Here is a 57,671-nt window from a genome sequence, read left to right as displayed (position 1 = left end):
TCACCTCCGCGACCAGCCATGTCGCGTTGCAGTACGACACGGCCGCCCGCAAGAACTACGCGGCGGTGCTGCTCGGCCCCGAGGACTGAGGGCCACAGGACGGGGAGGGGGTGTCCGGGACAGCGTGGTCCCGGACGCCCCCTCCCCGCGTCTGCGTCCGCACCCGCCGGCGCGCCGGGGGGCTCGGGGGCTCCAGGAAGGAGCGACTTGGCCTCCATCGGAGGTTCCTAGGGTGCTGCGTGACTGTAGCGGCCCAAGCGGAGGTGTCATCCATGACTGCCCCTCAGGAGACGGACGTCTTCCCCCTCACCGGTTCGACCTATCGTGGCCCCGCCCCGCGGTACGCCACACTGCGGGCCGAGCAGCCCGTGGTGAAGGTGCCGACGGCGGGCGGTGTGGACGCCTGGCTGGTCACGCGGTACGAGGACGTGCGCCGCCTGTCCGCCGACCCGCGGCTCAGCCGGGCCCTGGCCTGTGGGCCCGGCGCGCCGAGGATCGGCGGGACGATGCACACCACGCCGGAAATGATCATTTCGCTGGACTCGCCCGAGCACTCCCGGCTGCGCAAACTCGTCGCCGGGGCGTTCACCCTGCGCCGTGTCGAACGGATGCGGGCCAACGTGCAGAAGGTCACCGACGAGCTGCTCGACGACATGCAGGCCAAGGGCGGCACGGTCGACCTGGTGCAGCAGCTCGCGCTGCCCCTGCCGCTGACCGTCATCGGTGAACTGCTCGGGGTGCCCTCGGAGGACCTGCGCAAGTTCGAGAAGTGGGCGCGCGCCTTCGCCACGGTGGACGACCGGGCGGGCGGTGAGGAGTCCCTCAACGGCCTGGCGAAGCTCAGCGAGTACATCGTCGGGCTCATCGCCGACAAGCGGGCCGCGCCGGCCGACGACATGCTGTCCGAGCTGATCGCTGCCCGCGACAACGACGACCGGCTCAGTGAGCCCGAACTGGTCACGTTCGGCTTCACCCTCATCGGCGCCGGTTTCGACACCACGGCGAACCAGCTCGCCAACTCGGTGCTGGCGCTGCTGGCGGACGACCGGGACCAGTGGCGGTGGCTGGCCGAGGACCGTGGCCGCATCCCCACCGCGGTCGAGGAACTCCTGCGGCACGTCAACCTGTTCGCCACCGACACCTCCGGCTTCCCGCGGATCGCGGCGGAGGACATCGAGGTCGGCGGGGTCACCATAGAGAAGGGCGACGCCGTCCTGCTCGCCCTCGCCTCCGCCAACCGCGACGAGACCGTCTTCGCGGACCCCGACCGGCTCGACCTGTCCCGCGAAAACAACCCGCACATCTCCTTCGGCCACGGCGTGCACTACTGCCTGGGCAAACACCTGGGGCGGATGGAGATGGAGATCGCGCTCGACGGCCTGGTACGGCGCTTCCCCGACCTGCGGCTCGCGGTGCCGGAGAGCGAACTGCCCTGGCACAACGGCGAGATCAACCACACGCTCACCAGCCTGCCGGTCACCTGGGGCCCGTGACCCGTGCCGGCCGGGCACACCCGCCCGGTCACCCCCGGGGGCGCCGCGAGGACATCGCGGCGCCCCCGGGTGCCGTGGGGCCGCCCCCGGCGGCTTCCGCCCGGAACACCGTACGACGGGTCCCGCGTATGGGGACGCTCCGGCGTACGGATGGGTCCGGTGTACGGATGGGTCCGGTGTACGGATGGGCCCGGTGTACGGAAGCCCGGCCTTCGAATGGGTGCGGTGTACGGAAAAGCCGGTCCCGGCCACTCCTCGGTGGCCGGGACCGGCTCCGCTTTCCCGCCGGGCGCGGGGGTCAGCCCGCGTCCTTGACCGGGCCCATGACCGCGAAGCGGGCGCCCTGGTCGTCGCAGACCAGCGCGGAGCGCCCGAAGGGGCTGTCCGACGGCTCACGGCTCACACTGCCGCCCAGCTCGCGGACGTTGGCCACGGTGGCGTCGGTGTCCTCGACGGAGAAGTAGACGAGCGCGTGCGCCGGGACCTCCTCCGGGATGAACGCGCCCATCTGGAGGCGGCCCGCGGTCGGCGCCTGCGCCCCGGGGGCGAACCACAGCTTGAAGTCGAACTCCGTACCCTCCGAGATCTGCTGGCCGTTGAAGCCGAACACCGTCTCGTAGAAGGGGTCGACGTCGGCCTTGGCGCGGGTGTAGATCTCCGGCCAGAAGAAGGAGCCCGGGGCGCCCTGGAGCTCGAAGCCGGCGCGCGTGCCGGGCTGCCAGGCGCCGAAGGCCGTGCCGCCGGGGTCCACGGCCAGCAGCACGCTGCCCGCGTCGGCGATCGCGAACGGCCCGCCGGTGACCTTGCCGCCGGCCTCGGTGATGCGGCGGGCCAGGTCCGCCACGTCCGGAGTGGAGAAGTACAGGTTCCAGGCGGTGGGGGCGCCGCCCTGCGCGGGAGCGAGCGCCGCCACGTTCTTGCCGTCCTTCAGCGCCGGCGTGTAGTTGCCGAACTCCCGGGCACCGGCCTCGAACGTCCAGCCGAACAGCTCGCCGTAGAAGCGCTTGCCGGCCTCCAGGTCGGCCACGGTCAGGTCCACCCAGCAAGGGGTTCCAGCATCGAACGAGGTCATGTCCTGCCTCTCTCGGTCGCATACGGTGTACACGTCATCACGGTCGACTGGACGCTATCCGTGGCGTCTTGAGCCCGGCACGAGCGACGCCCGCGTCCCGCTCGTGAGGAGCGGGACGCGGGCGCTGCCGAGGGGGCACCGACCGGTCACCGGCCTTGCGGCGACGCGCCGGGCGGGCCGACCCGGGTGGCGGAGCTGCTGACCGTGACGGGGCCCAGCTGGACGCCGGTCTTCTCGTTCTTGGTGAAGGCGACGGCCGTCGTGATGAACTTGTCGCCCTTGAGGCGGCCCATGTGTACGGCGTGGACGGTGCCGGGGTAGACGCCCTCCGAGGGCTCCTCCGGACCGTCGTGGGTGATGTAGAACGAGAACGACCCGTCCGGCCCGGCGGTCCAGTAACCGCTGCCCGGGTACTCCGGATCGCCGTTCTCGCCGGGTGCGCCGTCCGTGGTCAGGGTGTGGTCGGCGGCGAACGAGAACCGCGAGACGGTTCTCGCCGCGCCCGAGCCGGTGCCTATCGTCACTTCGGTCTCCCAGGTGCCCACCAGGGTGGGCTTCCGGTGCGCGGCCTCGGTCGTGGCGGTCGCCGTGGCGGTACCCGCTCCGACCAGGGCCACGGTCATGGCGAGCCAGACACCGACCGAGCGCAGGGAGTGCCGGCCGGTACGGATGGGCGCGGCGATGGTCGTCTTACGCATGGGAGAGCCTTTCCCGAGGTGTGTGGACATGGGTCTTCAGGTCGAACCCCGGTCGCCGGACCTCGTCGGGCGCCAGGTCCGAGCCGGTGGCCAGCAGCCGCCGGGCGATACCGTGGTCGGCCGGGCGGTTCACCGACTCCACGCCGGTCAGCCGGCCCTCGCGGAAGCAGAAGACGGAGAAGCGGCCGCCGTCCGGGTCGCCCACGACCACCGTCTCGTCGTGTCCCGCGGTCAGCCCGGCGATCTGCAGCCGCAGCGCGTACTGCTCCGACCAGAACCAGGGCACGGCCGTGTACGCGACGGGCTCGCCGCAGATCGCGGCGGCCACGCACGCGGCCTGGCCGGAGGCGTTCTGCACCGACTCCAGACGCACGTGCCGGCCCGCGTGCGGACTGGGGAAGCGGGCGCAGTCGCCGAGCGCGTGGATGTCCGGGTCGTCCGTACGCAGGTGGGCGTCGACGATGACGCCGTCGCCGACCTGGAGGCCGGCGGCGGCCGCGAGTTCGGTGTTCGGCAGCACTCCGACGCCGACCACGACGAGGTCCGCGGGGACGCGCTCCCCGCCGTCGAGTTCCACGACCTCCACCCGGCCCGAGGAGTCCCCCCACAGGGCGGTCACCTCGCGGCTCAGCAGCACGCGGACCCCCGCGTCGAGGTGCTCGGCGACCAGCCGGGCCGACATCACGGGCGTGAGCGCGCGGGCCAGGGCACGTGCCTGCGCCTCCACCACCGTCACCTCGTGGCCCAGCTTCCGGGCGGTGGCGGCCAGTTCGAGCCCGATGAATCCGGCCCCGACCACCACCAGGCGGCGCGGCGGGCCGGTCAGCCGCTCCCGCAGTCGCTCGGCGTCGGCGAGGCCGCGCAGCGTCAGCACACCGGACAGCGCGGCCGCCCCGGGCACCGGCAGCGTGCGGGGCCGCGCTCCCGTGGCCAGGACGAGCCTGTCGTACGGGAGGCTCGTCCCCGACTCCAACAGGACGGTCCGGCCCTCCCGGTCGATCTTCGCGGCCCTGTTCCCCGACACCAGTTCGATGTCATGGGCGGCGAAGAAGGAGCGCGGGCGCAGCTCCAGCTCCCCGGCCGTCATGGCACCCGTCAGAAAGCCTTTGGACAAGGGCGGACGCTGGTACGGGACCACGGGCTCGTCCCCGACCAGGGTGATCCGGCCGGTGTACCCGCGGCCGCGCAGCGCGGCGGCGGTGTCGAGCCCGCCCTGGCCCGCGCCGACGACGACGACTCCTCGCGGGCCCATCAGCTCTGCGCCTCCGGCAGGTGCACGACCAGCCCGTCCAACTCGTCCGACACCGGCAGCTGGCAGCTGAGCCGGCTGCGCTCGGTGCGGTCGCAGGCCGTCCCGTACAGCACGTCGTCCTCGACCGAGTCCATGGCGGGCAGCGGCAGCTCATTGGCCTCGTCGATGTAGACGTGGCAGGTGCCGCACTGGGCGGAGCCGCCGCACTGCGCCTCGATGCCCTCGATGTTGTTGAGCTTCGCACCGCGCATGACCGTGTTCGGCGCCTCGACGTCGACGATCGTGACGGTGCCGCTCGGATGCTTGTAGGTGATCTTGGCCATGCGCTCTCCTCTGGAGTGTCGACCGGCTTGCGGAGATACGGCAGGGACTGTGGCGACCGTCCCTGGGGGCGCGGTGGAGGAGACCTGGAGACGGCGCACGGCTCGACCGGGCCGCCACCCGGCCGCCATCGGCGTTCGACCGGCCGCGCGCAGCGTTCGGCCATGACTGCTCGGACGCTGCACACCGCCGCCCCGCCCGCCACGACCGGCAACCGGCTCCGACTGGTGCTTCTCGCCTGCTGCCTGGGTCAGTTCATGAACGTCCTGGACGCCTCGGTGGTGAACGTGGCCCTGCCGGTCATCGCCGAGGAGCTGCGCTTCGACCGGCACAACCTGCAACTGGTCAACAACGCCTACACCGTGGTGGTCTGCGGGTTCCTCCTGCTCGGCGGCAGGCTCGCCGACCTGTTCGGGCAGCGCAGGATCTTCCTGTGCGGGGTCGCGCTGTTCACCTTCGCCAGCACCGTCGGCGGCATGGCCGACGACCCCGCCACCCTCGTCCTGGCCCGCGCCTTCCAGGGTCTGGGGGCCGCGGTCATGGCACCGGCCACGCTGACCGTCCTCGGGACGACGTTCACCGACCCGGCCGCGCGCGCCAAGGCGTTCGGCTGGTGGAGCGCGGTGTCGGGCGCCGCCGGCGCGATAGGCGTGCTGCTCGGCGGTGTGATCACCGAGTTCTTCTCGTGGCGGTGGATCCTGCTGATCAACCTGCCCATCGGCATCGTGCTGTTCGCCACCGTGTGCTGGGTCGTCCCCGAGTCCCCGGCACGGCAGACGCGGCGCGCGCTTGACGTCCCCGGCGCCGTCACGGTGACCCTCGGTCTGATGGCCGCCGTCCACGGCGTATCCGAGGCGCATGTGTACGGCTGGGGCTCGGTACGCGTCCTCGGGCCCCTGCTGGGCGGCGCGGCCCTGCTCGCCGCGTTCGTGCTGATCCAAGCCAGGTTCGCCCCGCACCCGCTGGTCCCGCTCGGCATCTTCCGCAACCGCTCCGTCGCGGCGGCCAACCTTGTCGCGTTCTTCGGCATCGCCGCCCTCTTCAGCACCTTCTACTTCTTCACCCTGCTGCTCCAACAGGTCCTCGGCTACAGCCCGCTGGAGACCGGCCTCGGCTATCTGCCGCTGTCGCTGGGCATCGCGCTCGGCGGATGGGGCATCTCCTCGGTGGTGCCGCGCACCGGTCCCAGGCCCGTACTGATCGGCGGGCTGGCGCTGTCCAGCGCGGGGCTGCTGTGGCTCGCCCGGACGGACCCGACCGCCACCTACACCGGCGACGTCCTCGGCCCCGTCCTGCTCCTCGGCTTCGGCATGGGCGCCGTCCTCAACGCCACGACCAACGCCGCCACCGCCGGGCTCCGCGCCCACCAGGCCGGGCTGGCGTCGGGCCTGCTCAACACCACGCGCCAGCTCGGCAGCGCCGTGGGGCTGGTGTCCCTGGCCGCCCTGTCCACCGCGCGCGTCGACGGCCGCACCGAGGGCGGCCCGGCCTCCCCCGAGGCCCTCGCCTCCGGGTACGGCCTTGCGCTGACCGGCGCCGCGCTCTTCGCCGCCGCGGGCGTACTGGCCGCGCTGGCCGTACCGGTCAGGGAGCGGTCCAGGGCAGCTCAAGGCGATACCGAGAGGCTGGCCACCTGACGAGAACGGAGGTTTGCGGTGGTGAACGAGTTCTACGCACAGCGGCCGCAGTGGTCGCCCGCGCCGCACGACGACCAGCTCGAGTACGCGACGATCGAGGTGCCCCGCGACTACACCGACCCCGGGGGAGAGTGGATCTCCCTCGCCCTCAGCCGCCGCCGGGCCACCGACCCCCAGCGGCGGCGCGGCATCCTGCTGGGGGTCAACGGAGGCCCCGGCGGTGACTGGGGCCTGGGTCGCGCGCTGCCCGACAAGTTCGCCGGCACCCCCCCGCACGAGGTGTACGACCTGATCGGCTTCGACCCGCGCGGCACGGGCGCGTCCACGCCGCTGCACGCCGAAGTGACCGTGCCGCGCGCGCCGTTCGACTCCCGCCCGCCCGACTCGGCGTTCGAGACGCTCGCCGAGGACATGCGGCTGCGCGAGGAGGCCTGCGCGCGAGCGGGCGGCGACCTGCGACCGCACATCAGCACCCGCAACACGGCCCGCGACATGGACGTCGTCCGCGCCGTCCTCGGCGAACCGAAGCTCACCTTCGTGGGGTACGCGTACGGCGCCTACGTTGGTGCCGTCTACGGCAGCATGTTCCCCGAGCACCTGGACCGCACGGTCCTCGACTCCTGCGTCAGCCCCGACTGGACCTGGCGCGAACAGTTCCTGTGGCAGGGAGACGCGGTCCAGCGCAACGTCGACCAGTGGGCGGCGTGGACGGCCGAACGCCACGGCCACTTCGGGCTCGGCACCTCCGCCGCCCAGGTGCTGGCCACCGTGGAAGAGGTCGTCACCCGGCTCGAAGGGCTGACCCACGGCGTGCAGCTGCGCACCCTGTTCGACGGCGCCGTGGGCAACCGCGCCGGCGACCGCGGCCAGTGGACGGACCTGGGCATCCTCGTCGCCCGCCTGCACGAGACGGCCGCTGCCGGCGGTGACGGGGCGGGCGACGCGTGCCGCGGGCTGCTGGCGCAGCAGGGCACCTGGCGGCCGAGCGACAGCGAGGGCGACCTGCGGTGCGGCGTACTGGAGGCGATCACCCTCGAACACGCCTGGCCCGCCGACCTGGAGGTCTACTTCCAGGACATGCGCGACTTCCGCAAGCGGTTCCCGTACGGCTACGGCGTGCTGCGCGCCCAGCCGTGGGTGGGCGCCTTCCGCACCTTCGAGGCCCCCGAGCCGCCGACGGTGCTCACCCGTGACGGCTACCCGGCCGGCCTCGTCGTCCAGGCCGACGGCGACCCGATGGACCACTACGCGGGCGGCGTGGCCATGGCGGAACGGCTCGGCCACCACCTGCTCACCGTCGAGGACTCGGGCGAGCACGAGGTGTACGTCCTCGGCGGCAACCCGCACGTCGACACCCTCGTACACCGCTACCTGGTGGACGGCGTCCTGCCGCCCTCCCGCGCCTCCTGTCCGGGCCGTACCCCGCGCCCCCACATTCCCGCCGACGCCGCCTGAGCCACCGCGGGGACACCACGAAGGCCCGGTACCGATCGGTACCGGGCCTTCGTCGCGCGCCGTTGCGTCACCACTCGACCGGCAGCTCCCACAGTCCGTAGATCACAGCGCCTTCCTTGCGCGGGATGTCCAGGAACGGCTTCGCGAGCCGCAGCGTCGGGACGCGCTGGAACAGCCGGCTCCACACGATCTCCAGCTCCAGCCGGGCCAGGTCCGCGCCGATGCAGTGGTGCACCCCGTGCCCGAACCCCAGGTGCTTGCGGCTGCCGCGGGTGATGTCCAGCTTCTCCGGCTCCGGGAAGACCTCCGGGTCGCGGTTGGCGGCCAGCCCCAGGCACAGGATGCCGTCGCCCTTGCGGATGACCTGACCGCCGATCTCGATGTCCTCCAGCGCCACGCGCGGCACCGCCGTGTCACCGATGGTGGCGAACCGCACCAGCTCCTCGACGGCCGGCCGTACCAGCGACGGGTCGTTGAGCAGCAGTTCGAGCTGGTCCGGGTTCTCCAGCAGGCAGGCGGTGCCCAGCGAGATCTGGCTGGCGGTCGTCTCGTGGCCGCCGTTCATCAGCAGCCGCACCATGTTGAACAGATCGCGGTCGGTGTACTCCTCGCCGGACGCCTCGTAGTCGGCCATGGCACGGCTGAGCAGATCCTCGCCGGGCTCGGCCTTCTTCTGCTGGATCAGCTCACTGATGTACGCGTTCACCTCCACGATCGCCGCCTGCCGCTCCTCGGTGGAGCTGTGGCCGCCGAGCAGGGCCGTACCGTGCTTGATGAAGAAGTCGTGCTGGTCCTGCGGGATGCCCAGCAGTTCACAGATCACCGTCATCGGCACGGCCAGCGAGAAGACCCGGTGGAAGTCGACCGGCGGGGCCATCGCCAGCAGCTTGTCCAGGTGGTCGTCGACGATCTCCTCGATACGCGGCCGCAGCCGCTGCACCTGGCGGTTGGTGAAGGTCAGGGCGGCCTTGCGCCGGGTGTCGCTGTGCTCCTTGCCGTCGTACCCGATGAACGACGTCTCCGTGCGGTACTCCGGCGGGGCGACGAAGTAGAACGGGAAGTTGTCGTGCTTGCGCGAGGCGCTGACCCGCGGGTCGGTCAGCAGCTCCCGTATGGTCTGGTAGCCGGTGACCGTCCAGATGCGCAGGCCGGAGCCGTCCAGGGTGACCTGCGAGACGTCCTTCTCCACCATCCCGGCGTATTCCGCCGGAGGCGTGAAGGGGCACTGCCGCCGGTAGGGGAACGTCTTGGTCTCCGCCTCCGCGAGGGCGTCCGGCTCCATGGCACTGGTTGTCACGGTGAGTCCTTTCCGTTTCGTGAGAGATGGGGCGAGCGAGAGCGCGGCCCAGGGCTGTCTTTCGGGCAGGCCCTAGCGGCCGGCGATGTCCATTCCGCCGTCGACGGTGATGATCTGGCCGGTGACCAGCGAGTCGCACGGCTCGGCGAGCCGGGTGACCCACGAGGCGATGTCCTCCGCCTCGGCGACCCGGCCGAGCGGGATGGAGGGCGTCACCCCGGCGAAGAGGCCCTCGACCTGTTCGGCGGAGAGCCCGTTGGCCGCGTACGCCTCGGTACGGACGAAGCCGGGAGCGACCGCGTTGACGCGCACGCCGCGCGGGGCGAGCTCCGCGGCCCAGCTCCGGGTGAAGCTGTGCACGGCCGCCTTGCTCGCGGAGTACAGCGAGCTTTCGGGGCCGGGGTTGTGGCCGCCCCTGCTGGAGATGAGGACGATGTGTCCGCCCGGGCTGCGCAGCATCGGCAGCAGGTGCGTGGTCAGCAGCGCCGGACCGAGCACGTTGGTCTCCAGCACCTCACGGGCCGTGCCCGCGTCGAGCGCCGCGAGCGGGGTGAAACGGAAGACACCGGCGTTGTGTACGAGGACGTCCACGGCGCCGCCGCGCTCCCGTACCGCCTCGGCGACGGCCTCGGCGCCCACCTCGGTGGTCACATCGGCGGTCACCGGGACGATCGCCGGGTGGAGTCCGGCGACCTCGGCCAGCCGCTCCTTGCGGCGGCCCGTGATGATCACCGCGGTGGCGCCCAGACCCGCGAACGCCAGCGCGGTGGCACGGCCGATGCCCGTGCCTCCCCCGGTGACGACGACGGTGTGATCGGCGAACGGCGTGTCCGACATGACGATTCCTCTCTCGGCCGGTGTGTGACGGCGGACGGATCCAGCCGCGAGCCAGTACACCGGGTCCCGCTGGGGTGCCGGTCGAGCGGACGGGGAGCGGGCCGGCCGCGGTCAGTGGACGTCGTCGAAGCGGATCTCGGGGGAGGGGCAGCCGGCCGCCGCGAACGCCAGCAGCCGCATGCCCTCCTCGACCAGCTCCGCTCGCTCGCCACGGGTCAGCGGGGCGAACGCTTCCAGCACCAGGGTCGCCGTGTCCCGCCCCCGTTCGATGCGCCACATGCCCCGTACGAAACCGTCGACCAGGAACGTGGGCCGGATCAGGCCGTTGCGGGTGAAGACCAGGCGGCGCTGCTCCTCGGTGAGGATGCGCGAACGGTCGGCGTGGGACAGCAGGATGTTGTCGAAGTCGGGCAGGTACCGCACCGGTACGGGCGTGGCCGGGTCCGGCCGGGGCGCTTCCGGCAGGTCGTACAACTCCACGCCGTTGGAGTCGCGAAAGGCGCACAGCCGCGCTCCGAGCCGTCGCACCACCGCACCGAGCCGCGTCATGCCCGACCAGACCTGCATGTCCTTGACGGACGCCGGGCCGAACGCCGCCAGATAGCGGATGACCGTCTCGTCGGGGGAGTCGTCGGTGCCGAGCGGCCGGCCCAGCCACGCCTCGGCGGTGGTGTGCACGGCCTGCCCGCTCTCGCCCCACAGGCCGCGCGGCGGGATCTGCACCAGGGGTTCGAGATTGCGCACCACGTTGGCCAGGGCGAACGGATCACGGCCGGGCACCCGCTCGGCGAGTCGCGCGCCCAGCCCGCCCAGCGTGAGCGGTTCCTTCTCGACCAGCTGGCGGCCGAGGGCGGCGACCTCGGCCAGGTCGACTCCGGCCAGCTTCCGCCCGAACGTACCCGTCAGCCGGCTCTCCAGCGACCCGCGCAGCACCGGCCGCAACCGCAGGCAGTCGCGAGCCGAGACCAGATGCAGGGTGCCGCGCATCAGGACGAGGCGTACGACGGCCCGCTCCTCGACGAGCCGTGAAAGGTCCTCGATACGGAACCCCGCCAGCCGCGTCCACAGGCCGACGTACGGCGGGTTCGGCGCCTGCGCCTGCATACCGACCAGATGCTCCACGGCGTCGACGGCGGTCATGTCCGACCGTTCCGTGAGCAACTGCCGCGCCAGCAACGCCCGGTTCAGCGCCCTCGGGTCCAGCGGACCCCTCTGCTGTGCCGTCATGGCCGTCCCTTCGATCCTCAAGCGTGACGAGGGCGGTGTCCCGGGGACGGCCCCCGGGACACCGCCGCAGCGTACGAACGAGCCGTCTCAGCTCAGTCTGACCAGTACGGTGCCGCTGTACCGGCGCTCCAGCAGCGCGATGAACGCCTCCGGCAGTGCGGGCACCCCACCTTCCACGACCGTGTGCGGGAAGACCACCCTGTCCTCCCGCAGCCACTCGCCGAACCGGGCGTTCCAGTGCTCGATCTGGTCCGGGGTGTGCAGGGTGGCGAAGCCGCGCAGGGTGAGGTCCTTGGTGATGACCGACATCAGCGGCAGCCGCGGGCTGCCCCCGTCGCCGCCGTGCTGGCCGGCCAGCGCGCCGCACAGCGCGAACCGCGCGCCACGCGACGCCACCCGCACCGCCGCCTCGAACTGCTCGCCGCCCACGTTGTCGAAGACCACGTCGAGCCCGTCCGGGGCCAGCGCCACGAGCTGCTCGGCCACCGGGCCGTCGTGGTAGTCGAAGGCGGCGTCGAAGCCCAGTTCGTCCACCAGAAAGTCGATCTTCTCCTTGGAACCCGTGCTGCCGATGACCCGCTTGGCGCCCCGCAGCCTGGCGATCTGCCCGGCCAGCGCCCCGACACCGTTGGTCGCACCGGACACGAACACGACATCGCCCTCGCGCACGTCCGCCGTACCGACCATGCCGTGCCAGGCGGTCGGGCCCTGCGAAAGGAAGAACTCCGGCCCGGGCAGCAGGTTCCGGTCCCGCTTGGAGAAGTCGTGGGCGGCGCCGACGGCGTACTCCCGCCACCCGGAGAAGTGCTCGACCAGATCCCCGACGCCGAGGTCCGGGCTGTTCGACCGGACCACCGTGCCCACGGTCCGGCCCCACATGGCGATGCCGGGCTGGAAGACGGGGATCGGCAGCTTGGTGTCCGGGTTCATCTGGTCGCGGGCGACCGAGCCCAGGGCCATCCAGTCGTTGCGTACGACGACCTGCCCCTCACCGGGCTCGGAAAGCGCGGACTCGGCGAGCTCGAAGTGGTCGAGGGTGACGTCGCCCGTGGGGTACGAGGCGAGCCGGACCTCCCGGCTGGTCGCCGGCAGCTGATCGAGGGTCATGCGGTGCTCCTTGACAGTTCGACGGGAAGGGCGAGCAGGTTGTGGTTCACGTCTCCGGCCCGCCAGGTGAGCTCCTGCTCGGGAACCGCGAGCCGGGCGTCGGGGAAGCGGCGGGTCAGCTCCTGAAGCGCCACGGTCAGCTCAAGGCGCGCCAGCGGTGCCCCCAGGCAGCGGTGGATGCCATGGCCGAACGCCAGATGGGGGTTGTCGGTCCGGCCGAAGTCGGCGCGGTCGGGGTCGGCGAACACCGAGGCGTCACGGTTGGCCGAGGGGAAGGCGAGGAACACGGCCTCGCCGGCGGGGATGACGACATCGCCGATGGGCACGTCCTCGGTGGCGATGCGGGGGAGCCCCGAGGTGTCGTTGCCGTTCAGGTTGACGGTGCGCAGCAGTTCCTCGACCGCGGCCGGGATCTCGCGCGGGTGCTCGCCCAGCCGGCGCCACAGGTCGCGGTGGCCGGCGAGCAGGGTGACGACGAAGTTGCCGATCTGGCCGGCGGACGAGTCGAACCCGGCGCCCAGCAGAGTGAAGCCCAGGCCCACCAGCTCCTCGAAGCCCAGCCGGTCCTCGCCGAGCCGGGCGCCGATCAGCGCGGAGAGCACATCGTCGGCGGGCTCCCGCTGCTTGGCCGCCACCAGCCCCGCGATGTATCCGCCGAGCTTCTCGCCGCCCTCGGCGGCCTGCTCCTCGGGCGCCGAGACGTCGGCGAACTGCCGTACCCACGCGTGGAAGCGGTCCCGGTCGCCCTCCGGAACGCCCAGCAGCTCGCAGATGACCGTCATGGCGAGCGGCGCCGCGAACCCGGCGACCAGGTCGACCGGCCCATGACCGGCCTCCTTCTCCAGCGCGTCCAGCAGCCGCCCCGCGACCTCCCGTACGCGCGGGCGCATCCCTTCGACGCGCTCCCGTGAGAAGGCCTGCTCGGCCAGGGCGCGCAGCCGGGTGTGGTCCGGCGGGTCCAGCGAGATGATCATCCCTGGCGGGGCCTGGAAGAGGCCGCTGAACCGCGGCGCTTCGGGGGCGTAGGAGGCGGCCCGGCTGAACCGCGGGTCGTCGAGCACGCGGATCACGTCCTCGTGGCGGGTCACCAGCCAGGCGTGGCCGCCGCCCGTCCACGCCACCCGGACGACCGGCCGCTCGGCACGCAGGCGCGCGAAGAGCGGCGCGGGGCCCCGGTGGCTGGAGCCGGGAAAGGGGAAGCCGGGCAGGTCCGGCTCCCCGGCCGGCGCGTTCGCTCGGTCGTTCATCGTGAGGACCCCTCGGTCAGCGCAGCGTACGGAAGAAGGAGCGCAGTTCACCGACGAGCAGCTCCGGCTGCTCCAGCGCGGGGAAGTGCCCGCCGGTCTCGTGGTCGGTCCAGCGGCGCAGATCGGTGAACCGGTGCTCGCACCAGGCGCGGGGCATCCGCGCGTCCTTGGGGAAGACGGAACAGGCCGTGGGGACGTCCACCGGGTCCAGCGCCATCTTGTTGTGGCTCTCCCAGTAGATCCGGGCGGAGGAGGCACCCGTCCCGGCCAGCCAGGCGAGCGTCACCACGTCCAGCAGCCGGTCCCGGGCAATCACCTTCTCCAGGTCGCCGTCGTGGTCGCTCCAGGCCCAGTACTTCTCGACGATCCAGGCCAGCTGGCCGACCGGCGAGTCGGTGAGGGCGTACCCGAGGGTCTGGGGGCGGGTGGACTGGAGGGCGGAGTAACCCCCCTCGTTCTGCTGGAACTCCTTGAGCGCCGCGAGCCCGGCCAGGTCCCGCTCGTCCAGCGCCACCTGCTCCCGCGGCGGCTTGGCGAACGGCATCGCCAGATGGATGCCGAGCAGGTGCTCCGCGTCGATGCCGCCCAGTTCCCCGGTGAGGAACGAGCCCCAGTCGACGCCGTGGGCGGCGTAGCGCTCGTAGCCGAGCCGGGCCATCAGCTCCGCCCAGGCCGCAGCGGTGCGCTCCACGGTCCATCCGGTGGCCGAGGGCTTGTCGCTGAACGCGTAACCGGGAAGGGAGGGGCACACCACGTGGAAGGCGTCCGCCGGGTCCTCGGGGTCCGTGAGCGGACCGAGCAGGTCCAGGAACTCGACCACCGAACCGGGCCAGCCGTGGCTGAGCAGCAGCGGCACGGCGCCCGGGTGCGGGGAGCGCAGGTGCAGGAAGTGGACGCCCAGCCCGTCGATCTCCGTACGGAACTGCGGCACGGCGTTCAGCCGGGCCTCGGTCGCCCGCCAGTCGTAGGAGGTCCGCCAGTACGCGGCCAGGTCGCGGAGGTAGTCCAGGGGCACGCCCTGCGACCAGTCGTCGACGGTCTCCGCCTCCGGCCACCGGGTGCGCCCGAGACGGTCCCTGAGGTCGGCGAGATCCGCCTCGGGAAACCCGACGCTGAAGGGCGTGAGCGCGGTACTCATGCGAGTGCTCCTCCTGTGCTGCCGAAGCCTGCTGAAGCCTGTGCTGCCGAAACCTGCCGAAGCCTGCCGAGCCGGCCGAAGCCTGCCGAGCCGGCCGAAGCCTGCCGAGCCGGTGCTGCCGAGCTGCGCTGCCGAAGGCTGTGTGCCACGGCACGCTAGGGATCCGCCCTTGAGGCGGGGTCGAACCGCCTCCTCGCGGTGCCCGCCGCCGCCGGACCGAGTCCGCCTCCGGCCGCACGCGAGCGACCGCCCCCACGGTGCGCCGGAACCGTGCCGTGCCTTCCCGCGACAAGGAGGACCAGCGATGACGACACCCGGCGCCCCCGGGCCGCTGCACGGGCTGCGGGTCGTCGAACTGGCGGCGATCGGCCCCGCGCCCTTCGCCTGCATGATGTTCGCCGACCTCGGGGCCGACGTGCTGCGCGTCGACCGCGCGGACGGCGGCCGCTCCTTCGCCGCCTGGCACCGGATCCTGGACCGGGGCAGGCGCTCCACGGCCCTGGACCTGAAGGACCCGGCCGGCGTCGCGGAACTCCTGCGCCTCGCCGAGCGCGCCGACGTCCTCGTCGAGGGCTTCCGGCCGGGCGTGGCCGAGCGGCTCGGCATCGGCCCCGAGGTGTGCCGGGAGCGCAATCCACGGCTCGTCTACGCCCGTATGACCGGCTGGGGCCAGGAGGGCCCGCTCGCCACCACACCCGGCCATGACATCAACTACCTCGCGCTGACCGGGGCGTTGCACGCCATCGGCGAGGCGGGCGGACCACCCGTGCCCCCGCTGAACCTGCTGGGCGACTTCGGTGGCGGCGCGATGTTCCTCGTCGCCGGGGTGCTCGCCGCGCTGTACGAGCGGGCGGCCTCCGGGCGCGGCCAGGTCGTCGACGCGGCGATCGTGGACGGCACCAACGCCCTGCTGGGCATGGTGGTCGCCATGGCGGGGGCCGGCACATGGCGCCAGGAGCGCGGGGTCAACCTGCTCGACGGGGGAGCGCCGTTCTACACGTGCTACACCTGCGCGGACGGTGGCCACGTGGCGGTCGGTGCCCTGGAGGACCGCTTCTACGCGGCGCTGCTGCACGGTCTCGGCCTGGCGCCGGCCGGGCTCCCGGACCGCGACGACCCCGCCAACTGGCCCGCCCTGCGGCGCCGGTTCGCCGACCGCTTCCTGCGTCACGACCGCGACACCTGGGCCCGCCGCTTCGAGGACACCGAGGCGTGTGTGACCCCCGTGCTGACGGTGACCGAAGCCGCCGGGCACCCCCACCACCGGGCGCGCGGCGGTGGCCCCGCGGCGCCCGCTCCACGCTTCAGCCGCACTCCAGTGGAACTCCACCGACCGCCGTCATTCTGACGTACCGACGCTCCACGGCCTGCGGCCGGGACGCCGGTTTCCCCCAGGAACCCCGATACCCCCCCAAGTATCAGAGAGGTACACCATGGCTATTTCGTCCGAGCAGGCTCCGTCCGTGGAGACGGAGGTGGAGAGGAAGACGACGGGCGCGGATGCGGCGGCCGACGCGGTGAAGCTCGACCCCAAGCGCTGGGCGGCCCTGCTGGTGCTGCTCGTGTCCGCTTTCATGGACCTTCTGGACGGCACGATCGCCAATGTGGCGGCGCCGTCCATGCAGCGGGAACTCGGGGCGGGTTACTCGGCCATCCAGTGGGTCCTGGTGGGATATCAGCTGGCGTTCGCGCTGACGCTGATCCTGGGCGGCCGGCTCGGTGACATCTTCGGCCGCAAGAAGATGTTCCTCGTGGGCGTCGCCGGCTTCACGCTGACGTCTCTGACCGCCGGTCTCGCCCAGGAGCCCTGGCAGTTGGTGATCTCCCGGGTTCTCCAGGGCGCCTTCTCCGGCATCATGGTGCCCCAGGTCCTGTCGATCATCCATGTGACGTTCTCGGACAAGGAGCGGGGCACGGCGTTCGCCCTGCACGGCCTGGTCGGCGGACTCGCGGCCACCCTGGGCCTCGCCCTGGGCGGCCTGCTGGTCGAGTGGAACCTCTTCGGTCTCGACTGGCGGCTGATCTTCCTGATCAACGTGCCGATCGGCCTCCTCGGTCTGCTCTACGGCTCGAAGGTGATCACCGAGTCCAAGGCTCCGCAGGCGCTCCGGCTGGACACGCTGGGCGTGGTCCTGGCCACCGTCGGCCTGGTCATGCTGGTCTACCCGCTGCTCCAGGGCCGCGAACTGGGCTGGCCGGCCTGGGGTTACGTCTCCATGATCGCCTCGCTGCCGGTCCTGGCCGCGTTCGTCGCCTGGCAGCGGCGCAAGACCCGGCTGGACGGCTCGCCGCTCGTGGAGCTCGGGCTGTTCCGTACCCGCAGCTTCTCCTCCGGCCTCGCCGTCAACCTGATCTTCTACGTCGGCATGGGCATGTTCACCATCGGCTGGACCCTGTACATGCAGATCGGTCAGGGCTGGTCCCCGATGCGCGCCGGTCTCACCAGCCTTCCCTTCTGCCTCGGCGCCTTCCTCACCGCCACCACGTCGGTGATGATCCTGGTGCCCAAGTTCGGCCGCAAGGCCATGCAGGTCGGCGCGGTCGTCCTGGTCGCGGGCCTCGGCTCGTACATCTGGGTGGCCGGGGAGTACGGCAGCGACGTCACGTCCTGGCACCTCGTCGTGCCGCTGTTCCTCATCGGACTGGGCTTCGGCACCGTGGCCACCCCCTTGCCCCTGATCGTCACCTCCGAGGTGCCGCACAAGGACGCCGGCTCCGCTTCGGGCCTGGTCAACACCAACACCCAGCTCGGCTTCGCCATCGGCGGCGCGCTGGTCAGCGTGGTCTTCTTCGGCGGCCTGGTGGGCAACACCGGCGCCGGTGTCGACGCGCAACTGCCGCAACTGCGCCAGGACCTGGTGGCCACCGCCGGGGTCACCCCCGGTGAGGCCGACACCATCTCCGCGGCCTACCGGACCTGCTCGGTGGACCGCGCCGGCGAGAAGGACCTCGCCACCGTGCCGGAGAGCTGCACCGCGGCACCGCTGCGGGACGACAACGTCGCCGCGGTCCTGGCCGACTACCAGGAGAGGGCGACCGGAACGTCCTTCGCGGCCAGCTTCCAGACGCTGCTGTGGGTGTTCATCGGCGTCACCGTGGTGGTGTTCCTGCTGATGTTCGCCATTCCCCGCAAGCTGCGCCAGGAAGGTGAGGGACAGCCCGAGGCCCAGCCGGCCGCGGTGTCCTGAGCCCCGCACCGTATCCGCACACGGCGAGGCGGGACCGGACGGCCACCGCCGTCCGGTCCCGCCTCGCCGTGCCCGCCCCACGGTCGACCGCCGTTCGAGCCGTTCTCCGGCCGGCCGCCCGACCGTGGGGTGCACCAACCGGCGAGCCGACACCGCCGGAACACACACCGGACAAGGGAGGGGCCGATGGCTGAGCAGAGCTTCCAGCTCTACGACACGACCCTGCGCGACGGCACCCAGCAGGAGGGCCTGGTGCTGACGGTCGAGGACAAGCTCGCCGTCGCGCACCGGCTCGACGCCCTCGGCGTGGGCTTCATCGAGGGCGGGTGGCCCGGAGCCGTACCCAAGGACACCGAGTTCTTCCGTCGCGCACGTACCGAACTCGACCTGAGGAACGCCGTCCTGGCCGCCTTCGGCGCCACCCGCAGGCCCGGCATCCCCGTGTCCGTCGACGCGCAGGTACGGGCCTTGCTGGCGGCCGAGACGCCCGTGGTGACCCTCGTCGCCAAGAGCCACACCGGCCATGTGCGGCACGCCCTGCGCACCACCCTCGCCGAGAACCTGGCCATGATCGGCAGCACCGTGCGCCACCTGGTGCACGCCGGCCGCCGGGTCTTCCTCGACGCCGAGCACTACTTCGACGGCTACGTCCTCAACCGCGAATACGCCCTGGCGGTCGTCCGCACGGCCGCCGAGGCCGGGGCCGAGACCGTCGTCCTGTGCGACACCAACGGCGGCTGCCTGCCGGACGAGGTACGGGCCGTGGTGGCGGACACCATCGCCATGACGGGCGCGCCCATTGGCATCCACTGCCACGACGACACCGGCTGCGCGGTCGCCAACACGATGGCCGCCATCGACGCCGGCGCCGTGCACGCCCAGGGCACCGCTCACGGCTACGGCGAACGCTGCGGCAACGCCAACCTGTTCACCGTCATCGGCAACCTCGTGCTCAAGCGAGGACGCGAGGTCATCACGCTGGAACAGCTGCGGGACCTCGCCGGGGCCGGCCGGGCGATCACCGAACTGACCGGCGTACGCAGCGATCCGGCGGCCCCGTACACGGGTGCCTCGGCCTTCACCCACAAGGCGGGCCTGCACGCCTCCGCACTGCGCGTCGACCCCGACCTGTACCAGCACACCGATCCCGCCCGGGTCGGCAACGTGATGCGCACCCTCGTCTCCGACATGGGCGGGCGCTCCTCCATCGAGCTGAAGGCCCGCGAGCTGGGCTACGACGTGGCGGCCGGCTCGGAGGAGGTGGCGCGGGCCGCGACGCGCGTCAAGGAGCTGGAGAACCGCGGCTACAGCTTCGAGTCCGCCGACGCCTCGTTCGTCCTGCTGCTGCGCGAGGAGCTCGCCGGCCATCCGGCGCCCCCTCCGTTCGAGGTGGAGTCGTGGGCCGTGGGCGTCTCGCGGCGACGTGACGGCGAGGTCCGTACGGAGGCGTCCGTGCGGCTTCGGGTCGAGGGCGAGCAGGTCACCGCGACCGGGCTCGGCAACGGCCCGGTCAACGCCCTGGACACCGCCCTGCACTCGGCGCTCGACCCCTACTTCCCCGCGCTCACCCGGCTCGAACTGGTGGACTACCGGGTCCGCGTCCTCAACGGTGAGGTCGGCAGCGCGGCGGCCGCCCGGGTGCTGATCTCCTACCGGGACGGCGAGCGCCGCTGGGGCACCGTGGGCGTGGACGAGAACACGGTCGCGGCCAGCTGGGCCGCACTGCTCGACGCCGTCCACTACGTCCTGCTCGACGGGCCCGCAAAAGCCCATGGCTCACCGTCCCTGGCCGCGGTGGCCACGGGCTGAGCCCTCGATTTCCCGGGAGCCACTGTGCGCGTGGAAGACATCTATATACGGGGGACCTCCGTACGGCTTCCCTCCCTCACGGCCGTCGCCGACGCCGTCGCCTCCGGGGCCTGCCCGCCCCGGGTGGCCGCGGCGACCGGCCTGGTGTCCGTGTCGTACTCGCCCGACGAGTCGGCCGCCGAGATGGCCGCGGCGGCCGCCCGCACCGCCCTGCGCAGGGCGGACGCGGACGGCGGCGACGTCGACCTGCTGCTGCACGCCGACACCTACCACCAGGGCCAGGACCTGTGGCCGGTCGCCTCCTACATCCAGCGCGAGGCGCTGGGCAACGGATGCCAGGCCATCGAGATCCGGCAGATGTCCAACGGCGGTCTCGCCGCCCTGGACCTCGCCACCGCCTACCTGTCGGCAGGACACGGCCGCGGCGACGCCCTGCTGACCACCGCCGACCGGTTCTGCGAACCCGGCATCGACCGGTGGCGCACCGATCCGGGCACCCCGTACGCCGACGGGGCCAGCGCGCTGGTGCTCTCCCGGCGCGGCGGCTTCGCCCGCCTGGTGTCGCTGGCCATGTTCGCCGACCCCGAACTCGAACCCCTGCACCGGGGCGACGAACCGTTCGGCCCCGCACCGTTCAGCCACCGCGTCCCGGTCGACTTCGAGGAGGCCAAGCGTGCCTTCATCGGCCGGGTCGGCATGTCGTACGCCATCACCCGCGCCCACAACGGGCAGCAGACCGTGCTGAAACAGGCACTCGCCGACGCCGGCATGGAACTGGCCGACGCCGAGTGGGTGGTCCTGCCCCACTTCGGGCGCCGGCGGCTGCAGTCCATCTACTACCAGCCCTTCGGTATCGACCCGCAGCGGACCACATGGGACTTCAGCCGCACCGTCGGGCACCTCGGCGCCGGCGACCAGTTCGCCGGCCTCGACCACCTGCTGGTGTCGGGCAAGGCCGGTCCGGGCGACCGCTGCGTGCTGGTCAGCGTCGGCGCCGGCTACAGCTGGGGCTGCGCCGTACTGGAGATCCTGCACCGCCCCGACTGGGTCACCGACCGGTCCGTGTCCTGACTCCACCCACGCTCCACCCCCGCTTGAGCACCCTCATGTCAATCTGCTGATCCGCCGTTCCTGCGGCTGTCGAAGGGAAGGTTGCCGTGGCGCCGACCGCTACGTCCGAGACCTCTGCTCCCCATGTCACGCAGCACTCCATCACCGTGGCGGCACCGCCCGCCACCGTCTACGACCTCCTGGCGGACGTCTCCGCGTGGCCCCAGGTGTTCGGACCGACGGTCCATGTCGAGGTGCTCGAAGAGGCGCCCGAGGCAGGCGGTGAACAGTGCCTGCGCATCTGGGCCATCGCCAACGAGAAGGTCAGAACCTGGACCTCCCGGCGCACCCTCGACCCGGAGTCACGCACCATCACCTTCCGCCAGGTGGTCTCCGCTGCGCCCGTCGCCTCGATGGGCGGCGAGTGGCGCATCGAGGCGCTGGAGGACGGCAGGACCCGCGTGGTGCTCCTGCACGACTACCGGGCCGTCGACGACGACCCCGCCGCCGAGGAACTGATCGAGCGGGCCGTCGACCACAACAGCCGTGCCGAGCTCGCCGCCCTGAAGAACGCGGCGGAGCTGGGTGACGCACACGACGAACTCCACTTCACCTTCAGCGACTCCGAACTCGTCACCGGCGCCGCGGGCGATGTGTACGCCTTCCTCGACCGCGCCGACCTCTGGCCACAGCGGCTGCCCCACGTGGCCAGGCTCGACCTGACCGAGGAGGAGCCGGGGGTCCAGCACATGGACATGGACACCCGCGGTCCGGACGGCTCGACGCACAACACCACCTCGGTACGGGTGTGCTTCGAGGACCGCAACATGATCGTGTACAAGCAGCTGCGGGTGCCCGTCGCCATGAGCGGGCACACCGGACGATGGGTGATCGAGTCGCTGGGGGACGGTACAGTCAGAGCCACCTCGTGGCACACCGTGACGCTGGACCCCGAAGGGGTCCGGGCCGCGCTCGGCCCCGAGGCGACCCTCGCCGAGGCCCGCGCACTGGTCCGCAAGGCGCTCGGCACCAACAGCTCCACCACCTTGCGCCACGCCAAGCAGTTCGCGGAGGAAGCGCGTGCCGGATCGTAGTCTGCACAAGCCGATCGCGGTGATCAACCGCTTAGAGGTCAGGGGCGACGTCCCCAGGTTCGAGAGACTGTTCCGGGAGCACTCCCAGTTCCTGCGGCACCGCGAGGACTTCGACTTCCTGGTGACCGTCAGACTCGTCGAACGGCCGCACGTCTACGCGCACATAGGGCACTGGCGCACCCTTCGGGGCTTCCTGGACACCGTCCACGACGAGACGTTCCAGCTCCACGTCAAGGAGCTGGGGCCGCTGGTGGAGGCCGAGGCCGACCAGGCGGTGAGCGTGGCCAGGGTGCTCAAGGAGAACGCGATCGTCGGAGCGGAGAACGTCGTGCTCACCCGGGTCACCGTGCGCGAGGACCCGTACGCCTTCGAACGGGGCTACGCCGAGATGAACGAGCACTTCGGCACGCTCGGCGGCTTCGGCGGCAGCGACCTGCTGCGCTCCACCCTGGTCCCCGGCAGATACACCGGACTCCAGTGGTGGCGTGACACCTCCGACTGCGAGAGAGCCCTGGCCAGCGAGGAGTACCTCGCCCTGCGGCACGCCATCGGCCGGCGCGCGGACATCTCCGTGGACCGCACCCGCCACCTGGCGTACGAGCGTGTGATCGGCTGAGCGCACCCGACCGGAAGAGGAGCCGAGGGCCACCAGGCCCTCGGCTCCCGCGCGTTCGGGACACAAGCCTGCTTCGAGCGGCCGGGCGCAGGCTGTCCCCATGGTGAAACCGACGCGCATCACTGTGCTCCGCGGGCAGCCGGACGAGGACGAACTGGCCGCCGTGACCGTCGTGCTGCTGGCTCTGGCGCGCCGCGCGGAGGAGCCGGACCAGGCGGCGAAGGCCGCGTACGCCGGATGGACCGTCAAGGGCGGCGACTACCGGCACCCGATGGCCCGGCCCGGTTCGTGACCGCCGGCCACCAGACCATCGGCCACCACACGTTCGGGGCGCGGCGGCGGCCCGCCATGAAGACCGCCGCCAGCCGCCCGTCAGCAGGGACAGCCGCGGCCGGACCGGGAGGGACGGCCGCACGACAAGCAAGGGGGAGGGCGTTGACCGGTCACCGGACCTTCACCGAACTCATCCAGGCCCAGGCCGAACAGTCGCCCGACCGGGAGGCCCTGATCCTCCTGACCGAGCGGTCGGGACGCCTGTGGCCGGAGACGATCTCCTACGCGGAGCTCGACCAGGCGGCCCGGACACTGGGCGGCCGGCTGCGCCGGCACGTCGCCCCGGGGGAGCGGGTGCTGATCGTGCAGAGCTCCCCGGCGCTGTTCGCCACCGGCTTCCTCGCCTGCCTGTACGCCGGAGCCGTCGCCGTCCCGGTGGCCCCGCCGGGGGGCCGCCCGCACCACGACGAACGCATCGCCGGAATCGTCAAGGACGCTGCGGTCTCCTGTGTGCTCACCGCGTCCGACGAGGCCGCCGACGTCTCCCAGCTGCTGGCCCGCACCGGCTACGGGCACGTCACCTGCGTCCTCGCCGACGCCGCGCCGCCCGCCCTCGACGCGGCCCCCGGCCAACAGCTCCCGCCGGCCGGCGCCGAGCCGGACGCGGTCGCCTTCCTGCAGTACACCTCCGGCTCCACCCGCGACCCGCGCGGCGTCGTCGTCACCCACCGCAGCCTGCTCGCCAACCAGCAGGCCATCAGCCGCGCGCTGGGCACCCGGCCGGGCGCACGGCTGGGCGGCTGGCTGCCCCTCCACCACGACATGGGCCTGGTCGGCCAGTTGCTGCACGCGCTGTGGCTGGGCGGCACCGCCGTCCTGCTCTCCCCGGCCGCGTTCGTCAAGCGGCCCGCGCACTGGCTGGAGACCATCTCCCGCTACGGACTGACCGCCAGCGGCGCCCCCGACTTCGCGTACGACCTGTGCGTACGCAGGATCAACGACGCCCAGATCGCCGGCCTGGACCTGTCCCGCTGGCGGATCGCCGTCAGCGGCGGCGAACCGGTCGACCCCCAGACACTGCGCGCCTTCGCCGAGCGCTTCGCCCCGGCCGGCCTGCGCCCGGAGGCACTGATCCCCTGTTACGGACTGGCGGAGGCGACCCTCCTCGTGTCGGGTGCCGCGAGCGCACCGGCCACCGGTCAGGCCCCGGCGCACTGCGGTCCCCCCGCCTCCTGCGAGGTGCGCGTGGTCGACCCCGACACCTGTGAGGAACTGCCCGACGGCCGAACGGGCGAGATATGGGTACGCGGCGACGGCATCGGCCCGGGGTACTGGGCGCGCCCGGCGGAAACCGCCGCAACCTTCGACGGCCGGATCAAGGACGGAGACGGCGGCTACCTGCGCACCGGCGACCTCGGCACCCTGGAGGGCGGCCTGCTGCACGTCAACGGGCGGATCAAGGACATGATCGTCGTGGCGGGACGGAACCTGTACCCCCAGGACATCGAACGCACCGTCCAGCGGGTGAGCGCGCTGTTCGGCGCGGCCAGCGCGTTCGCCGTCCGCGGCGACCGCGAACGCGTCGTCATCGTCCAGGAACTGCGCACGGGCAGCCGCTACGACACCGACCTGGCCGCACTCGCCGCCGCCGTCCAGCAGCAGCTGACCGAGGAGTACGAGGTGGCGACCGGCGCCGTGCTGCTCGTACGCCCCGGAACCGTACGCAGAACCACCAGCGGAAAAGTCGAACGGGCCGCCATGCGACGGCTGTTCCTGCGCGGCGAGGTCCCCGCGCTGCACCAGCGCGTCGACCCCGAGGTCCAGCGGCTCCTGGCGGCGGGGAGGCGGCCGTGAGCCCGGCACAGCGCCGTATCGACGCCCTGGAGCGGGCGTTCGGGCCGCTCGACGACCCCGCCAACCCGCTCGGCGGCGCCGCGCTGCTCGCCGCCGACGCCGCCGGCGAGGTGCTGCCCGCGGCCGAGCGGGTCCTCGACGCGTACCACCTCAACGCCGAGTTCGTGCCCGCTTCCCTCGGCGGCAGGCTGGAGCGGATGGACCTGCTCGGCCGGCTGCTGCGGCCCGTCTTCCGCCGGGACGCCTCCCTCGGCTTCGGGTACGGGCTCAACTGCTTCTTCGCCGCCACCCCGGTGTGGACGGCGGGCGACGCCGAGCAGCAGCGGCTCGCCGCGCGCATCCTGCTGGAGGGCCGCCGGATGGCCGTGGCACGGCACGAGGTCGCCCACGGCAACGACTTCGTCAGCGACGAGTTCACCATCCGGCCGGGCGACGGCGGGCTGGTACTGGACGGCAGCAAGTCCGCCATCGCCAACGCCTCCCGGGCGGGCGGCCTGGTCATCTTCGCCAGGTCCCAGGGGGTCAGCGGCGGCCGGAGCCGCTCGGTACTGCTGCTGGACAGAAACGATCTGCCCGCGGACCGGATCGAGAACCTGGCACGGCGGACCACCACCGGGATGCGCAGCGCCGAGTTCGGCGGCCTGCGCATCACCCGCTGCCCGGTCCCGCACAGCGCCGTGATCGGCGAGCTCGGTGACGGCTACGAGCTCTCGCTGCGCTCCTCACTGGTCATCCGCGGCCTCATCCCGTCGATCGTCCTCGCCGGTGCGGACACCGCCCTGCGCACCGTGGCCCGCTTCGCCGCCCGCCGCCGCGACGACGGCCGCTCCTCGCTCGACGTCCAGCACGTGCGCGACGTCCTCACGGGCGCCTTCCTCGACCTGCTGCTCATCGACTGCCTCGCCCTGGTCTCCACCCGGGCCCTGCACCTGCTGCCCCGGCAGATGAGCGCCTACGCCGCCGCCGCGGCCTACCTGGCGCCCAAGCTCGTCGCGGAGAGCATGGACGAGATGTCGGCCGTCCTCGGCGAGGCGACGTTCGCCGAGGACGGCATGTACGGGATGTTCCAGAAGCAGCTGCGCGACCTGCCGGTCACCTCGCTCGGGCACGCGGGCAGCGCGGGCCGCCAGGTCAGCCTCCTGCCCCAGCTGCCGTACTTCGCCCGGCACGCCTGGTTCGCGGACCCGGAAGCCCCCGCCGCGCTGTTCCGGCTCGACGGCGACCTGCCGCCGCTGGACCTGACGCGGCCGGCGCTCCTCGGCGACGGTGACCCGCTGGCCGCCACCCTGGTGGCCTCCACCGACCTCCTGGAGCGGGCCGGCGCGCCGGCCGGGGCGGGTGAGCCGGGAGACGTCCTGCGCTTCTTGGTCCGCTCGCTGACCAGTGAACTGGACGATCTGCGCAAGGCCTTCGCGGACGTACCCCAGGGCGACCGCGCCGCCCTGGCCAGCCCGCACAGCTTCGGGCTCGCCGACCGGTACACCATGGTCCTGGCCGCCGCGGCCTGTCTCGGTGTGTGGCGGGGGCAGGGGGCGGAGCCGGGCGCCCAGGGCGCGTTCCTCGCCGACGCGGCCTGGCCCACGGCCGCTCTGTACCGGCTGTGCCGCAGACTCGGCCTGCCGCTGCCGGACCGCCCCGTCGCCGCCGAGCGGCGGGTGCTGGCCGAAGCCCTGTCGCGGCTGCACGGCCGTCGCAGCTACGACCTGTACGACTCCCCGCTTGCCTGACCGCCGCACGGGCCGCCCTCCCCGGCCGGTGCGGGCGGCTCCCCCCAGAGTCCGAGAAGGAGCACACCATGCGAGAACAGCAGCAGGACGACGTCGAAACGGCTTACCGCGAATGGCTGCTGGAGCGGCTCGCGCACTATCTGGGCCGGCCCGTGCGGGAGACGGACTCCGTGCACGAGTACCTCGACTCGGTGGCCGGCCTGAGTCTGTACGGGGACATCGAGGAGGAGTTCGGCCCGCTGGTCGAGCCGGCCGACATCTGGGCGTACCCCACCGTGCGGCAGCTCGCCCACCACATGGCGGAGCGGGGCGCGGGCGCGGGCGGCAACCGGGTCCGGGCGGCCTTCGTCTTCACCGGCCAGGGCTCCCAGCACCCGGGCATGACGTCCGGGCTCTACCGCAACTCCACCGTCTACCGGCGGTTCCTGGACGAAGCCGGAGCGGTGCTCCAGCCCTACACGGGACTGTCGGTCGTGGAGATGATCCTCGGCAAGGACCCGCGCGTCCATCAGACGGCCTTCACCCAGCCCGCCCTGTTCGCGGTCGAATACGCGCTCGCCAGGACGCTGGAGGAGGCCGGAGTGCGTCCCGTGGCAGTCCTGGGCCATGGCATCGGTGAGTTCGCGGCGGCCGCGCTCGCGGGCGCCCTGACCCTCGCGGACGCCGCCAAGCTGGTGGCCCTGCGGGGGGCGTTCATGCAGTACCTGCCTTCCGGCGGCGGCATGATGGCCGCCTGCATCACCCCGTACGAAGCCACCGAACTGATCGCCGGCGAGCCGGGCGTGGGCATCAGCGCCATCAACGCCGCCAAGTCGACCGTGCTGTCGGGGGACCGCGGTGGCCTCGAACGCATCGAGACCAAGCTGGGGGAGCGGGGCATCCGCTGCCGGCACCTGACGGTCACCCACGCCTTCCACTCCCCGCTGATGGCTCCCGTGGTCCCCAAGTTCGAGGCCGTGGTCCGCAGGGTTCCGGGCGGCGCCGCCTCGATGCCGTTCTACTCCACGGTGTACGGCAGGCTCACCACCGAGCCGCTCTACGCCTCGTACTGGACCGAGCAGCTGACCGCACCCGTGAGGTTCGCCGACGCCGCACGCGGCCTGCTGGCGCAGCAGGCGCCGACCCATGTGGTGGAGATCGGCCCGCGCGCCGTGCTCACCCCCTACCTGCGCCGGATGGGCGGCGCCCGGGGCCCCGTGTGCCTGCCCGTGTGCCAGGGACCGGAGAGCGACGCCGTGGACCTGGCAGGGGTGATCTCCGTGCTGGACGCCGGCCCGCTGGCCGCCGCACTGGCCGGGGCGTGAGGTGACGGGACGGATCGGGCGGCCCCTGCACGCCCACGGACCCGACGGCCCCTGGGACCGGGTGCGCGACGAACTCGCCGGCGCGGGCAGCGTCCTGGTCTACGGGACGATGCCCGCCTGGCTGCCGCGCGAGGACGCCGGCAACGGGCTGCGGCTGCTGCTCGGGCGGGACTGGTACCGCTACGAGAAGTTCACGCAGCCCAGGATGCGCGAGCGCTTCGTGGCCTCCCGGCTGCTGCTGCGGCACGCGGCCGCGGCGACCCTCAGGACCGCCCCGCACCTGGTGGACCTGTCGTACCAGCCGGGTGGCCGCCCCTATGTGCGCGGCTGCGACCAGATCGACGTCAGCCTCAGCCACACCGAGGACATGATGGTCGTCGGGATCACCCGCAGGGGGCGCATCGGCGTCGACGTGGAACGCGCCGACCGGCGGCTGGCGCACACCGGCTCCGAGTCGCAGGCGTGCACCCCGTACGAGAAGGAGCGGCTCGACGCGGGCGGCGACGCGGCGCGCAACGACACCATGGTCCGGCTGTGGACCCTCAAGGAGGCCTACAGCAAGGCGCTGGGGCAGGGACTGCGCTTCCGCTTCACCGAGTTCGGCTTCGCGCTCCGCGAGAGTGGTGCCCGGCTGGTGCGGCCCGACGGCACGCCCGCGAACGGCTCCGCGTGGACCTTCGGGACCTTCGGTGTGGGCGACCGCTATGTGGTGAGCGCCGCGGTCTACGACACGGGGTTCGGCGAACCGGCGGACGTGGCCGTGGACACCATGCTGGACCAGGGGCTGTTCGACGCGCTGCTGGCGGCTCCGGGACCGGGGTCAGGGGATCCAGCCGGCCTCTTCGGCGACCCGGATGGCGTCGATCCGGTTGCGGGCGCCCAGCTTGCTGACGATGGCCGTGAGGTAGTTGCGGACCGTTCCCTTGGACAGGTAGAGGCATCCGGCGATCTCGGCCGCGTCCGCACCGCGGGCGGCGAGCCGTAGCACCTCCAGTTCGCGTGGGGACAGTGGGTTCTCCGGGGAGTCCCAGGCGGCCAGGGCCAGTTGAGGGTCCACGACCCGGCGGCCGGCCGCGACGGACCGTACGGCCAGGGCGAGCTGATCCGCCGGGGAGTCCTTGAGGAGGAACCCGGAGACGTGCGCGGACAGGGCCCGTCTGAGGGTTCCCGGGCGGCCGAGGCTCGTGAGGATCAGGGTGCGGCAGCTGGGCAGTTGCTCGTGCAGCTCGGCTGCCGCCGTCAGCCCGTCGATCCCGGGCAGGTCGACGTCGATCACGGCCACATCGGGCCGGGCCTCCAGCGCGGCCTGCACGATGGTGTCACCGCGGTCCACGGCGGCGACCACCTGGAGATCGGGTTCCAGTTGCAGTAGCGCGATCAGGGCCCCCCGGATCATGTGGACGTCCTCGGCGAGGAGAATCCTCACGGACAGCATCGCATCCCCCCGTTGTCGATGTCGGCCTCAGGCCGCCGCTCTCGCCGTGGCCGGACCGGGCGTCCCCACCCCGGAGCCGGTGCCGCGCGGTCTGAGGGGCGCCCACACATCGAGGTGGTACCGCCCGTCCTCGCCCAGCCCGGCGGTCAGGCCGCCACCGATCGCGGCGAAGCGGGTGCGGAGGTTGTCCAGGCCGCTCCCGCCGGTCCGGACGGCCGGGCGGATCGTGTCGGCCTCCTCGTGCGGACGGTCGTTCACCAGGGTCAGGCGGACCGTTTCGCCGTCAACAAGTGCCCTGATGGTACATACCTGTACGCGGCTGTGGCGGAGAATGTTCGTGACCCCTTCCCTGAGGGCGGTCGCCAGCACCGTGTCGACGACGGGGTGCAGGCGCCCGCACTCGACCCGCACGTCCGCCCGCACATCGGCCGCCGCCAGGATGGTCCCCGCCGACTCCGCCTCCTCGCGCAGTGACATGTCGCGGTACCCGCTGGACACCAGGCGTACGTCGGACAGCGCCTGCCGGGCCACCCGCAGCAGGTCGGCGGTCTCCGCGGCCGCCTGCTCCGGCCGGCCCGGCACCAGCCGCTGGATGAGCTCTCCTTTCAGGGCGATGGCCGAAAGGCTGTAGCCCAGCAGATCGTGCAGATCCCTGGCGAAGCGCAGCCGTTCCTGGGTGACGGCCATCTGCGCCATCTGCTCGCGGGTGGCGTGCACCTCGTGCACGAGATCGGTCAGCCGGGTCAGGCCGTAGATGACCAGACCGGTCAGCGTGCCGGCGATGGTGAAGTACAGCACCAGGTCCACCGTGGCGCCCGCCAGCACGTTGTACACGGGGATGGACGCGATGAGCAGTCCGTAGCACGACCAGGCGAACCGGGGCGGCAGCAGCAGGAGCAGCGAGGCGGCGAGCGGACCCTCCATGCTGCCCCAGTTGGTGCCGAACCAGGCCAGCGGCAGGAAGGTCAGCAGCGCCTGTACGCACAGCACGACCAGCTTCCGGCGCATCGGCCAACGCCGGGCGCCCGGCGAGGAGATGGCGAACTGCACCGTGAACACCGCGGCCACCAGGGCCAGGCAGATGGCCAGGCGCCTCGTGTCGGGCTCGGTCCTGATGACATTGAGCACCGTCATGACGCTGTAGCAGACGAGAGCCACGATGGTGATGGCCCGCGCCAGCCGGGGCGCCGGAACGTGTGGCCGGGTGAGGGCGGGAGGGGCGGTATCCGGACAATCCTCCCGGGGATACCGCTCGCGGGGCCGGGCTTCTCCGTTCACGGTGCGCCATGAAACAGGTCTTTTCTCGCCCTCGTTCCGCTCCGGCATACGCCCCTCCTCGCCCCGGACTGTGATGGCGAGCGCATGTTATGACTTTCGGTTGTGCCCAGGCCACCGCTGGCGATCGTCATCCGGAATCAGACGAACAGCGGAATGGGGTTGAGATCCTCGTACGGTGTGGGGCCGGACAGCCGCCCCAGGCGTACCGGGACGTCGAACAGGCGCCCCGGGGCGAATCTGGCCCAGAAGTGCCGCATCCCCGGAATGACCACTTTCACCACGGGAAGCCCCACGTCAGGACGGGTCTGGTCCAGAATCAGCAGTTCCATCCCCTGTCGGCGGACGAGCGCCTCCGCCGCCTCGATGTCCTCACGCAGATCACCCCGGCGGACATAGGTGTAATGGCCCGGTGTCCGGGGAGCTTCGGCGCGATCCGGTGCAAGGTATGGCTGATTCTGTACGTTGGCTGAGAGCAGCCAGGTGCGTATGTCGGCGTGGAGAGCGCGCATACGGGGCGGGTCGCCCTCCGGGGGCAGGAGCTGGGTCATCTCGGTGACCGCGCGGCGCAGCGCCAGCCGGGGATCGAAGTGGGCGCCGAAACCGAAGGAGATGTGCTCGGCGGCCTGATCCGTACGCCGGGACACGGCGGCCATCACCGGGATGCCGAAGTCGGCGGTCAGATCCAGCACCCACAGCTGCCGGCGCAGCCGCGTGTACGCGGCGCGTGTCCCGGCCAGCCACGGTTCGTCGAAGGCGTCCAGATCCACCGCGGGGTGGCGGGTGCGGTTGTACCACCACAGCGCCACCGCGTCGCGTTCCACCAGCTCCAGGAAGCCCTGGACGACGGCGTCCTCCAGGCTGCTGCCCGCCGCGTTGCCGTTGGAGTCGGCCCAGGGCGCGCATGGGCCGGTGTCGGCCGACGCCCCGAAGTAGAGCATGGACGTCGGCAGGAGCCGGTGCCGGCCGGCGGTCAGGGACCACACGGGGGTCCACTCCGTGGGCAGGTGCGGATCGAACGGCGGCGGAACGTGCTGGAAGGCCGAGTTGACGGCGTTCCACCGGTCACGGCCGGCGAACTGCCGGTCGGCGTACAGCTGGCAGGCGTTGGGGTGCAGCGCGCTGTCACCGAGCCCGTGGAGGGTGTCCCACACGGTGGGTTCATCGCCCTGGCGGGTCCCGCAGTAACGTTCCACCGCCTCACAGAGCGCACCGACCTCGGCTTCGAGCGCCGTCGTGCCCTTCCCTCCGCTCTGGCTGCGCAGGCCGCCGCGCAGACCCGCCAGGGAACGACCGCCCGCGAACGCCAGATTGGGGCCCGCGACATACCGGTTGAGGCCCTCGGGGGCATCCGGCGCCGGCCGTACCCCGGCGACGACGCCGGTGATCGGGTCGGCCAGGTGCCGGTAGCGCGCCAGTACCGTCTCGGCGCCGTACGCCCGGTCGTTGCTTCCCGCGACGTCCGCCTTCGGCCGCGACACGGGCACGAAAGGGCGCCGCACCTGTGCCGCGACCAGGCCCCGGTCACCGCACTCGGGACACTGCGGCCGCCGGGTCACCGGGTGCTTGCGGGTCCGCAGCGTGCGGGTGTCCAGCGTGCACACGGCGTCCTGCCCCTCGTAGCGCAGCCCCGCCACCCATTTCGACGCCTCCAGCATGGCGGTGTGCAGCCCCAGCGCCCGTACGGTGACGAGCGACGCCTCCGGGACGGGCACCGTTCCCGCGAGCCCGAGCGCGTGCAGGACCGGAGTGCGCGAGGCGCGGTGTCCGCGCAGACGGTGCGCCAGGCAGGCCCAGCACGGCCCGTCGGACGCACCGCCGAACACCGGCCCCACCCAGGTCTCCGCACCGCACGGCTTGGCCAGCAGCCAGGCCCGGCCGGCGTCCCGGTGCCGGGCGTTCACCTCGGCCAGCCGCGGGTCGAGGTAGTCGTCGCACAGGACGAGGGTCAGAGCCGCCGGCCCCGCGCAGCCGGGGCCGGCGATCCTCAGCCCGGCGGCGAGGCACTCGGCGCGCGCCGCGTCGGCGTCCACCCGGCCCAGCGTCACCAGGTCCACGGTCGTGCGCTGGAGCGAGGCCGTGGCGGCGGGACCACTGAGACCGGCGAACTCCCAATAGGCCTCCGTCGACGCGTCCGCCGCCGGGTCGTGGTAGCCGATGAGATCCGCCTTGGCCAGTGCCGCGATCATCGAGGCCACCTGGGCGGGAGCCAGCGTGGCCGACGCCTCCCGCATCACGTCCGGCAGGGTCCTCGTCCCGTCCAGGAGCGTCACCAGCTTCTGGACGTCCCGGCCCTCCAGGGCGGTCGTGCCCTGCTCGGACAGCAGGTAGACGGCGTCACCGACGACCGCCTCCACCCGCAGGTGCCGCTTGAATCCCACCGGCAGCTCCGTGCCGGTCAGGCCCGGAGCCGTCATCCATTCACCGCCCGCGCCGACTCGTGCACCGGCAGCGGCGCGAGCCCGGAGTAGCAGCCGTAGCAGCCGGCCGCCGACGCGGGCCCGTCCAGGTTCTCGATCACGAGCTCCCCGCCCCAGTCCCCGCCGTCGTACCGGCCGCCGGCGTACACGGGCTCCGCCGCCAGGCCGAACTCCGCGAGCACCGACAGGGGGTCTGCCGTGTACCGCTGTGCCAGGTCGGGCTCCAATCCGGTGCGGGCGGTGAGCAGGGCGAAACGGTGGTCCTCGGACAGTGTGCCGGCGGACCTGACCGAGGCCGTGGGACGGGCGGGTCTGTCCGCCTCCGTACGGGCGGTGTTGACGGTGGTGTTCATGAGAATCCCCCTCGTGGGCTGTCGCAACGGGATGGACGTTCGACGTGCCGAGGCCACGGATTCTGCTGCGCCGTGCGGCGGCAGGCACAGTGCCCCCGTCACCAGCGCGGCATGAGATTTTCATGCCGCCCCTCGTGACCCGCTCACTGGGGCTCCAACAGCACTGATGCGAGGCTCACTCCATGCTCCAGCCCGGCGACCGCCCCGTACGAGGGGGCCGGCCGCACACACGCAGGAAGAGGAGGGCATACACATGGAGATCAAGGTCCTCGGACCGCTGGCAGCCCGTGAGAACGGGGTGTCCATCGTGCCGACCGCCGCCAAGCCGCGACAGATACTGTCCCTGCTCGCCCTGCAGGCCGACCGCGTCGTCACCGTACCCACGCTGATGGCGGAGATCTGGGGCGAGGACATCCCCCGCAGCGCGGCCACCACCCTGCAGACCTACATCCTCCAACTGCGGCGCAAGCTCGCCGCCGCGCTGGACGGGGACCCCACGCGCCAGGCCAAGGACGTGCTGGTCACCCAGCACGGGGGCTACCTCCTGCACGTCCAGCCCGGCCAGATCGACGTGCAGGACTTCACCCGCCTCGCCACGTCGGGGCGCGCCGCCCACGAGGCGGGGGACCACTACGCCGCCTCCGAACTCCTCGGCAGCGCCCTGAGACTGTGGCAGGGGCCCGCCCTGGTCGACGTACGCGTCGGTACGGTCCTCGAACTGGAGGTGCTGCGGCTGGAGGAGGACCGCATGGCCACCCTGGAACGGCGCATCGACGCCGACCTGGAGCTCGGCCGGCACACCGAGCTCGTGCCCGAACTCCGCGTACTGGTCGCCAAGCACCCCATGCACGAGAACTTCTGCGCCCAGCTGATGACCGCACTGCACCGGGCCGGCGCGGCCTGGCGGGCGCTGGAGGCCTACCAGCGGCTGCGCCACACCCTCATCGACGAGCTCGGCCTGGAGCCCTCCCAGCGGTTGCAGCGGCTCCACCACGCCGTGCTCTCCGCCGACCCCGCCCTGGAACTGTCCCTACCGGCGGGCAGCTGACACCTGCTCCAGTACGTCTCGAGCCGTCGTGCCTACGTTCGGCTGATGACGATCCTCGACGACCTGACGGTCACCCAAGCCGCCCCTGACCTGCGACGAGCCGCCGCCGAGCTGCGCCGCCTCAAGGAGGAGGTCAGCCGGGGGCCCGATCCCCGAGCCACCGAGCGGCAGCACGCCAAGAACAAGCTGACCGCCCACGAGCGCCTCGACCTGCTCTTCGACGAGGGCACCTTCACCGAGATCGAACCGCTCCGGCGCCACCGGGCCGTCGGCTTCGGCCTGGAGGACAGGAAGCCGCACGGTGACGGTGTCGTCATCGGCTGGGGACTGGTCCACGGCCGCACGGTCTTCGCCTACGCGCACGACTTCCGGGTCTTCGCGGGCGCGCTCGGGGAGGCCCACGCCGCCAAGGTGCACAAGGTCATGGACCTGGCCGAGGCCGCCGGGGCCCCGCTGGTCAGCCTCAACGACGGAGCCGGCGCCCGCATCCAGGAAGGCGTCACCGCCCTCGCCGGATACGGCGGGATCTTCCGCCGCAACGTCGCCTCCTCCGGCGTCATCCCGCAGATCAGCGTGATGCTCGGCCCGTGCGCCGGGGGCGCCGCGTACTCTCCCGCCCTCACCGACTTCGTCTTCATGGTGCGGGAGACGGCACAGATGTTCATCACCGGGCCCGACGTCGTCCAGGCGGTGACCGGGGAGAAGATCACCCACAACGGCCTCGGCGGCGCCGACGTCCACGCCACCACCTCCGGCGTCTGCCAGTTCGCCTACGACGACGAGGCGGAGTGCCTGGAGGACGTGCGCTTCCTGCTCTCGCTGCTGCCCTCCAACAACCGCGAGATGCCGCCGGCGGTCCGCGGCGACGACCCGGCGGACCGGCGCACGGACGCCCTCGCCGACCTCGTGCCGGCCGACCCGGGCCGCAGCTACGACATCCGCGGCGTGATCGGGGAGATCGCCGACGACGGCGAGTTCTTCGAGGTCCACGAGGCGTGGGCACGCAACGTGGTCTGCGCGCTGACCCGTCTCGACGGGCATCCCGTCGGCATCGTCGCCAACCAGCCCGCCTCGCTCGCCGGTGTCCTGGACATCCACGCCTCCGAGAAGGCCGCCCGCTTCGTGTCGACCTGCGACGCCTTCAACATCCCGCTCGTCACCCTGGTCGACGTCCCCGGCTTCCTGCCGGGCGTCGACCAGGAGCACAACGGGATCATCCGGCACGGCGCCAAACTGCTCTACGCCTACTGCAACGCGACCGTGCCCCGTATCTCTCTGGTCCTGCGCAAGGCCTACGGCGGCGCGTACATCGTCATGGACTCGCGCTCCATCGGCGCCGACCTGTCCTTCGCCTGGCCCACCAACGAGATCGCCGTGATGGGCGCCGAAGGCGCGGCGAACGTCATCTTCCGCCGGGAGATCGCCGCCTCCGACGACCCCGAAGCCACCCGGGCGCAACGCATCCAGGAGTACAAGACCGAGCTCATGCACCCCTATTACGCCGCCGAACGCGGGCTCGTCGACGACGTCATCGAGCCGGCCGAGACCCGTCGCGTACTCATCCGCTCGCTCGCCATGCTGCGCGCCAAGAAGGCCGAAGTGCCTGCTCGCAAGCACGGGAACGTCCCGACATGACCGCCCGCCGCCGCTGGTCCATACACACGCGAGCGGCGATCGAGGGCACGGACGTTCCATGGCGGGACCGGAAACGGCGGCACGCCACGAGCGGGCGACCGTCCGGTCCGGCCGGCCGGGGCGTTCCCACCCCGAACCGCCCCGGCCGCCGCAGTGGTTCAGCCTCAGCAGTGACACGGACGAAGGGATCGACAGTGGCCCGCACAGTTCCATCCGGCAGGTGCCCGTGGCGGCACCCCGCCCCGTCGAAGGCGAGGTAGCGGCATGCGCAGAGTCGCCATCACCGGACTGGGCGTCGTGGCCCCCGGCGGGGTCGGCGTGAAGGAGTACTGGAACCTCCTCACGGCGGGACGCACCGCCACCCGCAGGATCACCTTCTACGACCCCTCCCCGTTCCGCTCCCAGGTCGCCGCCGAGTGCGACTTCGACCCGGCGGCCGCGGGGCTCACCCCCCAGGAGACCCGCCGGCTCGACCGGGCCGCGCAGTTCGCGGTCGTCTCCACCCGCGAGGCGCTCGCCGACAGCGGCCTCGACATCGCCGCCCTCGACCCGGGCCGGGTGGGCACCTCGCTGGGCAGCGCGGTCGGCTGCACCACCAGCCTGGAGCGGGAGTACGTCGTCGTCAGCGACGGCGGCCGCCAGTGGAACGTCGACCACGAGTACGCCGTCCCCGAGCTGTACCGGCACTTCGTACCGAGCTCGATGGCCGCCGAAGTCGGCCGCGCCGCGGGCGCCGAGGGGCCGGCCGCCGTGGTCTCCACCGGCTGCACCTCGGGCCTGGACTCGCTCGGCCACGCTGTCGACCTGATCCGGGAAGGCACCGCGGACGTGATGATCGCGGGCGCCACCGAGGCGCCGATATCGCCGATCACCTCGGCCTGCTTCGACGCCATCCACGCCACCACCCCCCGCAACGACACTCCCGAGAGCGCCTGCCGGCCGTTCGACCGGACCCGCAGCGGCCTGGTCCTCGGAGAAGGCGCCGCGATCCTCGTCCTGGAGGAACTGGAGAGCGCCCGCCGGCGCGGCGCCCACATCTACGCGGAGATCGCGGGGTTCGCCTCCCGTTGCAACGCGTTCCACATGACCGGCCTGAAGCCCGACGGCCGCGAGATGGCCGAGGCCATCGACGTCGCCCTCGGCGAGGCGTCCCTCGCCCCGGACTCGGTCGACTACATCAACGCCCACGGCTCCGGCACCAAGATGAACGACCGCCACGAGACGGGCGCGTTCAAGCGCAGCCTCGGCGCGCACGCGTACAACACCCCCATCAGCTCCATCAAGTCGATGATCGGGCACTCGCTCGGCGCGATCGGCTCCCTGGAGATCGCCGCCTGCGCGCTGGCCATGGAGCACGGTGTGCTGCCGCCCACCGCCAACCTCCACGAGCCCGACCCCGAGCTCGACCTCGACTACATCCCCCTGACCGCCCGCGAGAAGCAGACCGACGTGGTGCTCAGCGTGGGCAGCGGCTTCGGCGGCTTCCAGAGCGCCATGGTGCTGGCCCGCCCGGAGAGGAGAGCCGTATGACCACGGCAACGGTGGTGACGGGCCTGGGCGTCACCGCACCCAACGGCCTGGGCACCGAGCAGTTCTGGAAGGCCACCCTGGCCGGCGAGTCCGGGCTGGGCCCGGTCACCCGCTTCGACGCCACACGGTACCCCTCGCGCGTCGCCGGCGAGGTGTCCGACTACGTCGCCGAGGAGCACATACCGAGCCGGCTCATGCCGCAGACCGACCACATGACCCGCCTCGCGCTGACGGCGGCGGACTGGGCCCTGGCCGACGCCGGTATCGACCCGGAACGGATGCCCGAGTTCGGCATCGGCGTGGTGACCTCGGCGTCCGGAGGGGCCGTCGAGTTCGGCCAGCGCGAACTGCAGAACCTGTGGAGCAAGGGCAAGGAGTACGTCAGCGCGTACCAGTCCTTCGCCTGGTTCTACGCCGTCAACACCGGGCAGATATCCATCCGCCACAAGCTGCGCGGCCCCAGCGGCGTGCTGCTCACCGAGCAGGCGGGCGGCATCGACGCCATCGGCCAGGCCCGCCGCCACGTCCGCAAGGGGTTCCCCGCCGTCATCTCCGGCGGTGTCGACGCGGCCATCTGCCCCTGGGGGTGGGTGCCGCAGATCGCCTCCGGGCTGATGAGCACGGTGAACGAACCGGAGCGGGCCTACCTGCCCTTCTCCGCCGACGCCAGTGGATACGTGCCGGGCGAGGGCGGCGCGATCCTCATCGTCGAGGACGCGCGATCCGCCCGGGAGCGGGGCGCGGAACGGGTCTACGGCGAGATCGCCGGCTACGCCGCGACGCTGGACCCGGCCCCCGGTTCGAGCCGCCCGCCGGGCCTGCGCCGGGCCGCGGAGAACGCCCTCGCCGACGCCGGTCTCACCCCGGCCGACATCGACGTCGTCTTCGCCGACGCGGCCGGGACCCCCGCACTCGACCGGGCCGAAGCGGAGGCGCTGACCGGGCTCTTCGGACCCCACGGCGTACCGGTGACCGCGCCCAAGACCATGACGGGGCGCCTGTTGGCCGGCGGCGCGGCGCTGGACGTGGCGACCGCCCTGCTCGCCCTGCGGGACGGGGTGATCCCGCCGACCGCGCACGTGACGGACGTGGCCCCCGAGCACCGGATCGATCTCGTCACCGGGCAGGCCCGGGAGGCCCGGCTGGAGCACGCGCTCGTGCTCGCCCGCGGGCACGGCGGCTTCAACGCGGCGCTCGTCGTCCGGCACGCCTCCTGACGGGACGCGCCGGCGCGCGGGATACCCCCGCGGCGCCGCGCGGCCCGCGGATCACCAGCGGACCACCGGCCCGGCCACCCCACCGGCCACCCGGCCCCGCAGGGGCCCCGCCCGACGCACCTGGCCCGGTGCACCCCGCCCGACGCACCTGGCCCGGTGCACCTCGGCCGGCGCCCCACCCGACACACCCCACCCGGCACACCTCGCCCGGCGCCCCACCCGACACAGCTCACCCGACGCACTCCCCACGACGCACCCCCCACGACACACCTCCCGCCGGACACATTCAGGAACCGGCAGGGGTTCGGCAGGCACCACCCGAGTAGTTCTACGAGAGGACGGCACCGATCATGACCACGACCACCACCACCGTCACCCTGGCCGACCTGACCCGCATGCTGCGCGAGAGTGCCGGCGAGGAGGAGGGCGTCGACCTGGACGGCGACGTCATCGACACGCCGTTCATGGACCTCGGCTACGACTCCCTGGCCCTGCTCCAGGTCATCGGCCAGATCCAGCGCGAGTACGGCATCGAGATCCCCGACGACGCCGTCGTCGACGCGGAGACCCCGGGGGCGCTCCTCGCCCTCATCAACGCCGGGCAGGGCACGGCCGCCTGACCTGGAATCCGACCGGCGGCCGCCCCGTGAACATCCCCCGTGACCGGGGCGGCCGCCTCATTCCCGTACGCACTCCGCCAGCGGCCGCAGCCGCGGCCCATGAGGAGGGAAGCATGTCGCTCACGTCATACAGCGCGGTCGTCCGGCGGCTGGTCGTCAGCCCCGGCCCCGCGCAGGAGCAGCGGGCGCAGTGCGTGGCATCGGCCGCCGGTGTCTCGGCCGTCCTGCGCGCCTTCGGACGGCCCCCCGGGGACCTGCCCGTGCGTACCGTCGTCTACATCGGCGCGGCCGCGCTCGACCCGGAGCTCGGCCGCGAGCACGAGGGTTTCACCGTACGCACCGCGCTCACCCCGGGCCGCGCCCTGCGCCTGGCCCACCGTGAACTCCAGGACAACACCGCCGACTTCGCCATGGTCGCCGGGTTCGGCGAGCCCGACCCGCACACCATCACCGTGTACGCGCTCAAGCGCGCCGCCGAGGCGATCGCCGACGCCGACCGCGTCCTGGGCGTCCTCGACACGGCCGGCGCCGACGAGGACGACACGCCGCCCGTGCGCCCGCTCCACCACGGCCGGCGCGCCACCGACCCCGAACGGCACCGGCTGCTGCTGTGGTCCGGCCGGGACGCGCAGGACGAGAGCCGGGTCCGCGGCGAGCTGCTGCCGCTGCTGAGCGGACTGCACAGCGAGGCGTTCCCCGCCCTGCCGACCGCCGTGCCGTGCGGTACGCCGCCGGGGCCCGTGCGCGGGGCGGCCGTCACCGTGGCCGCGCTCGCCGCCGGGACCGTGCACAAGGCCAGGGCGGTGCGGGCCGGCCGGCCGCGGCCCGTCGCGCTGCTCTTCCCCGGGCAGGGCTCCCAGCACGCCGGGATGGCCAGGGGCCTGTACCGCCGCGAACCCGTCTTCACCGCGGCCGTCGACGCCGCCCTCGCCCACATGGGTGAGGAGGGCGACCGGATCCGCGAGGACTGGCTCACCACCGGTGAGCCGCGCGTCCCCATCGACGACGTACGCCGCGCCCAGCCGCTGCTGTTCGCGGTGGACTACGCCCTCGGCCGCATGATCCTCGGCTGGGGAGTGCGCCCGGCCGCGCTGCTGGGGCACAGCGCGGGCGAGCTGGTCGCCGCGGTCATCGCGGGTGTCGTCTCGCTGCCCGACGCGGTCGCCATGATGATGTCGCGGGTACGGGAGGCGGTGAAGATACCCGAGGGCGGCATGCTGGCCGTCGCCGCGAGCGAGACGCGGCTGCGTCCGTACCTGGGCGCGGACGTCGCCATCGCGGCCGTCAACGCCGCCCAGCAGGTCATGCTCGCCGGTTCGGCGGAGCCGCTGGCCGCCACCGGGGCCCGGCTGCGGGCCGACGGCTTCACGGTCGTCACGGTGCCCGCCACCAGCCCGTTCCACTCCCCGGCGATGGCGCCCGCCTCGGACGCGGTCGAGGCCGACTACCGCCGCATCCCGCTGCGGGAGCCGCGGCTGCCCCTGTACTCCGGCTACACCGGCGCGTTGATGCGTCCCGAGGAGGCGCTCAGCCCACGCTTCTGGGCCCGCCAGATCACCGACACGGTGCACTTCCGCGCGGCGCTGGAGGAACTGCTCGCCGTCGAGGACGTTCTGCTGGTCGAGGCCGGCCCGCGCCAGACGCTCACCGCGTTCGCCCGCCGGCACCGCTCCGTCCGCCTCGGCGCCGGCGCCGCCACCCCGCTCCTGCCCGCCCGCCGGGGCACGGAGGAGGCCGACCGGCAGTCGGTGCTCACCGCCGCGGCCCGCATCTGGACCGAGGGGCACGACCTCGACATGGACGCGGTGTCCCGGCTGTGGACGTGGAGCGACGAGGAGCCCGTCGTGGCGGCGTCCGGAGCGGGCGCGCGCCGCGAGCCGGCCCCCGCGCTGGGCTCATGAGGACCGTGACACGGGTTCTGCGCGGCTGCTACGACGCCCTGGTCGCGGCCGGGTGGATGTGGCTGGGCGTACCGTTGCCGCCGCCGTTGGAGGCGCGCCCCGCCCTGAGCCCGCCGCGGGGCCACCCCGAACGGCTGCGCCCCGACCTCCCGCCGACCCCCGCCGAGCTGGCGCTGTGGCAGCGGCTGACGGCGCCGGCGAGGGGCCGGAGGTGACGCCGCGGCTGTCGTGACCCCGGTCCGGCAGCCGCAGCCGCCTGCCGCGCGCAGCCGTCGGCGGCGTTACGCCGCATGGCGGGTGGCCCCGTCTCCCGTAAAGCCTAAGAACAGACAAACCGACATTCTCGGGCGGCGTTTCGGAAACACCTACGGTTCGGCACGTCCTCCACCGAACAGAGGTGACACCCGATGCTCCACAGACACGCCACCGTCGCGTGCGCCACCCTCACCGCCGTCGGCGCGCTCGTGCTGGCCGGCCCGCCCGGCGCGACCGCCGCCGAATCGCCCGCGCCGCCCGCCACGCCCACGGCGACCCAGACCCTCGGCGCCGACAAGCCCTCCCCCGCGCTGCTCGACGCCATGCAGCGCGACCTGGGCCTGACCCGCGCCCAGGCCGAGACCCGGCTGCGCAACGAGGCCGAGGCGGGCGCCCGCGCCGGCCGCCTCCAGAACGCCCTGGGCCCCCGCTTCGCCGGCGCGTGGCTGAGCGGGCCCGTCGCCGCCACCCTCACCGTCGCCACCACCGACGCGGCCGACACCGCCACCATCAAGGCGGGCGGCGCCGAGCCCAAGGTGGTCCGCCACGCCCTCGCGCAACTCGACGCCGCCAAGGCCAAGCTGGACCAGGGCTCCGTCCGTACCAAGACCACCGACGCCCCCGTCTGGTACGTCGACCTGCGCACCAACAGCGTGACGCTGGAGGCCGCCAAGCCCGCCGCCGCCGAGGTCTTCCTCACCGCCACCGGAATCGACCGGTCCCTCGTACGCGTCAAGGCGACGACCGAGCGGCCGCGTCCGCTGCACGACATCCGCGGCGGCGACGCCTACTACATCGGCGACAGCCGCTGCTCCGTCGGCTTCGCCGTCACCGCCGCCGGCCAGCAGGGCTTCGCCACGGCCGGGCACTGCGGCCAGGCCGGCGCCGCGACGACCGGTCACAACAAGGTCGCCCAGGGCACCTTCAAGGCGTCCACCTTCCCCGGCAAGGACATGGCCTGGGTGGCCACCAACGCGGACTGGGGCGCCACAGCGTACGTCAAGGGCCAGGGCGACCAGAACGTCGAGGTCGCCGGCTCGACCGAGGCCCTCGTGGGCGCCTCCATCTGCCGCTCCGGCTCCACCACCGGCTGGCACTGCGGCACGATCGAGCAGCACAACACCAGCGTGTCCTACCTCCAGGGCACCGTGAAGGGCCTGACCCGCACCACGGTCTGCGCCGAACCGGGCGACTCGGGCGGCCCCTACATCTCCGGCGCCCAGGCCCAGGGCGTCACCTCCGGCGGCTCCGGCAACTGCAAGGACGGCGGCACCACCTTCCACCAGCCCATCAACCCGCTGCTCCAGGACTTCCAGGTGACGCTGAAGACCAACGCCACCGACCCGGGCGACACCGGCAAGGCGGGCGCCACCTGGGCCGCGGGCAAGGTCTACCGCGTCGGCGACCAGGTCAGCCACGGCGGCGTCACCTACCGGTGCGTCCAGTCGCACCAGGCCCAGCCCGGCTGGCGGCCGGAGGGCACCCCGGCACTCTGGCAGCGCGTCTGACCCGGCGGGCGAAGCGGAAGCGAAGCCCGGGTCGGCCACCGACCCGGGCCCGCGCCCCGCCCCGCCCCGTCCCGCCCCGTCAGGAGTGTCAGCGGTCCTCCGCCAGCAGATCGGCGCACTTCTCGCCGATCATCATCGTCGTGATGCACGGGTTGACGGTGACGAGGTCCGGCATGACCGAACCGTCCGCCACCCGCAGCCCCGCAACGCCCTTGACCCGCAGCCGGGCGTCCAACGGGGCCAGCGGATCGTCGTCGGCGCCCATCCGCACCGTGCACGCCGGGTGGTAGACCGTGTTGTGCGTCCTGCGGATGTAGTCCAGCAGCTCGTCGTCACCGCGGACCTCCGGCCCCGGGGCCAGCTCCGCGCCCGCCCACCCCGCGAGGGCGGGCTGCGCGGCGATCCGGCGCGCGAGCCTCAGCCCGTATGTCATCACCCGTACGTCGTGCTCGTGCGTGAAGTACCGGGGGTCGACCACCGGCTTGTCCCGGTAGTCCCGGGTGCGCAGCCGCACCGTGCCGCGCGACTTGGCGCGGGTCACGTTGGGCGTGAGGCAGAAGGCGTTCTCCGACGTCGGATAGCCGTGCCGGGCGGTGTTCATGTCGAAGGGCACCGAGCCGTAGTGGAACATCAGGTCCGGCCGGTCCAGGCCCGGTTCGGTGTCGTAGAAGACGCCCGCCTCCCACCACTGGCTCGACGTGGTGGTCATCGGCTGCTTCGCCTCCCACATGATCACCCCCTCGGGGTGGTCCTGGAGGTTCTCCCCGACCCCCGGGGCGTCGACCAGCACCTCCACGCCCACCTCCCGCAGGTGGGCGGCCGGGCCGATGCCCGACAGCATCAGCAGCTTCGGCGTGTCGAGGGAACTGCACGACACGACCACCTCGCGCCGGGCCCGCACCGTCCTCGTATGCAACAGGTCCCGGTCCAGGTACTCCGTGCCGACGCAAGCCCGGCCCTCGAAGACCAGCCGCTTCGCCCGCACCCCGGTACGTATCTCCAGGTTCGGCCGCTTGCCCATGACCGGGTGCAGATACGCCACCGACGACGACTGGCGGATGTTGTTCTCGTCCGCGTTGATCTGGAACCAGCCCGCGCCCCGTACCACCGTCGTCCCGGTGTTGAACGGCGTGGTGGGGATGCCCGCCTGGGCGCACGCCTCCAGCAGCGCCGCGCCGCACGGATCACCGCCCTTGAGGGTGCGCAGCTTCACCGGGCCGCCGCGGCCGTGGTGGTCACCCGGGGCGTCGTTGTTCTCCAGGCGCCGGTACAGCGGGAAGAGGTCCGCCGCGCTCCAGCCCGTACAGCCCGCCGCCGCCCAGTCGTCCAGGTCCTCCGCCGGCGCCCAGAAGGCGATGCACGAGTTGTGCGACGAGCAGCCGCCGAGCACCTTGGCGCGGGCGTGCCGCATGAAGCTGTTGCCGCAAGCCTGCGGCTCGACCGGGTAGTCCCAGTCGTAACCGGACTCCAGCAGGCCCATCCAGCGCTCCAGCCGCAGGATGTTGTCGTCCCCGACGTCACTGGGGCCCGCCTCCAGGACGCACACCGTGACGGACGGGTCCTCGCTCAGCCGGGCGGCGACGACATTGCCGGCGGTCCCGCCGCCCACGACGACGTAGTCGAACTCCTCGGGGGATTCCTCGCTCATGCGGTGGTGGCCTCCTTCAGCGGGGCGGTGCGCGGGGACGCGGCGGCGTGCTCGGCCAGCACACCCGTACGGTGCCGCTGGACGAACCAGTAGTAGGCGAAGCCCCCCAGGGCGATCGCCCCGACGAACAGGACGGCGCCCCAGCGCAGGTACCAGTGGTACGGGGCGGTGGCGTTGTAGACGGCGGCCCGGGGCCAGATGAGGTTCAGCGTCATCGCCCCGCCCCACAGCACGGCCATGATGTTGACGGGCAGGCCCCACCGCCCCAGCGAGAACCGGCCCTCGGCGGGCTGCCACTTCCCGCGCAGCCGTGCCACCAGCATCGGCAACGTGACCAGGAGGTACGCCAGGTAGATCATGATGATGCCGATGCTGGTGACCACGGTGAAGATCTGCGGCTGGCGGATGTTGACCACCAGGATCGCCAGCGCCAGGACCCCGATGATGACGGTCGGCAGGACCGGCGTACCGAACCGGGGGCTGACCTTGGCCAGCCGCCCCGAGGCCGGCAGGTTGTTGTCCCGCGCCATCGCGAACGCGAGGCGGACCGCGGCCGTGTGGACGGCGAGGGCGCACACCGTGACGGCGATCAGCACGCACCACAGCATCGCCTTGCCGGCCGTCGGACCGAGCACGTCCAGCACCACGTACTGCAACCCGTCCGTGGACAGCCGCTCACCGCGCAGGCTCGACACGCTCATCAGCGCGAGGAGCAGGATCAGCCCGCCCAGGACGAACGAGGCGACGATCGCCCGGATGATGGCGCGCGGCGCGTTGCGCGAGGGGTCCAGGGACTCCTCACCGAGCGAGGCCGCCGTGTCGAACCCGTACATGACGTACGCCGAGGCCAGCGAGGCGATCAGGAACGCGCCCAGATATCCGAACGGCCGGCCCGCGCCCGCGCCCGCCGTGTCGGTGACGACCTGCGGGCCGCGTACGACGTTGACCGCCAGCAGTGCGATCAGCACGACCGTGGCGATCAGTTCGATGAAGACACCGGCCGTGTTGATCCGGGCCATCAGCTTCACCCCGAAGGCGTTGACCAGCGTGGTGAACAGGATCAGTCCGGCCGCCAGCACCACCGCGTTGGTCGCCACGTCGTACGTCCCGGTCCCGTCCCCCACGAACTGGAAGACAGAAGAGATCTGCGGGAGCGTCAGCTGGTAGGCGAGGGCGACGGCCGCGATCGACACGATCGAGGCGATCAGCATCATCCAGCCGGCCAGCCACCCGACGTGCGGATTGCCCAGCTTCTTCGACCAGTTGTAGATGCTTCCCGCCACCGGATAGCGGGCGGCCAGCTCGGCGAAGCACAGGGCGACCATGAACTGGCCCGCGAACACCATCGGCCACGACCACCAGTAGGCGGGGCCGCCACTGGCGTAACCGAAGTAGAAGAGCTGGAAGGTGCCGGTGAGGATGGAGATGTACGAGATGCCGGCGGCGAAGGTGTGGAAGTTGCCGAGCGTGCGGGTGAGTTCCGGGCGGTACCCGAACTCGGCGAGTTCGGCGTTGTCGTCGTCGCCGTTGGCCGACGTGGCCGGTATCCGGGGACGGCCGGGCGGTGCAGACGTCATGAGCTACTCCTGAGGGGGGAGAGGTCGGATCAGGCGAACCAACCCTGGGCGGTGGGAGCGGTGTTGCGCCAGATGTGCTTGGCCTCGCGGTACTCGGCGAGGCCGGCCGGTCCGAGTTCACGCCCCGTGCCCGACTGCTTGAACCCGCCCCACTCGGCCTGGGGCAGATACGGGTGGTAGTCGTTGATCCACACGGTGCCCAGCCGCAGCCGGGACGCCACCCGCGCCGCCCGGGCCTCGTCGCCGGTCCACACCGCCCCCGCGAGCCCGTAGACGGTGTCGTTGGCCAGCCGTACGGCCCCGTCCTCGTCCCCGTCGCGGAAACGTTCCACCGTCAGGACCGGGCCGAACGACTCCTCCCGTACGACCGACATGTCCGAGCGGCACTCGTCCAGGACCGTCGGCAGGTAGTAGAAGCCGTCGTCGTACGCGGGGCCTTCGGGCCGCGCGCCACCGCAGCGCAGCACCGCCCCCTCGGCCAGGCCCCCCGCCACGTACGCCTCGACCTTCGCGCGGTGCGCGGCCGAGATCAGCGGCCCCGTCTGCGCCCGCTCGTCGAACGGCCCGCCCAACCGGATCTCCCCGGCCCGCCGTACCACCTCGTCCACGAACCGGTCATGGAGCGAGTCCTCCACCAGCAGCCGCGCCCCGGCCGAGCACACCTGCCCCGAGTGCAGGAACACGGCCGTCAGCGCCATGTCCACCGCCGCCTCGAAACCGGCGTCCGCGAACACGATGTTCGGGTTCTTGCCGCCCAGTTCGAGGGCCACCTTCTTCACCGTCCCGGCGGCCGCCGCCATCAGCCGGCGGCCGGTGGCCAGACCGCCCGTGAAGGAGAGCAGGTCCACGTCCGGATGGTCCGCGAGCGGCGCGCCCGCCTCCGGCCCGGCCCCCAGGACCAGATTGGCGGCGCCGCCCGGAAGGCCCGCCTCCGCCAGCAGCCGCATGAGGTGGATCGCCGTGTGCGGGGTCAGCTCGCTCGGCTTGAGGACGAAGGTGTTGCCCGCCGCCAGCGCCGGGGCCACCTTCCACGCCGTCTGGAGCAGCGGATAGTTCCACGGAGTGATGAGGGCGCACACCCCGGCCGGCTCGTACACCACCCGGCTCTCGGCCGTAGCCGACCCGGTCTCCACGACCCGGCCCGTCTCGGTCGCGGCCAGCCGCCCGAAGTAGCGGAAGCAGTTCACCACGTCGTCGATGTCGTACCGGCTCTCCACCAGCCGCTTCCCGGTGTCCAGCGACTCGGCGCGCGCCAGCGCCTCCTTGTCCCGTACGAGCAGGTCCGCCACGCGCAGCAGCAGGTCACCGCGGGCGGCGGCGGGCGTGTGGGGCCACGGGCCCTCGTCGAAGGCGCGGCGCGCCGCGGCGATGGCGTCCGCCGTGTCCTTGCCGCCCGCCTCGTCCACCTCGCCGACGAGCGTGGAGTCGGCGGGGCAGCGGATCTCACGGGTGCGTTCGTCGCGGGGTCTGGTCCACGCCCCGCCGATGAAGAGATCAGGCACCGGCGCCTCCCAGCCGTTCGGTGAGCCAGGTGTGGAAGAGCGAGATGTGGTGCTCGGTCGGCACCAGCACCCCGCCGGTCCGGTAGGCGCGGGAGGCCATCGCCGGCTGGGTGCGCTCGCACGCGTCGAAGTCCTGGACGTTGACCCGGTGGAACAGTTCCACCGACTTGGACACGTCCGCGCCCGACGCGACGACCTCGGGCGCGTACAGCCAGTCGCACTCCACGACCGTGCGGTCCTCGGCGAGCGGGAACATCCGGTGCAGGATCACATGGTCCGGGACGAGGTTGACGAAGACCGTCGGCTTGACCGTGATCGCGTAATACCGGCGGTCCTGGTCGTCGGCGACCTCCGGCAGCCTGCCGAAGCCCTCGCTGCCGTCGACCGTGAAGCCCTTGACGCCGTCACCGAACTCGGCGCCGTGGCCCACGTAATACTGCGCCGCGTAGCCGTCCGCGAACTCCGGCAGCACATCGGTCAGTTCGGGGTGGATGGTCGCGCAGTGGTAGCACTCCATGAAGTTCTCGACGATGAGCTTCCAGTTCGCCTTCACGTCGTAGGTGACGCGGCGGCCGAGCGCGAGATCCTCGACCCGGTAGCGCTCGATGGACGCCGCGTCCCCGAGCCGCTCCACCGCCGCGCCGATCACCGTCTCCTCGAAGGACGGCGGCTCGTCGGCGAGGCACACCCAGGCGTACCCCAGCCACTCGCGCAGCTCCACGCCCACCAGGCCGTACGCGGTGCGGTCGACGTCGGGCATCTTCGTCAGGTTCGGCGCCGCCACCAGCGTGCCGTCCAGGTCGTACGTCCAGGCGTGGTACGGGCACTGGAGGGTGCGGCGCACCTCGCCGGATTCCTCCAGGCACAGCCGGGCGCCCCGGTGACGGCAGATGTTGAGGAAGGCGCGCAGCTCGCCGGCCCGGTTGCGGGTGACGACGACGCTCTCGCGGCCCACCTGGACCGTACGGAACGCGCCGGGCTTGTCGAGGTCGGCGCTGCGCACCGCGCAGAACCACAGGGACTCGAAGAGCCGCTCCTGCTCCTGCCGGAAGACGGCGGGGTCGGTGTAGTAGTGGCCGGGGAGCGTCGCTATCAGGCTGGGGGACAGGGGTGTTGTCGTCACGGCTGGCTCCCTATGCGGACAACGCGGTCAGGCGTCGGGGGTCGAAGAGCTCGATGGGGTGGTCCGTGGTGCCGGTCAGCGCGAGGTCGGCGACGATCTCGCCGACGACCGGCACGAACTTGAAGCCGTGCCCGGAGAATCCGCAGGCGACGGTGACCGACTCCGGGTGCCGCGGGTGGCGGGCGATCACGAAGTGCTCGTCGGGCGTGTTGGAGTACATGCAGGTCGCGGCCTTCAGGAAGCGGCCGGGGAGGGCCGGGAGCAGCCGGGCGGCTTGGCCGGCCATCGCCACCACCTCGTGGGCGTGCACGGTCCGCTCGATGGTCTCCGGGGTGCAGACGGTGCCCCTGCGGAAGAAGGCCACCTTGGCGCCCAGCTCCGGGCCGTCGATCGCCGGGAACCCGTAGATCTGGACGTCGTCCGCGTCCTGCCAGATGTAGACGGGGTGGTTCTCCGGGACGAAGGGCCCGGTGCCGCCCTCGGGCTGGAACCAGTACATGACCTGCCGTTCGATGGTGAACGGCACGTCCAGGTCGGTGAGCAGCCGCGGTGCCCACGCGCCCGGGCAGATCACCAACTGCCCGGCCGTGTAGGTGTTCTCGGCGGTGTGGACGCGCACGCCGTCGCGGTACGGCTCCCAGCGCAGCAGCGGCTCCTCGAAGTGCAGGTCCGCGCCGGCGCGGGTGGCGAGCTGGAGGTGGGCGGCGACCGTGTTCTCCGGGCGGAGCAGGCCGGCCCGCCGCTCGTACAGCGCCACCTCGCCGTCGCCGGGTGTCAGGGTCGGGAAGCGGCGGCGGATCTCCGTGGCGTCGAGCATCTCGTGCGGCAGGCCCCACCGCTCGGCCGACAGCAGCGATCCGGCGACGGTACGGGAGTCCGGGCGGCCGAGCATCAGGCCGCCGCACAGGGTGGCGATGTCGCGCCCGGTGTCGCGCTCCAGTCGCTCGTACAGCTCGTAGGCGCGCAGCAGCAGCGGCACGTAGGCCGGGTCCTCGAAGTACGACTGGCGGGTGATGCGGGAGCCGCCGTGGCTGGAGCCCCGGTTGTGGACCGGGCCGAACTTCTCCAGGCCCAGCACGCGGGCGCCCCGCGCGGACAGGTGGTGGGCGGCGGCGCTGCCCATCCCGCCGAGGCCGACCACGATGACGTCATAGGTGGGTGACACGGATCGTCCTCCTCAGCGGCGGATACGGCTCATCTCGGGGTCGAACAGCGGCTCGTCCGCGACCGTCGCCGGGACCTTCTCGCCGAGGTACTCCACGGACACGGCAGTGCCGGTGGCCAGCGGCGGCAGCCAGGCGTAGGCGACGCAGCGGCCCAGCGTGTAGCCGTACGAGGCGCTGGTCACGTACCCGGCCGGCGTCCCGCCGACGTACACCGGCTCCTTGCCGAGCACGACGGCCGCCGGATCGTCCAGCAGCAGCGCGGTGAGCCTGCGCTCGACGGCCTCCGGCCGGGCGGCCAGCGCGTCACGGCCCATGAAGTCGCCCTTGTCCATACGGACGGCGAAGCCGACACCCGCCTCGTCGGGAGTGTGCTCTGCCGTCATGTCGTGACCCCAGGAGCGGTAGCCCTTCTCCAGGCGCAGGCTGTTGAACGCCGACCGCCCGGCCGCGACGACCCCGTGCTCCTGCCCGGCCTCCCACAGCGTGTCCCACAGCCGCAGCCCCAGGTCGGCGCTGGTGTACAGCTCCCAGCCCAGCTCGCCCACGTAACTCAGCCGCATCGCCGTCACCGGCACATGGCCGAGGTAGGTCTGCTTGGCCCGGAAGTAGCCGAAGCCCTTGTGCGAGAAGTCGTCGCGCGTCAGCGGCTGCACCAGGTCGCGGGCGAGCGGCCCCCACACCCCGACGCAGCAGGTCCCGGAGGTGATGTCACGGATCTCCACGTCTCCCGGCGCGTGGCGCAGCAGCCAGTCCTCGTCGGCGCGGCTGTTGGCGCCGATCTGGAACCGGTCCTGCGCGAGCCGCGCCACGGTGAGGTCCGAGCGGATGCCGCCGGTGGCGTCCAGGAGCAGCGTGTAGGTGACGGCGCCCGGCTTCTTGGCGAGGTTGTTGGTGGTCATGCGCTGGAGGAACGCCAGGGCGCCGGGGCCGGTGACCTCCAGGCGGCGCAGCGGCGTCATGTCGTACAGCGCCACCCTCTCGCGCGTGGCCTTCGCCTCGGCGGCCGCGACCGGCGACCAGTGGCGGGCCGACCAGGCGTCCCGCTCCGGCAGGTCCAGGCCCTCGGCGAGCGGGGCGTTCGCCTCGTACCAGTGCGGCCGCTCCCAGCCGCCGCCCTCCAGGAAGTACGCGCCGAGCTGCTGCTGCCTGGGGTGGAAGGGGCTCACCCGCAGCGGCCGAGGCCGCTCCATGGGCTGGAGCGGGTGGATGACGTCGTACACCTCGACGAACTGCTGGGCGCCGCGGTCGTGGACGTACGCGGGGGAGCGCTGCACGTCCTCGAACCGCGTCAGGTCGCACTCGTGGACGTCCGCCCGGGGCCGCCCGTCGACCATCCACTCGGCGACGGCCCTCGCCACGCCCGCCGAGTGCGTGACCCACACCGCCTCGGCCAGCCAGAAGCCGCGCAGGTCGCGCGACTCGCCGAGGACCGGCATCCCGTCGGGGGTGAAGGAGAAGACGCCGTTGAAGCCCTCCTCCACCTCGCTCCTCCCCAGCGCGGGCAGCAGCTGGGCGCACTCCTCCCAGCTGGGGGCGAAGTCCTCGGGCGTGAACGGGTACGACGAGGGCATGACGGGTGCCTCGTCGTACGCGGGGACCGTGAACGGGTCCACGGGCAGCGGCCTGTGCGCGTAACTGCCGATGCCGATGCGGTCGGCGTGCTCACGGAAGTACAGGTCCCGGTCCTGGAAGCGCAGGATGGGCCGGGACGCCTCGGCGGACGCGCCGGCCAGTTCCGGCAGCGGGCGGGTCTTCGCGTACTGGTGTGCGAGCGGCAGCAGCGGCACGTCGACCCCGGCCATGCGGCCGATGACCGGGCCCCAGAAGCCGGCGGCCGACACGACGTGGTCGGCGGGGAAGGCGCCCCGGTCGGTGACGACCCCGGTCACCCGGCCGTTGTCCTTCTCGATGCCGGTGACGGTGTGCCGCTCCAGGAAGCGGGCCCCGCGCGCTTCGGCGCGTGCCCTCTGGGCGCGGCAGGCGAGGACGGCGCGGGCGAGCCCGTCGTCGGGGGTGAGGAAGCCGCCGAGGACCTTGCTCTCGTCGAGCAGCGGCCACAGTTCCTTGCAGCGGGACGCCGGGATCAGCTCGCCGCGCACGCCCCAGGACGCGGCGTACCCGGCCCTGCGGTGCAGCTCGGCGAGGCGTTCCTCGGTGGTGGCCAACTCCAGGCCCCCGACGCGGTGGAAGCAGGGCTGCCCGTCGGCCTCCAGGGCGCTGAACTTCTCGACGGTGTACGCGGCGAACTCGGTGAGCGTCTTGGACGCGTTGGTCTGGAAGACCAGACCCGGGGCGTGCGAGGTCGAGCCGCCGGGGGAGGGGAGCGGCCCCTGTTCGAGGACGGTGACGTCGGTCCAGCCGCGGGCGGTCAGCTCGTCGGCGAGGGAGCAGCCGACGATGCCGGCGCCGATGACCACGACACGGGGGTTGGTTCGGGACGTGCTGGACATGCCCCTCCTTGATTCGGGTGGGGGAAGCGTGGGAGAGCCCTACACGGTGGGTACGTTCGGCCGCTCGGCGGCGATGGTGGTGTCCGGGCCGTGCCCGGTGTGGACGACGGTGCCGCCGGGCAGGGTCAGCAGCCTCCGGCGGATGGACGCCAGGATCGTCGGGTGGTCGGAGTACGAGCGGCCGGTCGCCCCCGGACCGCCGTGGAACAGCGTGTCGCCGCTGAACACGGCGTCCAGGAACGGCACGTGGAGGCTGCACGCGCCCCAGGTGTGCCCGGGCGTGTGCAGCACCCGTGCCTCCACCCCGGCGACGAGCAGCGGCTGCCCGTCGCGCAGTTCGCCGTCCGGCTTGCGCCCCGGGTGGACGGTGTCCCACAGCTCGCGGTCGGCGGGGTGCAGCAGGACGGGCGCGCCCGTGGCGTCGGCGAGGGCGGGCGCCGCGCCGATGTGGTCGTCGTGGCCGTGGGTGCACACGATGGCGGTGACCCGGCGCCCCGCGACGGCCGCCGCGATCGCGGGCGCGTCGTGGGCGGCGTCGACGATCAGCACCTCGTCGTCGTCCCCGACGAGCCACACGTTGTTGTCGACGTCGAACGTCTCCCCGTCGAGGCTGAACGTGCCGGAGGTGACCAGACGTTCGGCCCGTACACCGCTGTCGCGGGTCACAGGACGACCACCGAGCGCAGGACCTCGCCGCGGTGCATCTTCGCGAAGGCGCTCTCGACCTGGTCCAGGGCGATCGTCTCGGTGACGAACGCGCCCAGGTCCAGGCGGCCGCTCAGGTACTGGTCGATGAGGATGGGGAAGTCCCGGCTGGGCAGGCAGTCCCCGTACCAGGACGACTTCAGCGCGCCGCCGCGCGAGAACAGGTCGATGAGGGGCAGGTCGATCCGCATGTCCGGGTCGGGCACGCCCACCTGCACCAGCACTCCCGCGTGGTCGCGCATGTAGAAGGCCTGCCGGTACGTCTCGGGGCGCCCCACCGCGTCGATCGCGACGTCCACCCCGAAGCCGCCGGTGAGCTCGCGTACCGCCTCGACCGGGTCCGTACCACGGGAGTTGACCGTGTGCGTCGCGCCGAAGGCGGTGGCCGCGTCGAGCTTGCGGTCGTCGATGTCGACGGCGATCACGCGCCGCGCCCCGGCCAGTGAGGCACCCGCGATGGCGGCGTCGCCGACCCCGCCGCAGCCGATGACGGCGACGGTGTCGCCCCGGCCGACGTTGCCGGTGTTCACCGCCGCGCCGTAACCGGCCATCACCCCACAGCCGATGAGCCCCGCCGCCTCCGGCCGGGCGGCCGGGTCGATCTTCACCGCCTGCCCGGCGGCGACCAGTGTCTTCTCGGCGAACGCGCCGATGCCGAGCGCGGGCGACAGGGGCGTGCCGTCCAGCAGCGTCATGGGCTGGGCGGCGTTGCGGGAGTCGAAGCAGTACCAGGGGCGGCCGCGGCGGCAGGACCGGCAGTCCCCGCACGGGGCCCGCCAGGCGATGACCACATAGTCGCCGGGGGCCAGGCCGCTGACGCCGTCGCCCACGGACTCGACCGTGCCGGCCGCCTCGTGGCCGAGGAGGAACGGGAAGTCGTCGTTGATGGCGCCCTCCCGGTAGTGCAGATCCGTATGGCAGACCCCGCAGGCCTGGACGGAGACGAGCACCTCACCGGGTCCCGGATCGGGAACCACGATCGTCTGCACCTCGACGGGTGCGCCCTTCTTCACGGCGACGACGGCACGGACCTCATGCGGCACGACAGACTCCTCTGCTGTTGCGCAATGCGCTATGTGTTGCGCGACGGGGAACATACTGGGAACGCCGACAAGTCGCCGTCAAGAGGTGGGCGTTAACGGCGGGCAAAACCGTCTCCCACCGGGAAACGCTCCCGACACACGACGAGGCGGGACCAGGTTTCCCCGGCCCCGCCTCGCTGGGTAACGCCGTATCCGGCCTTTCCGGTGGTCCGCCGTCGCCCCCGTAGCGCGCTTGGCGCCGAGCGCGCAGCCCGCGCCCCCTCGGCGCGGAAGCCGTGGCCCGTGGACCGTGCCCGTGGCCGTGCCCGTGCCCGTGCCCGTGGCCGTGCCCGTGCCCGTGCCCGTGCCCGTGCCCGTGGCCGTGCCCGTGGCCGTGCCCGTGGCCGTGCCCGTGGCCGTGACCGTGGCCGGCGGCCCGCGCCCGCACGCCGTGCCCGTGGCCCGTGCTCGTAGCCGTGACCGTGGCCGGCGGCCCGTGCCCGCACCCCGTGCCCGTGCCCGTGCCACGTGGCCGCGGCCCCTGGCCCGTGCCCCTGGCCCATCGGCTCAGAAGCCGTACCCCATCCGCCGCGACAGTTCGTCGGCCGCCTTCACCGTGCGCCGCGCCAGCTCCGGCAGCCGGTCCCGCGCCAGCCGGTACGCCGGGCCCGACACGCTCAGCGCGCCGATCACCTTGCCGTCGTGGGCCCGCACGGGCGCGGCCGCCGCGTTCAGCCCCAGCTCCAGCTCCTCCGCCGCCAGCGCGAATCCCTGCGCGTGCACGGCCTCCAGCTCGCCGCGCAGCATCCCGGCGCTGGTCACCGTGTGCTCGGTGAACCTCGGCAGCGCCCGCGCTAGCAGCCCTTCGCGCAGCGTGAGCGGCAGGTGCGCGAGCAGCACCTTGCCGCTGGAGGTGGCGTGCAGCGGGGTGCGTCTGCCCAGCCAGTTCTGCGCCGTGACGGACGCGGGGCCGCGCGCCTGCATGATGTTGACCGCGGCGTCGTCGTCCAGCACCGCGATGTTGACCGTCTCGCCCAGTTCGTCGGCGAGTTCCCGGCAGACGGGGGCGCCCTCCTGGGAGATGTCCAGGCGTACTGCCGCCGCCCCCGCCAGGCGCAGGACGCCGGCTCCCAGGAAGTATTTGCCGCGGTCCTGGGCCTGTGAGACCAGGCCCCGGTTCTCCAGCACACCGAGCAGCCGGAAGGCCGTCGACTTGTGTACGTCCAGCTCGTCGGCGATGTCGGTGACACCGGCCTCGCCGTGCCGCGCGAGGATCTCCAGGACGCTCACCGCGCGGTCCACCGACTGGATCGCGCCCGCCGCTCCCTTGGGAGTCCGCTCCCGGCTCTCCTCGGTCTGGTCAGCCACTGTCTGGTTGCGGGTCATAGCTCAACTCTCACCACCTTGCGGCCCGTTCGGGCCGCATCTTCGGGAAGCCCTTGACGCGGCGGGCATCCCGACCGGATTCTGTTGCGCATAGCGCTCCCTCGTGCGCCATGTGAAACGTCATGTTACCCAAGAGTCTGGACCAAGAGGGGGGCCCGTGATTCCCGTCTGCCGCCTGGAAGACCTTCCCGTGGGTGAATCCATCCGCATCGACACCACACCGCCCATCGCGGTGTTCAACGCCGATGGCGAGCTGTACGCCATCGACGACACCTGCAGCCACCAGGACGCCTCTCTGTCGGAGGGATGGCTGGAAGGCTGTCTGGTCGAATGCCCGCTCCACGCCGCCTCATTCGATCTCCGCACCGGGCAGCCGACCTGCCTGCCCGCCCGGCGCCCGGTCCGTACCCACCAGGTGACCGTCAGCGACGGAGTGATCCACGTCCGTCCGGCCGTACAGGAGGGCACCGCGGCATGAGGACCGTGACCGTGGTCGGCGCCTCGCTCGCCGGCCTGTACGCGGCCCGTGAGCTGCGCGCCCAGGGGTTCGACGGACGCCTGGTGATCGTGGGGGAGGAGCCGCACCGGCCGTACGACCGGCCGCCGCTGTCCAAGGAGTTCCTCACCGGCTCGACCGGCTCGACCGGTTCGGCCGGCGCGACAGGTCAGACCGGCTCTACCGGTTCGACCGGCTCTACCGGCGGCGGGGCGGACGAGGGGCACCTCGCCCTCACCGACGCCGAGGAGGAGGGCCAACTGGCCGCCGAGTGGCTGCTCGGCACCCGCGCGCGTGGCCTTGACCCGCGCGGCCGCACCGTACTGCTGGAGGACGGGCGCACGGTATCGACCGATGGCGTCGTCATCGCGACAGGCGCGTCCGCCCGCCGACTGCCCGGGGGCGCCGCCCTCGCCGGCGTCCACACCCTCCGTACCCTCGACGACGCCCGGGCCCTGCGGGCCGAACTGGCCGGCGGGCCGCGCCGCGTGGTCGTCATCGGCGGCGGCTTCATCGGCGCCGAGACGGCCTCCTCGTGCGCCACGCTCGGCCATGACGTCACGGTCGTGGAAGCCGCCCCGCTCCCGCTCGTCCCCCAGCTCGGCCGCGAGATGGCCGAGGTGTGCGCCGCGCTGCACCCGCGCGGCGGAACACGGCTGATCACCGGCGCGCCGGTGGCCCGCCTGCACGGCACGCCGGCCGTCACCGCGGTCGAACTGGGCGACGGGCGACGGCTGCCCGCCGACGTGGTCGTCGTCGGCATCGGAGCCGTACCCAACACCGGCTGGCTCGCGGGCTCCACGCTCGCGCTCGGCGACGGCGTGCTCTGCGACGACGGCTGCGTCACCGCGCTGCCGCGGGTGGTGGCCGTCGGTGACGTGGCCAGGGTCGGCGGGGTGCGCGCCGAACACTGGACCAGCGCCACCCAGCAGCCGGCCGTCGCCGTACGCAACCTGCTCGCCGGGCGGACCGTCGACCGCGCCCGGCCGCTTCCCTACTTCTGGTCGGACCAGTACGGCTCCCGCATCCAGTTCGCGGGACGGCGCCGCGACGGCGACACCGTCCGTATCGCCGAGGGCTCCACGGGAGGGGACGGTTTCCTCGCCCTGTACGAGCGCGACGGCGTCACGACGGCGGCACTGGCCGTCGACCGGCCCCGCCCCTTCATGCGGATACGCCGCGAACTCGCCCGGACTGCCCAGCCTGCCTCCGCCGCCTAACCTGGATATATGGCACGAACCGCACACCCCTTGCGGATTCGCCGCGTCTACGATCCGGCCCGGCCGGACGACGGGCTGCGGGTCCTCGTCGACCGGCTCTGGCCGCGCGGGCTGTCCACGGCGGACGCGCACATCGACGAGTGGCCCAAGTCCCTCACCCCGTCGACCGAGCTGCGGCGCTGGTACCACGGAACGGAGGGCGCGTACGAGGAGTTCCGTAAGCGGTACGAGGCCGAGCTCGCCGCTCCGGAGGCGGCCGAGGCGCTCGGCCGGCTGCGCGGGCTGGCCCGGCAGGGCCCGCTCACGCTGCTCACGGCCTCCAGGGAACCGGAGCACAGCCACGCGGCCGTGCTCGCCGAGCACCTCAAGCGGTGACGGGTTCCGGTTCCGGCTCGGGCGCGACGGGCGCGACGGGCGCGCCGGGCATAGCAGCCGCGCCGGGCCGGGCAGCCGCGCCGGGCCGGGCAGGCACGCCGGGCCGGG

Annotated in this window: 48 protein-coding genes and 1 pseudogene (1 of these 49 running past the window's edge); 26 read left to right on the top strand and 23 right to left on the bottom strand. The window is 72.6% G+C overall.

Annotated features, from left to right (window positions below; genetic code table 11):
- Together QWM81_RS15325 and QWM81_RS15320 are read left to right on the top strand one after the other, a co-directional pair.
- Positions 1-89 carry the end of an acyl-CoA dehydrogenase family protein gene (locus tag QWM81_RS15325; protein ID WP_290112524.1) on the top strand. Its footprint begins 1,030 nt before the window's first position, so the window shows 89 of its 1,119 coding nt (coding positions 1,031-1,119); its start codon lies beyond the left edge, outside the window; it ends in the stop codon at positions 87-89.
- A gap of 183 nt (positions 90-272) precedes the next feature.
- Entirely contained in the window at positions 273-1,493 is a 1,221-nt protein-coding gene (locus QWM81_RS15320; protein WP_290112523.1) for a cytochrome P450, read from the top strand.
- Between the two features lie 298 nt (positions 1,494-1,791).
- Here QWM81_RS15320 and QWM81_RS15315 read toward each other — a convergent pair whose 3' ends face one another.
- The 4 genes from QWM81_RS15315 to QWM81_RS15300 all read right to left on the bottom strand — a co-directional run bounded on the left by QWM81_RS15315 (position 1,792) and on the right by QWM81_RS15300 (position 4,838).
- Entirely contained in the window at positions 1,792-2,532 is a 741-nt protein-coding gene (locus tag QWM81_RS15315; RefSeq protein WP_353938304.1) for a VOC family protein, read from the bottom strand.
- 179 nt (positions 2,533-2,711) lie between these two features.
- Positions 2,712-3,263, bottom strand: a complete 552-nt coding sequence (locus QWM81_RS15310) for a hypothetical protein (protein WP_290112521.1) — start codon at positions 3,261-3,263, stop codon at positions 2,712-2,714.
- The gene (locus tag QWM81_RS15305; protein ID WP_290112520.1) at positions 3,256-4,515 is read right to left on the bottom strand and encodes an NAD(P)/FAD-dependent oxidoreductase; all 1,260 of its coding nucleotides are present in this window, start codon (positions 4,513-4,515) and stop codon (positions 3,256-3,258) included. The genes QWM81_RS15310 and QWM81_RS15305 overlap by 8 nt, the downstream gene beginning before the upstream one ends.
- Entirely contained in the window at positions 4,515-4,838 is a 324-nt protein-coding gene (locus QWM81_RS15300) for a 2Fe-2S iron-sulfur cluster-binding protein (RefSeq protein WP_290112519.1), read from the bottom strand. Before QWM81_RS15300 ends, QWM81_RS15305 begins: the two co-directional genes overlap by 1 nt.
- Before the next feature lie 162 nt (positions 4,839-5,000).
- Between QWM81_RS15300 and QWM81_RS15295 the strand changes: the two genes are divergently transcribed.
- Both QWM81_RS15295 and QWM81_RS15290 read left to right on the top strand, forming a co-directional pair.
- Complete coding sequence (locus QWM81_RS15295; protein ID WP_290112518.1) at positions 5,001-6,473, top strand: MFS transporter; 1,473 nt, start codon at positions 5,001-5,003, stop codon at positions 6,471-6,473.
- 21 nt (positions 6,474-6,494) lie between these two features.
- Positions 6,495-7,928: an alpha/beta fold hydrolase gene (locus QWM81_RS15290; protein ID WP_290112517.1), complete on the top strand. Its 1,434-nt coding sequence runs from the start codon at positions 6,495-6,497 to the stop codon at positions 7,926-7,928.
- A 67-nt stretch (positions 7,929-7,995) separates the two neighbouring features.
- On the opposite strand, the gene QWM81_RS15285 is transcribed toward QWM81_RS15290, so the two are convergent.
- The 6 genes from QWM81_RS15285 to QWM81_RS15260 form a co-directional block, all read right to left on the bottom strand.
- Complete coding sequence (locus QWM81_RS15285; RefSeq protein ID WP_290112516.1) at positions 7,996-9,225, bottom strand: cytochrome P450; 1,230 nt, start codon at positions 9,223-9,225, stop codon at positions 7,996-7,998.
- Between the two features lie 72 nt (positions 9,226-9,297).
- A complete protein-coding gene (locus tag QWM81_RS15280; protein WP_290112515.1) occupies positions 9,298-10,062 on the bottom strand; it encodes an SDR family NAD(P)-dependent oxidoreductase in 765 nt (254 codons plus the stop codon).
- A 111-nt stretch (positions 10,063-10,173) separates the two neighbouring features.
- Positions 10,174-11,289: a winged helix DNA-binding domain-containing protein gene (locus QWM81_RS15275; protein WP_290112514.1), complete on the bottom strand. Its 1,116-nt coding sequence runs from the start codon at positions 11,287-11,289 to the stop codon at positions 10,174-10,176.
- Positions 11,290-11,376: 87 nt separating this feature from the next.
- On the bottom strand, positions 11,377-12,396 hold the full coding sequence (locus tag QWM81_RS15270; protein WP_290112513.1) for an MDR family NADP-dependent oxidoreductase: 1,020 nt from the start codon (positions 12,394-12,396) through the stop codon (positions 11,377-11,379).
- Positions 12,393-13,643 carry a cytochrome P450 gene (locus tag QWM81_RS15265; RefSeq protein ID WP_290112512.1) on the bottom strand — a complete coding sequence of 417 codons (1,251 nt, stop codon included), beginning with the start codon at positions 13,641-13,643 and terminating at the stop codon, positions 12,393-12,395. The genes QWM81_RS15270 and QWM81_RS15265 overlap by 4 nt, the downstream gene beginning before the upstream one ends.
- 16 nt (positions 13,644-13,659) lie before the next feature.
- Positions 13,660-14,781: an epoxide hydrolase family protein gene (locus tag QWM81_RS15260; RefSeq protein ID WP_290112511.1), complete on the bottom strand. Its 1,122-nt coding sequence runs from the start codon at positions 14,779-14,781 to the stop codon at positions 13,660-13,662.
- A 304-nt stretch (positions 14,782-15,085) separates the two neighbouring features.
- Here QWM81_RS15260 and QWM81_RS15255 point away from each other — a divergent pair, with 304 nt between their 5' ends.
- From QWM81_RS15255 to QWM81_RS29125, 11 genes and pseudogenes are all read left to right on the top strand, one after another.
- Positions 15,086-16,129, top strand: coding sequence for a CaiB/BaiF CoA transferase family protein (locus QWM81_RS15255; protein ID WP_290112510.1), 1,044 nt, complete (start codon positions 15,086-15,088; stop codon positions 16,127-16,129).
- An 85-nt stretch (positions 16,130-16,214) separates the two neighbouring features.
- Positions 16,215-17,969, top strand: coding sequence for an MFS transporter (locus QWM81_RS15250; protein WP_290112509.1), 1,755 nt, complete (start codon positions 16,215-16,217; stop codon positions 17,967-17,969).
- 186 nt (positions 17,970-18,155) lie between these two features.
- Positions 18,156-19,778 carry a citramalate synthase gene (gene cimA / locus QWM81_RS15245; RefSeq protein ID WP_290112508.1) on the top strand — a complete coding sequence of 541 codons (1,623 nt, stop codon included), beginning with the start codon at positions 18,156-18,158 and terminating at the stop codon, positions 19,776-19,778.
- A 24-nt stretch (positions 19,779-19,802) separates the two neighbouring features.
- Positions 19,803-20,849: a ketoacyl-ACP synthase III family protein gene (locus QWM81_RS15240; RefSeq protein ID WP_290112506.1), complete on the top strand. Its 1,047-nt coding sequence runs from the start codon at positions 19,803-19,805 to the stop codon at positions 20,847-20,849.
- Positions 20,850-20,935: 86 nt separating this feature from the next.
- Positions 20,936-21,922, top strand: a complete 987-nt coding sequence (locus QWM81_RS15235) for an aromatase/cyclase (RefSeq protein ID WP_290112505.1) — start codon at positions 20,936-20,938, stop codon at positions 21,920-21,922.
- Positions 21,909-22,538 carry an antibiotic biosynthesis monooxygenase family protein gene (locus QWM81_RS15230; protein WP_290112504.1) on the top strand — a complete coding sequence of 210 codons (630 nt, stop codon included), beginning with the start codon at positions 21,909-21,911 and terminating at the stop codon, positions 22,536-22,538. Before QWM81_RS15235 ends, QWM81_RS15230 begins: the two co-directional genes overlap by 14 nt.
- A 100-nt stretch (positions 22,539-22,638) precedes the next feature.
- Positions 22,639-22,830 (top strand): acyl-CoA carboxylase subunit epsilon, encoded by a 192-nt coding sequence (locus QWM81_RS15225; protein ID WP_290112503.1) that lies wholly within the window; start codon positions 22,639-22,641, stop codon positions 22,828-22,830.
- Positions 22,831-22,973: 143 nt separating this feature from the next.
- On the top strand, positions 22,974-24,665 hold the full coding sequence (locus tag QWM81_RS15220; RefSeq protein WP_290112502.1) for a fatty acyl-AMP ligase: 1,692 nt from the start codon (positions 22,974-22,976) through the stop codon (positions 24,663-24,665).
- A complete protein-coding gene (locus QWM81_RS15215) occupies positions 24,662-26,392 on the top strand; it encodes an acyl-CoA dehydrogenase family protein (RefSeq protein ID WP_290112501.1) in 1,731 nt (576 codons plus the stop codon). Before QWM81_RS15220 ends, QWM81_RS15215 begins: the two co-directional genes overlap by 4 nt.
- A gap of 68 nt (positions 26,393-26,460) precedes the next feature.
- Positions 26,461-27,696, top strand: a complete 1,236-nt coding sequence (locus QWM81_RS15210) for an acyltransferase domain-containing protein (RefSeq protein ID WP_290112500.1) — start codon at positions 26,461-26,463, stop codon at positions 27,694-27,696.
- Between the two features lie 109 nt (positions 27,697-27,805).
- A pseudogene (locus QWM81_RS29125) lies at positions 27,806-28,402 on the top strand (4'-phosphopantetheinyl transferase family protein); the annotation flags it as partial.
- 114 nt (positions 28,403-28,516) lie between these two features.
- On the opposite strand, the gene QWM81_RS15200 reads toward QWM81_RS29125, so the two are convergent.
- The 4 genes from QWM81_RS15200 to QWM81_RS15185 all read right to left on the bottom strand — a co-directional run bounded on the left by QWM81_RS15200 (position 28,517) and on the right by QWM81_RS15185 (position 33,179).
- Positions 28,517-29,131, bottom strand: a complete 615-nt coding sequence (locus QWM81_RS15200; protein ID WP_290112499.1) for a response regulator transcription factor — start codon at positions 29,129-29,131, stop codon at positions 28,517-28,519.
- Between the two features lie 27 nt (positions 29,132-29,158).
- On the bottom strand, positions 29,159-30,265 hold the full coding sequence (locus QWM81_RS15195) for a sensor histidine kinase (RefSeq protein WP_290112498.1): 1,107 nt from the start codon (positions 30,263-30,265) through the stop codon (positions 29,159-29,161).
- 281 nt (positions 30,266-30,546) lie between these two features.
- Entirely contained in the window at positions 30,547-32,823 is a 2,277-nt protein-coding gene (locus QWM81_RS15190) for a TOMM precursor leader peptide-binding protein (RefSeq protein WP_290112497.1), read from the bottom strand.
- Positions 32,820-33,179 carry a hypothetical protein gene (locus QWM81_RS15185; RefSeq protein ID WP_290112496.1) on the bottom strand — a complete coding sequence of 120 codons (360 nt, stop codon included), beginning with the start codon at positions 33,177-33,179 and terminating at the stop codon, positions 32,820-32,822. The genes QWM81_RS15190 and QWM81_RS15185 overlap by 4 nt, the downstream gene beginning before the upstream one ends.
- Positions 33,180-33,432: 253 nt before the next feature.
- Here QWM81_RS15185 and QWM81_RS15180 point away from each other — a divergent pair, with 253 nt between their 5' ends.
- The 8 genes from QWM81_RS15180 (at position 33,433) to QWM81_RS15145 (ending at position 42,893) form a co-directional block, all read left to right on the top strand.
- Positions 33,433-34,227, top strand: coding sequence for an AfsR/SARP family transcriptional regulator (locus QWM81_RS15180; RefSeq protein WP_290112495.1), 795 nt, complete (start codon positions 33,433-33,435; stop codon positions 34,225-34,227).
- 45 nt (positions 34,228-34,272) lie between these two features.
- Entirely contained in the window at positions 34,273-35,862 is a 1,590-nt protein-coding gene (locus QWM81_RS15175) for an acyl-CoA carboxylase subunit beta (RefSeq protein WP_290112494.1), read from the top strand.
- 264 nt (positions 35,863-36,126) lie between these two features.
- Positions 36,127-37,392 carry a beta-ketoacyl-[acyl-carrier-protein] synthase family protein gene (locus QWM81_RS15170; RefSeq protein WP_290112493.1) on the top strand — a complete coding sequence of 422 codons (1,266 nt, stop codon included), beginning with the start codon at positions 36,127-36,129 and terminating at the stop codon, positions 37,390-37,392.
- Entirely contained in the window at positions 37,389-38,609 is a 1,221-nt protein-coding gene (locus QWM81_RS15165; RefSeq protein WP_290112491.1) for a ketosynthase chain-length factor, read from the top strand. The genes QWM81_RS15170 and QWM81_RS15165 overlap by 4 nt, the downstream gene beginning before the upstream one ends.
- Positions 38,610-38,959: 350 nt before the next feature.
- Positions 38,960-39,229, top strand: coding sequence for an acyl carrier protein (locus tag QWM81_RS15160; protein WP_290112489.1), 270 nt, complete (start codon positions 38,960-38,962; stop codon positions 39,227-39,229).
- A gap of 113 nt (positions 39,230-39,342) precedes the next feature.
- Entirely contained in the window at positions 39,343-41,130 is a 1,788-nt protein-coding gene (locus QWM81_RS15155; protein ID WP_290112487.1) for an acyltransferase domain-containing protein, read from the top strand.
- A gap of 5 nt (positions 41,131-41,135) precedes the next feature.
- Positions 41,136-41,345 (top strand): DUF6059 family protein, encoded by a 210-nt coding sequence (locus QWM81_RS15150; RefSeq protein WP_290112486.1) that lies wholly within the window; start codon positions 41,136-41,138, stop codon positions 41,343-41,345.
- A 192-nt stretch (positions 41,346-41,537) separates the two neighbouring features.
- The gene (locus QWM81_RS15145) at positions 41,538-42,893 is read left to right on the top strand and encodes a carbohydrate-binding protein (RefSeq protein WP_290112485.1); all 1,356 of its coding nucleotides are present in this window, start codon (positions 41,538-41,540) and stop codon (positions 42,891-42,893) included.
- Between the two features lie 88 nt (positions 42,894-42,981).
- Here QWM81_RS15145 and QWM81_RS15140 read toward each other — a convergent pair whose 3' ends face one another.
- The 9 genes from QWM81_RS15140 to QWM81_RS15100 all read right to left on the bottom strand — a co-directional run bounded on the left by QWM81_RS15140 (position 42,982) and on the right by QWM81_RS15100 (position 55,397).
- Positions 42,982-44,541, bottom strand: a complete 1,560-nt coding sequence (locus tag QWM81_RS15140) for a GMC family oxidoreductase (RefSeq protein ID WP_290112484.1) — start codon at positions 44,539-44,541, stop codon at positions 42,982-42,984.
- Positions 44,538-46,118 carry an APC family permease gene (locus tag QWM81_RS15135; protein WP_290112483.1) on the bottom strand — a complete coding sequence of 527 codons (1,581 nt, stop codon included), beginning with the start codon at positions 46,116-46,118 and terminating at the stop codon, positions 44,538-44,540. The genes QWM81_RS15140 and QWM81_RS15135 overlap by 4 nt, the downstream gene beginning before the upstream one ends.
- A 29-nt stretch (positions 46,119-46,147) precedes the next feature.
- A complete protein-coding gene (locus QWM81_RS15130; protein ID WP_290112482.1) occupies positions 46,148-47,620 on the bottom strand; it encodes an aldehyde dehydrogenase family protein in 1,473 nt (490 codons plus the stop codon).
- Positions 47,613-48,743, bottom strand: coding sequence for an aromatic ring-hydroxylating oxygenase subunit alpha (locus QWM81_RS15125; RefSeq protein WP_290112481.1), 1,131 nt, complete (start codon positions 48,741-48,743; stop codon positions 47,613-47,615). The genes QWM81_RS15130 and QWM81_RS15125 overlap by 8 nt, the downstream gene beginning before the upstream one ends.
- A 10-nt stretch (positions 48,744-48,753) precedes the next feature.
- Positions 48,754-49,908 carry an N-methyl-L-tryptophan oxidase gene (gene solA, locus QWM81_RS15120; protein ID WP_290112480.1) on the bottom strand — a complete coding sequence of 385 codons (1,155 nt, stop codon included), beginning with the start codon at positions 49,906-49,908 and terminating at the stop codon, positions 48,754-48,756.
- Between the two features lie 12 nt (positions 49,909-49,920).
- Positions 49,921-52,359 carry a GcvT family protein gene (locus tag QWM81_RS15115; RefSeq protein WP_290112479.1) on the bottom strand — a complete coding sequence of 813 codons (2,439 nt, stop codon included), beginning with the start codon at positions 52,357-52,359 and terminating at the stop codon, positions 49,921-49,923.
- Between the two features lie 39 nt (positions 52,360-52,398).
- Positions 52,399-53,025 carry an MBL fold metallo-hydrolase gene (locus tag QWM81_RS15110; RefSeq protein WP_290112478.1) on the bottom strand — a complete coding sequence of 209 codons (627 nt, stop codon included), beginning with the start codon at positions 53,023-53,025 and terminating at the stop codon, positions 52,399-52,401.
- Positions 53,022-54,107, bottom strand: coding sequence for an S-(hydroxymethyl)mycothiol dehydrogenase (locus QWM81_RS15105; protein ID WP_290112477.1), 1,086 nt, complete (start codon positions 54,105-54,107; stop codon positions 53,022-53,024). Before QWM81_RS15105 ends, QWM81_RS15110 begins: the two co-directional genes overlap by 4 nt.
- A 546-nt stretch (positions 54,108-54,653) precedes the next feature.
- Positions 54,654-55,397, bottom strand: a complete 744-nt coding sequence (locus tag QWM81_RS15100; RefSeq protein WP_353938306.1) for an IclR family transcriptional regulator — start codon at positions 55,395-55,397, stop codon at positions 54,654-54,656.
- 232 nt (positions 55,398-55,629) lie between these two features.
- Here QWM81_RS15100 and QWM81_RS15095 point away from each other — a divergent pair, with 232 nt between their 5' ends.
- From QWM81_RS15095 to QWM81_RS15085, 3 genes are read left to right on the top strand one after another with little or no spacing between them, the layout of a single operon-like run.
- Positions 55,630-55,950, top strand: coding sequence for a bifunctional 3-phenylpropionate/cinnamic acid dioxygenase ferredoxin subunit (locus QWM81_RS15095; RefSeq protein WP_290112475.1), 321 nt, complete (start codon positions 55,630-55,632; stop codon positions 55,948-55,950).
- Positions 55,947-57,188: an NAD(P)/FAD-dependent oxidoreductase gene (locus QWM81_RS15090; RefSeq protein ID WP_290112474.1), complete on the top strand. Its 1,242-nt coding sequence runs from the start codon at positions 55,947-55,949 to the stop codon at positions 57,186-57,188. The genes QWM81_RS15095 and QWM81_RS15090 overlap by 4 nt, the downstream gene beginning before the upstream one ends.
- A 9-nt stretch (positions 57,189-57,197) precedes the next feature.
- The gene (locus QWM81_RS15085; RefSeq protein WP_290112473.1) at positions 57,198-57,563 is read left to right on the top strand and encodes a DUF488 domain-containing protein; all 366 of its coding nucleotides are present in this window, start codon (positions 57,198-57,200) and stop codon (positions 57,561-57,563) included.
- The last annotated feature ends 108 nt before the right edge of the window (positions 57,564-57,671 follow it).

The organism is Streptomyces ficellus (genome assembly GCF_030406405.1).
Classification (GTDB): domain Bacteria; phylum Actinomycetota; class Actinomycetes; order Streptomycetales; family Streptomycetaceae; genus Streptomyces; species Streptomyces ficellus_B.
The sequence above is the reverse complement of the archived record's forward strand: the minus strand, read 5'-3'. Positions and strand labels throughout refer to the sequence as shown.

Bases quoted from the DNA above. Each gene is read 5' to 3' on its own strand.
- QWM81_RS15320 (WP_290112523.1), top strand. From the start codon at position 273: ATGACTGCCCCTCAGGAGACGGACGTCTTCCCCCTCACCGGTTCGACC.
- QWM81_RS15310 (WP_290112521.1), bottom strand. From the start codon at position 3,263: ATGCGTAAGACGACCATCGCCGCGCCCATCCGTACCGGCCGGCACTCC.
- QWM81_RS15305 (WP_290112520.1), bottom strand. From the start codon at position 4,515: ATGGGCCCGCGAGGAGTCGTCGTCGTCGGCGCGGGCCAGGGCGGGCTC.
- QWM81_RS15300 (WP_290112519.1), bottom strand. From the start codon at position 4,838: ATGGCCAAGATCACCTACAAGCATCCGAGCGGCACCGTCACGATCGTC.
- QWM81_RS15295 (WP_290112518.1), top strand. From the start codon at position 5,001: ATGACTGCTCGGACGCTGCACACCGCCGCCCCGCCCGCCACGACCGGC.
- QWM81_RS15280 (WP_290112515.1), bottom strand. From the start codon at position 10,062: ATGTCGGACACGCCGTTCGCCGATCACACCGTCGTCGTCACCGGGGGA.
- QWM81_RS15275 (WP_290112514.1), bottom strand. From the start codon at position 11,289: ATGACGGCACAGCAGAGGGGTCCGCTGGACCCGAGGGCGCTGAACCGG.
- QWM81_RS15270 (WP_290112513.1), bottom strand. From the start codon at position 12,396: ATGACCCTCGATCAGCTGCCGGCGACCAGCCGGGAGGTCCGGCTCGCC.
- QWM81_RS15265 (WP_290112512.1), bottom strand. From the start codon at position 13,643: ATGAACGACCGAGCGAACGCGCCGGCCGGGGAGCCGGACCTGCCCGGC.
- QWM81_RS15260 (WP_290112511.1), bottom strand. From the start codon at position 14,781: ATGAGTACCGCGCTCACGCCCTTCAGCGTCGGGTTTCCCGAGGCGGAT.
- QWM81_RS15255 (WP_290112510.1), top strand. From the start codon at position 15,086: ATGACGACACCCGGCGCCCCCGGGCCGCTGCACGGGCTGCGGGTCGTC.
- QWM81_RS15250 (WP_290112509.1), top strand. From the start codon at position 16,215: ATGGCTATTTCGTCCGAGCAGGCTCCGTCCGTGGAGACGGAGGTGGAG.
- cimA (WP_290112508.1), top strand. From the start codon at position 18,156: ATGGCTGAGCAGAGCTTCCAGCTCTACGACACGACCCTGCGCGACGGC.
- QWM81_RS15225 (WP_290112503.1), top strand. From the start codon at position 22,639: ATGGTGAAACCGACGCGCATCACTGTGCTCCGCGGGCAGCCGGACGAG.
- QWM81_RS15210 (WP_290112500.1), top strand. From the start codon at position 26,461: ATGCGAGAACAGCAGCAGGACGACGTCGAAACGGCTTACCGCGAATGG.
- QWM81_RS15200 (WP_290112499.1), bottom strand. From the start codon at position 29,131: ATGCTGTCCGTGAGGATTCTCCTCGCCGAGGACGTCCACATGATCCGG.
- QWM81_RS15195 (WP_290112498.1), bottom strand. From the start codon at position 30,265: ATGACGGTGCTCAATGTCATCAGGACCGAGCCCGACACGAGGCGCCTG.
- QWM81_RS15190 (WP_290112497.1), bottom strand. From the start codon at position 32,823: ATGACGGCTCCGGGCCTGACCGGCACGGAGCTGCCGGTGGGATTCAAG.
- QWM81_RS15185 (WP_290112496.1), bottom strand. From the start codon at position 33,179: ATGAACACCACCGTCAACACCGCCCGTACGGAGGCGGACAGACCCGCC.
- QWM81_RS15180 (WP_290112495.1), top strand. From the start codon at position 33,433: ATGGAGATCAAGGTCCTCGGACCGCTGGCAGCCCGTGAGAACGGGGTG.
- QWM81_RS15175 (WP_290112494.1), top strand. From the start codon at position 34,273: ATGACGATCCTCGACGACCTGACGGTCACCCAAGCCGCCCCTGACCTG.
- QWM81_RS15170 (WP_290112493.1), top strand. From the start codon at position 36,127: ATGCGCAGAGTCGCCATCACCGGACTGGGCGTCGTGGCCCCCGGCGGG.
- QWM81_RS15165 (WP_290112491.1), top strand. From the start codon at position 37,389: ATGACCACGGCAACGGTGGTGACGGGCCTGGGCGTCACCGCACCCAAC.
- QWM81_RS15160 (WP_290112489.1), top strand. From the start codon at position 38,960: ATGACCACGACCACCACCACCGTCACCCTGGCCGACCTGACCCGCATG.
- QWM81_RS15155 (WP_290112487.1), top strand. From the start codon at position 39,343: ATGTCGCTCACGTCATACAGCGCGGTCGTCCGGCGGCTGGTCGTCAGC.
- QWM81_RS15145 (WP_290112485.1), top strand. From the start codon at position 41,538: ATGCTCCACAGACACGCCACCGTCGCGTGCGCCACCCTCACCGCCGTC.
- QWM81_RS15140 (WP_290112484.1), bottom strand. From the start codon at position 44,541: ATGAGCGAGGAATCCCCCGAGGAGTTCGACTACGTCGTCGTGGGCGGC.
- QWM81_RS15135 (WP_290112483.1), bottom strand. From the start codon at position 46,118: ATGACGTCTGCACCGCCCGGCCGTCCCCGGATACCGGCCACGTCGGCC.
- QWM81_RS15115 (WP_290112479.1), bottom strand. From the start codon at position 52,359: ATGTCCAGCACGTCCCGAACCAACCCCCGTGTCGTGGTCATCGGCGCC.
- QWM81_RS15090 (WP_290112474.1), top strand. From the start codon at position 55,947: ATGAGGACCGTGACCGTGGTCGGCGCCTCGCTCGCCGGCCTGTACGCG.
- QWM81_RS15085 (WP_290112473.1), top strand. From the start codon at position 57,198: ATGGCACGAACCGCACACCCCTTGCGGATTCGCCGCGTCTACGATCCG.